The organism is Archangium lipolyticum, assembly GCF_024623785.1.
Taxonomy (GTDB): Bacteria; Myxococcota; Myxococcia; order Myxococcales; family Myxococcaceae; genus Archangium; species Archangium lipolyticum.
In genome coordinates this window covers 1-57,503 of sequence record NZ_JANKBZ010000052.1, presented here as the reverse complement: position 1 = coordinate 57,503, position 57,503 = coordinate 1, and the positions used below count along the sequence as shown (strand labels likewise).

The 57,503-nt window shown below is 65.4% G+C and carries 48 protein-coding genes and 5 pseudogenes; 24 read left to right on the top strand and 29 right to left on the bottom strand.

What is annotated here, in order from left to right:
• Both NR810_RS49890 and NR810_RS49885 read left to right on the top strand, forming a co-directional pair.
• Positions 1-598 (top strand): ATP-binding protein (locus tag NR810_RS49890; RefSeq protein WP_257463219.1); only part of this gene is annotated, 598 nt, incomplete at its 5' end.
• Between the two features lie 846 nt (positions 599-1,444).
• On the top strand, positions 1,445-2,350 hold the full coding sequence (locus NR810_RS49885; RefSeq protein WP_257463218.1) for a hypothetical protein: 906 nt from the start codon (positions 1,445-1,447) through the stop codon (positions 2,348-2,350).
• A gap of 433 nt (positions 2,351-2,783) precedes the next feature.
• Here the strand turns inward: NR810_RS49885 and NR810_RS49880 are convergent, their stop codons facing one another.
• Positions 2,784-3,935: an IS4 family transposase gene (locus NR810_RS49880; protein WP_257463223.1), complete on the bottom strand. Its 1,152-nt coding sequence runs from the start codon at positions 3,933-3,935 to the stop codon at positions 2,784-2,786.
• Positions 3,936-4,049: 114 nt separating this feature from the next.
• On the opposite strand from NR810_RS49880, the gene NR810_RS49875 reads away from it, so the two are divergent.
• Positions 4,050-4,220, top strand: coding sequence for a carboxylesterase family protein (locus NR810_RS49875; RefSeq protein ID WP_257463217.1), 171 nt, complete (start codon positions 4,050-4,052; stop codon positions 4,218-4,220).
• Here the strand turns inward: NR810_RS49875 and NR810_RS49870 are convergent.
• Complete coding sequence (locus NR810_RS49870) at positions 4,201-4,488, bottom strand: DUF5683 domain-containing protein (RefSeq protein ID WP_257463216.1); 288 nt, start codon at positions 4,486-4,488, stop codon at positions 4,201-4,203. The genes NR810_RS49875 and NR810_RS49870 overlap by 20 nt on opposite strands.
• Before the next feature lie 266 nt (positions 4,489-4,754).
• On the opposite strand from NR810_RS49870, the gene NR810_RS49865 reads away from it, so the two are divergent.
• A complete protein-coding gene (locus NR810_RS49865) occupies positions 4,755-5,033 on the top strand; it encodes a hypothetical protein (RefSeq protein ID WP_257463215.1) in 279 nt (92 codons plus the stop codon).
• Positions 5,034-5,187: 154 nt separating this feature from the next.
• Positions 5,188-5,898, top strand: a complete 711-nt coding sequence (locus NR810_RS49860; protein WP_257463214.1) for a hypothetical protein — start codon at positions 5,188-5,190, stop codon at positions 5,896-5,898.
• Between the two features lie 620 nt (positions 5,899-6,518).
• Here the strand turns inward: NR810_RS49860 and NR810_RS49855 are convergent.
• A complete protein-coding gene (locus NR810_RS49855) occupies positions 6,519-11,810 on the bottom strand; it encodes a trifunctional serine/threonine-protein kinase/ATP-binding protein/sensor histidine kinase (protein ID WP_257463213.1) in 5,292 nt (1,763 codons plus the stop codon).
• Between the two features lie 185 nt (positions 11,811-11,995).
• Here NR810_RS49855 and NR810_RS49850 point away from each other — a divergent pair.
• Together NR810_RS49850 and NR810_RS49845 are read left to right on the top strand one after the other, a co-directional pair.
• Positions 11,996-12,133, top strand: a pseudogene (locus tag NR810_RS49850) (transposase); the annotation flags it as partial.
• Positions 12,131-13,054 (top strand): RCC1 domain-containing protein, encoded by a 924-nt coding sequence (locus NR810_RS49845; RefSeq protein ID WP_257463222.1) that lies wholly within the window; start codon positions 12,131-12,133, stop codon positions 13,052-13,054. The pseudogene NR810_RS49850 and the gene NR810_RS49845, both read left to right, overlap by 3 nt.
• Positions 13,055-13,178: 124 nt before the next feature.
• Here the strand turns inward: NR810_RS49845 and NR810_RS49840 are convergent, their stop codons facing one another.
• Positions 13,179-13,733 (bottom strand): DUF692 domain-containing protein, encoded by a 555-nt coding sequence (locus tag NR810_RS49840; protein WP_257463212.1) that lies wholly within the window; start codon positions 13,731-13,733, stop codon positions 13,179-13,181.
• 280 nt (positions 13,734-14,013) lie between these two features.
• Positions 14,014-15,120, bottom strand: coding sequence for a LysR family transcriptional regulator (locus NR810_RS49835; protein WP_257463211.1), 1,107 nt, complete (start codon positions 15,118-15,120; stop codon positions 14,014-14,016).
• Here NR810_RS49835 and NR810_RS49830 point away from each other — a divergent pair.
• Entirely contained in the window at positions 15,098-16,264 is a 1,167-nt protein-coding gene (locus NR810_RS49830) for an MFS transporter (protein WP_257463210.1), read from the top strand. The genes NR810_RS49835 and NR810_RS49830 overlap by 23 nt on opposite strands.
• A gap of 1,027 nt (positions 16,265-17,291) precedes the next feature.
• Here NR810_RS49830 and NR810_RS49825 read toward each other — a convergent pair.
• Entirely contained in the window at positions 17,292-18,287 is a 996-nt protein-coding gene (locus NR810_RS49825) for a quinone oxidoreductase family protein (RefSeq protein ID WP_257463209.1), read from the bottom strand.
• Positions 18,284-19,267: an aldo/keto reductase gene (locus NR810_RS49820; RefSeq protein ID WP_257463208.1), complete on the bottom strand. Its 984-nt coding sequence runs from the start codon at positions 19,265-19,267 to the stop codon at positions 18,284-18,286. The genes NR810_RS49825 and NR810_RS49820 overlap by 4 nt, the downstream gene beginning before the upstream one ends.
• A gap of 76 nt (positions 19,268-19,343) precedes the next feature.
• Here NR810_RS49820 and NR810_RS49815 point away from each other — a divergent pair, with 76 nt between their 5' ends.
• Positions 19,344-19,925, top strand: coding sequence for a TetR/AcrR family transcriptional regulator (locus NR810_RS49815; protein ID WP_257463207.1), 582 nt, complete (start codon positions 19,344-19,346; stop codon positions 19,923-19,925).
• A gap of 127 nt (positions 19,926-20,052) precedes the next feature.
• Here the strand turns inward: NR810_RS49815 and NR810_RS49810 are convergent.
• Positions 20,053-20,481, bottom strand: a pseudogene (locus NR810_RS49810) (IS4 family transposase); the annotation flags it as partial.
• A 342-nt stretch (positions 20,482-20,823) separates the two neighbouring features.
• On the opposite strand from NR810_RS49810, the gene NR810_RS49805 reads away from it, so the two are divergent.
• Positions 20,824-21,849: an aldo/keto reductase gene (locus tag NR810_RS49805; protein WP_257463206.1), complete on the top strand. Its 1,026-nt coding sequence runs from the start codon at positions 20,824-20,826 to the stop codon at positions 21,847-21,849.
• Positions 21,850-21,961: 112 nt separating this feature from the next.
• Entirely contained in the window at positions 21,962-22,954 is a 993-nt protein-coding gene (locus NR810_RS49800) for an aldo/keto reductase (RefSeq protein WP_257463221.1), read from the top strand.
• Between the two features lie 29 nt (positions 22,955-22,983).
• Here NR810_RS49800 and NR810_RS49795 read toward each other — a convergent pair whose 3' ends face one another.
• Positions 22,984-23,217, bottom strand: coding sequence for a hypothetical protein (locus NR810_RS49795; protein WP_257463205.1), 234 nt, complete (start codon positions 23,215-23,217; stop codon positions 22,984-22,986).
• A gap of 75 nt (positions 23,218-23,292) precedes the next feature.
• On the opposite strand from NR810_RS49795, the gene NR810_RS49790 reads away from it, so the two are divergent.
• Both NR810_RS49790 and NR810_RS49785 read left to right on the top strand, forming a co-directional pair.
• Positions 23,293-23,490: a hypothetical protein gene (locus NR810_RS49790; protein ID WP_257463204.1), complete on the top strand. Its 198-nt coding sequence runs from the start codon at positions 23,293-23,295 to the stop codon at positions 23,488-23,490.
• 52 nt (positions 23,491-23,542) lie between these two features.
• Entirely contained in the window at positions 23,543-24,370 is an 828-nt protein-coding gene (locus tag NR810_RS49785; protein WP_257463203.1) for a helix-turn-helix transcriptional regulator, read from the top strand.
• A 912-nt stretch (positions 24,371-25,282) separates the two neighbouring features.
• On the opposite strand, the gene NR810_RS49780 is transcribed toward NR810_RS49785, so the two are convergent.
• The gene (locus NR810_RS49780; RefSeq protein WP_257463202.1) at positions 25,283-25,528 is read right to left on the bottom strand and encodes a hypothetical protein; all 246 of its coding nucleotides are present in this window, start codon (positions 25,526-25,528) and stop codon (positions 25,283-25,285) included.
• On the opposite strand from NR810_RS49780, the gene NR810_RS49775 reads away from it, so the two are divergent.
• Both NR810_RS49775 and NR810_RS49770 read left to right on the top strand, forming a co-directional pair.
• The gene (locus NR810_RS49775) at positions 25,518-25,817 is read left to right on the top strand and encodes a hypothetical protein (RefSeq protein WP_257463201.1); all 300 of its coding nucleotides are present in this window, start codon (positions 25,518-25,520) and stop codon (positions 25,815-25,817) included. The genes NR810_RS49780 and NR810_RS49775 overlap by 11 nt on opposite strands.
• 2 nt (positions 25,818-25,819) lie before the next feature.
• On the top strand, positions 25,820-26,512 hold the full coding sequence (locus tag NR810_RS49770; RefSeq protein WP_257463200.1) for a hypothetical protein: 693 nt from the start codon (positions 25,820-25,822) through the stop codon (positions 26,510-26,512).
• Between the two features lie 677 nt (positions 26,513-27,189).
• Here the strand turns inward: NR810_RS49770 and NR810_RS49765 are convergent.
• The 3 genes and pseudogenes from NR810_RS49765 to NR810_RS49755 form a co-directional block, all read right to left on the bottom strand.
• Positions 27,190-27,372 (bottom strand): annotated as a pseudogene (locus tag NR810_RS49765) (AHH domain-containing protein); the annotation flags it as partial.
• Positions 27,373-27,407: 35 nt separating this feature from the next.
• The gene (locus NR810_RS49760) at positions 27,408-28,298 is read right to left on the bottom strand and encodes a TraB/GumN family protein (protein WP_257463198.1); all 891 of its coding nucleotides are present in this window, start codon (positions 28,296-28,298) and stop codon (positions 27,408-27,410) included.
• A gap of 39 nt (positions 28,299-28,337) precedes the next feature.
• Positions 28,338-28,586, bottom strand: coding sequence for a hypothetical protein (locus tag NR810_RS49755; RefSeq protein ID WP_257463197.1), 249 nt, complete (start codon positions 28,584-28,586; stop codon positions 28,338-28,340).
• Positions 28,587-28,663: 77 nt separating this feature from the next.
• On the opposite strand from NR810_RS49755, the gene NR810_RS49750 reads away from it, so the two are divergent.
• A complete protein-coding gene (locus NR810_RS49750) occupies positions 28,664-29,518 on the top strand; it encodes a M14 family metallopeptidase (RefSeq protein ID WP_257463196.1) in 855 nt (284 codons plus the stop codon).
• Between the two features lie 38 nt (positions 29,519-29,556).
• Here the strand turns inward: NR810_RS49750 and NR810_RS49745 are convergent, their stop codons facing one another.
• From NR810_RS49745 to NR810_RS52980, 9 genes and pseudogenes are all read right to left on the bottom strand, one after another.
• Positions 29,557-30,828, bottom strand: coding sequence for a glycoside hydrolase family protein (locus tag NR810_RS49745; RefSeq protein WP_257463195.1), 1,272 nt, complete (start codon positions 30,826-30,828; stop codon positions 29,557-29,559).
• A gap of 89 nt (positions 30,829-30,917) precedes the next feature.
• A complete protein-coding gene (locus tag NR810_RS49740; RefSeq protein ID WP_257463194.1) occupies positions 30,918-32,237 on the bottom strand; it encodes an extracellular solute-binding protein in 1,320 nt (439 codons plus the stop codon).
• A gap of 41 nt (positions 32,238-32,278) precedes the next feature.
• On the bottom strand, positions 32,279-33,103 hold the full coding sequence (locus NR810_RS49735) for a carbohydrate ABC transporter permease (protein WP_257463193.1): 825 nt from the start codon (positions 33,101-33,103) through the stop codon (positions 32,279-32,281).
• A gap of 4 nt (positions 33,104-33,107) precedes the next feature.
• On the bottom strand, positions 33,108-34,004 hold the full coding sequence (locus tag NR810_RS49730; protein ID WP_257463192.1) for a carbohydrate ABC transporter permease: 897 nt from the start codon (positions 34,002-34,004) through the stop codon (positions 33,108-33,110).
• Between the two features lie 10 nt (positions 34,005-34,014).
• Positions 34,015-35,109 (bottom strand): ABC transporter ATP-binding protein, encoded by a 1,095-nt coding sequence (locus NR810_RS49725; protein ID WP_306819180.1) that lies wholly within the window; start codon positions 35,107-35,109, stop codon positions 34,015-34,017.
• Positions 35,110-35,241: 132 nt separating this feature from the next.
• Positions 35,242-35,415: a carbohydrate porin gene (locus NR810_RS52740; protein ID WP_257463191.1), complete on the bottom strand. Its 174-nt coding sequence runs from the start codon at positions 35,413-35,415 to the stop codon at positions 35,242-35,244.
• 297 nt (positions 35,416-35,712) lie between these two features.
• Positions 35,713-36,717 (bottom strand): hypothetical protein, encoded by a 1,005-nt coding sequence (locus NR810_RS49715; RefSeq protein ID WP_257463190.1) that lies wholly within the window; start codon positions 36,715-36,717, stop codon positions 35,713-35,715.
• A 393-nt stretch (positions 36,718-37,110) separates the two neighbouring features.
• Positions 37,111-37,470 carry a hypothetical protein gene (locus NR810_RS49710; protein ID WP_257463189.1) on the bottom strand — a complete coding sequence of 120 codons (360 nt, stop codon included), beginning with the start codon at positions 37,468-37,470 and terminating at the stop codon, positions 37,111-37,113.
• Positions 37,471-37,486: 16 nt separating this feature from the next.
• A pseudogene (locus NR810_RS52980) lies at positions 37,487-37,843 on the bottom strand (class I SAM-dependent methyltransferase); the annotation flags it as partial.
• A 65-nt stretch (positions 37,844-37,908) separates the two neighbouring features.
• Here NR810_RS52980 and NR810_RS49705 point away from each other — a divergent pair.
• The 4 genes and pseudogenes from NR810_RS49705 to NR810_RS49695 form a co-directional block, all read left to right on the top strand.
• Positions 37,909-38,472, top strand: a pseudogene (locus tag NR810_RS49705) (queuosine salvage family protein); the annotation flags it as partial.
• Positions 38,375-38,725: a queuosine salvage family protein gene (locus NR810_RS52975; protein ID WP_407653907.1), complete on the top strand. Its 351-nt coding sequence runs from the start codon at positions 38,375-38,377 to the stop codon at positions 38,723-38,725. The pseudogene NR810_RS49705 and the gene NR810_RS52975, both read left to right, overlap by 98 nt.
• A gap of 665 nt (positions 38,726-39,390) precedes the next feature.
• Positions 39,391-39,567: an alpha/beta hydrolase family protein gene (locus NR810_RS49700; RefSeq protein ID WP_257463187.1), complete on the top strand. Its 177-nt coding sequence runs from the start codon at positions 39,391-39,393 to the stop codon at positions 39,565-39,567.
• Between the two features lie 79 nt (positions 39,568-39,646).
• Positions 39,647-40,384, top strand: coding sequence for a hypothetical protein (locus NR810_RS49695; RefSeq protein ID WP_257463186.1), 738 nt, complete (start codon positions 39,647-39,649; stop codon positions 40,382-40,384).
• A gap of 278 nt (positions 40,385-40,662) precedes the next feature.
• Here the strand turns inward: NR810_RS49695 and NR810_RS49690 are convergent, their stop codons facing one another.
• From NR810_RS49690 to NR810_RS49675, 4 genes are all read right to left on the bottom strand, one after another.
• Positions 40,663-41,448 carry a hypothetical protein gene (locus NR810_RS49690; RefSeq protein WP_257463185.1) on the bottom strand — a complete coding sequence of 262 codons (786 nt, stop codon included), beginning with the start codon at positions 41,446-41,448 and terminating at the stop codon, positions 40,663-40,665.
• Positions 41,445-43,025, bottom strand: a complete 1,581-nt coding sequence (locus NR810_RS49685; protein WP_257463184.1) for a transposase — start codon at positions 43,023-43,025, stop codon at positions 41,445-41,447. Before NR810_RS49685 ends, NR810_RS49690 begins: the two co-directional genes overlap by 4 nt.
• A 326-nt stretch (positions 43,026-43,351) precedes the next feature.
• Positions 43,352-44,572: a tyrosine-type recombinase/integrase gene (locus NR810_RS49680; RefSeq protein WP_257463183.1), complete on the bottom strand. Its 1,221-nt coding sequence runs from the start codon at positions 44,570-44,572 to the stop codon at positions 43,352-43,354.
• The gene (locus NR810_RS49675) at positions 44,569-44,793 is read right to left on the bottom strand and encodes a helix-turn-helix domain-containing protein (protein WP_071905296.1); all 225 of its coding nucleotides are present in this window, start codon (positions 44,791-44,793) and stop codon (positions 44,569-44,571) included. The genes NR810_RS49680 and NR810_RS49675 overlap by 4 nt, the downstream gene beginning before the upstream one ends.
• 1,072 nt (positions 44,794-45,865) lie before the next feature.
• Between NR810_RS49675 and NR810_RS49670 the strand changes: the two genes are divergently transcribed.
• Both NR810_RS49670 and NR810_RS49665 read left to right on the top strand, forming a co-directional pair.
• Positions 45,866-47,968 carry a serine/threonine protein kinase gene (locus NR810_RS49670; RefSeq protein ID WP_257463182.1) on the top strand — a complete coding sequence of 701 codons (2,103 nt, stop codon included), beginning with the start codon at positions 45,866-45,868 and terminating at the stop codon, positions 47,966-47,968.
• Between the two features lie 51 nt (positions 47,969-48,019).
• Entirely contained in the window at positions 48,020-48,958 is a 939-nt protein-coding gene (locus tag NR810_RS49665) for a DUF2381 family protein (protein ID WP_326522559.1), read from the top strand.
• 28 nt (positions 48,959-48,986) lie between these two features.
• Here NR810_RS49665 and NR810_RS49660 read toward each other — a convergent pair whose 3' ends face one another.
• Together NR810_RS49660 and NR810_RS49655 are read right to left on the bottom strand one after the other, a co-directional pair.
• Positions 48,987-49,745 (bottom strand): DUF5953 family protein, encoded by a 759-nt coding sequence (locus NR810_RS49660; protein WP_257463180.1) that lies wholly within the window; start codon positions 49,743-49,745, stop codon positions 48,987-48,989.
• Position 49,746: 1 nt separating this feature from the next.
• Positions 49,747-50,673, bottom strand: a complete 927-nt coding sequence (locus NR810_RS49655; RefSeq protein WP_257463179.1) for a DUF6310 domain-containing protein — start codon at positions 50,671-50,673, stop codon at positions 49,747-49,749.
• Between the two features lie 484 nt (positions 50,674-51,157).
• Here NR810_RS49655 and NR810_RS49650 point away from each other — a divergent pair, with 484 nt between their 5' ends.
• Positions 51,158-51,652 (top strand): hypothetical protein, encoded by a 495-nt coding sequence (locus NR810_RS49650; protein WP_257463178.1) that lies wholly within the window; start codon positions 51,158-51,160, stop codon positions 51,650-51,652.
• 557 nt (positions 51,653-52,209) lie between these two features.
• Here NR810_RS49650 and NR810_RS49645 read toward each other — a convergent pair.
• Positions 52,210-55,767 (bottom strand): NACHT domain-containing protein, encoded by a 3,558-nt coding sequence (locus NR810_RS49645; RefSeq protein ID WP_257463177.1) that lies wholly within the window; start codon positions 55,765-55,767, stop codon positions 52,210-52,212.
• Positions 55,768-56,593: 826 nt separating this feature from the next.
• Here NR810_RS49645 and NR810_RS49640 point away from each other — a divergent pair.
• Positions 56,594-57,133 carry an ATP-binding protein gene (locus NR810_RS49640; protein ID WP_257463176.1) on the top strand — a complete coding sequence of 180 codons (540 nt, stop codon included), beginning with the start codon at positions 56,594-56,596 and terminating at the stop codon, positions 57,131-57,133.
• Positions 57,134-57,503: the final 370 nt, after the last annotated feature.

Sequence of the window (57,503 nt, the reverse complement as noted above, 5' to 3'; positions counted from 1 at the left end):
TGCGCGCCCCGGCTCACGCGGGGCCCCCCCAGGCCGACGAAAAATGCTGGTGGACCAGACGCTGGAGAAGCTGAGCGCGATGAAGCTGCACGGCATGGCCAACTACCTGCGCGGGTGGCTGGAGAAGGCCCCCGACAAGGACGTGTCGGCGACGGACCTGGTGGGCCTGCTGGCGGACGCGGAGTGGATGCACCGGGAGAACAAGAAGTTGAGCACGCGCTTGCAACACGCGAAGCTGCGCCAGCAGGCGTGTCTGGAGGACATCGACTACGGCCACGCCCGCGGGCTGACGAAGGCGCAGGTGATGGAGCTGGCCACCTCGAAGTGGGTGGAGGGGCGGCAGAACGTGCTGCTGACGGGGCCGACCGGAGTGGGCAAGAGCTTCCTGGCGTGCGCGCTGGGACAGAATGCGTGCCGCGACGGATACAGCGTCGTGTACCGCCGCGCCTCACGCCTCTTCGACGAGCTGGCGCAGGCGCGCGCGGACGGCACGCACCCCAATGTGCTCAAGCACAACGCCCACCGGCTGAAGCTGGTCGGCGACTCCATCCGCAAGGTGGACGTGAATTTGACCAAGGGCCGCAAGCAGGCGAAGTGACCACCACCCCAGCGTCGCTGACGCTCCGGCTGCTCACCATGGCCGGAACGGCTGCTCGGCTTGGCCTGGAACGAGTGCTCACCTTGGCCGGAATACGCAAAGACGCCGTGGAACCTCGTGAGGTTTGCCCGAGGCGGAGGTACCAGGGACGCTACACGCCGTAACAGTTCCAGCCCACCCCTAACGCAGTAGTGTTAGCCAGAGTCTTGAGGTCCCTCTTGGTTCGAGTTTCGCAGTTTCGAGCAGCCAGGAAGAGCGAGCGGCGGATGCGCTTGTGGGCTGAGTAGCCCTCGCCCATCACCGAGACTGGAAAGGCGAGGCACGTTGGCTGATGGGATGGTCACGAGCCCGTGGGTTGGGCGAGCCTCTCCCGTCCCAGCCGGTTCGGGTGCTCGGAGTGTGCCGGGAGTAGAGCGGCCACCAGCCAGGTAAGCGTTCACTGGTAGGAATATATCAAGAAACGTCAATAAATTCGGATGGTTGCGATACCTTGCACGCCGGTCACGCTGGCGTCAACGAAGGTGTCGGCCAAGCGCTGGTCCACCATCTTGTGCTTGCTCGGCCGCCGCGCCCCTACTGATTGGCGACCGAATGCCCTTATCAGTGAACGCTTACCAACCAGCTTGCGCGTCAACAGCAAAGGCAGGCAACGAAGCAGTGTCATCTCGACGTCGCGGACAGGTCGTCACACCGGCAACCAGGGTCTTCTGTCTCCACAGTCGAAACAAGGAGTCCAAAAACCCTAAATCCTCGAACAGAGAAATCCCCCACTCACCAACCCACCCAAGAACCACAACAAGCACAACATTCCGCACAGCCACACACCCCTCAAGGCGTTGCTCAATCATGAACCGCGACATGCCGTCCACTAATTATTGGCTTCATTTGATGGCCAAGCCAAAAATGGCACCAACCATCGTCACCCTACTGAGCGTGTTCGCTGCCCTAGGCCTTGCCGGGTCGGCCCACGCGCGCAGCGACCAAGAACTGGAGTTCAGCCGCAAGCAACCGAAAGAGGAAGTCCTTCAGTTCCCAGCCGGCCCCATCAACGACCGCATGCTCTTTAGAGCATGTGAGGAAAATCCTGATGGCTGCAAGTTTGTTTCGGACGAAAATACGCCGATATGGAGCATCGTACAGGTTGGGGCCAGCCTTTCAAACTGCGTCTCCACCGAGCCGATACTCCACGCCGTAAAGAAAGAGGTCACCGCGACCGAATCAAACAGCCTGGAGACCACAGCCCAATTCGAGTTCTCGGAGTTCTTCACCAAACTCCTATCTGCTTCTGTGTCAACAACGTATGGTCACTCTTGGGAATCGTCGCACACGGACGGCGTCGAATCGACGCTCCCTGTCCAATCGGACCACATGGGCGCGTTCTTCCTTGCAACCCCTGTAGGCGACGTTACTGGCCACTACGAACTCCATCTTTCGGACAAATTCCCCTCTGGTTCCCCTGATGGCCGGACAGACTGGCGGATCCCGATTCAGGGAACAGTCAAGGCAAAGGGGATTGCCATTAACGAGTCGCGAAGGCAGGAAGTCATTCCGTTGATGCGTCCGCTGACCGAGAGCGAGAAAGAGCGATGTGAGACGGTCTCTGGTAGGTTTCCCAATTTTGCAATCGGAGGTGGTGCATCGCCAGAAGCGATGAGAGCCCTTGGCGCAGTCGTGCCCCCGAGAACGGAAAAGACGTACGTGCCGGCGGATCCGGCGACGGGGGCTCCGGTCCTCAACGGCTTCTCGTTCTGAGCTTTTTAATCCCGACGAAGAATCCGACCATTAAGGCGGCCGCGCGCATGCGGCCGCCTCCTCTGGATGAAGAGCACCAATCTAACACTACTGCGTGTGCGCCAGGCGAAGCCTGGGTGAGGAGGACTCGATGAGATAGAGGATCGAAGGAACCTCACGAAGGACCCCTGCAGGTTCAAACCCTGCCCGGCAAAGGAGGCCGCCAGCCGGAAGAACACCAGGTCCCAGCACCATCCCTGTCGCATCACATCGACATCGAATGGTTGCAGGAGGCCTACCAGCGTACGCGTAAGAGCGGCGCCCCGGGAATCGACGGGCAAACGGCAGAGGAGTACGCAGCGAGATTGGAGGAGAATCTGCAATCGCTGCTGAAGGACAGCCAGGGGCCGTGTCGTTCATCCAGTTCTTCGGGCCGTGCCGCTGAGCCATCCCCTCATATTGGACCGAAAACATCCCGGAAAACAGGTTGTGCGCCGAGCAGTTCGGTGAATCGAGCCATCAGGGGCAGGAGCGTGTCCTCGGGCATCATGGGGATGGCCTGGTAGTACTCACATCCCTGACGGAAGAGGGAGTAGGTGCGCGTCTTCGCGGTGTTGGCCTTGAGGTGGCGCTCCATCCCCAAGCTTTCCCCCGCCGCTCCCAACAAGGTCAACAGTCCACAGGCCAGCGCGCTCACCAGCAGCAGTCGGTCCCGTCTCTCCGTCGAGCGCACCTTCACCCAGGACAGGCCCATTGCGAAGCGCAAGTCCTCCATGTCCCGGAACGTCTCCTCCGTCCGGAATCGCTTGGAGTAGAGTCCCACCACGAAGGTCGCCGTGGCTTTTTTCAAGCTCGTCGCCAGACACCAGGCCTCCTTCATTCCCTTCTTCTTCACGCACACCACCGCGGGCACGGGAGTGTTGTCCTGGGTGACTCGCGCTCCCGGCATGCGCACCGCACGGCCCGACTCGGGCACCCACTCTCCCGCGCTCTTCTTCTCTCCTGTCTCCGCCGTGACTTGAATACACTGGCGGAAGCGCACCACGTAGTCGAACTTCAACTGCTCGAGCAAGGCGTAGAACTTCTGGTCCCCAAATCCCCGGTCCGCCAGCAGGATGAGTCGCACCGTTTCGGGCACGACTTCCCTCAGTCGGTTGAGCAGGAAGTCCTCCGTTTCATTCCGCATCCCCTCCAGCGCGGATTTCTCCACGGTGAACCACACCAGCGGTGTCGTCCGCCCGTGGCTCGCCACCAGCGAGGCCACGAGCGTGGCATGGCCATCCGCGTCGAAGTCCGTCCAGTCCAGGGCCACAACCGCCTCGCTCCTCTGTCCCAGCACGTACGGCACCCACTGGGCGAAGAGTTCCCAGGCATTGATGCCTTGGTTGGAAAGGAGTCGGTCTACCTGTTTCACCCCATGTTTGCTCTTCGTGCCTCGGGCCCAGGCCAATGCCTTGCCGATGAGATGCACCCCCAGACTGGCCGCGTGGATGACGCCCAGTACGGCGTAGGAGAGAGACAGAATGCGCATGGCATGCAGGTCGTCCGCGAAGAGCGAGTCCAGGAAGGAGTGCACCTGCTGGTCATTGAGGCGAGGCTTGCGCATGACCGCAGAAGTAAGCATGCGGGTCCTACTTCGCGCACCAATCAACACACTCGCCGCTCCCTCCCTCGCTTGCTAAAAATGAGGGGATGGCTCAGGCCAAGGAGAGGAGAGACCATGCTCATCGAAACAGACAAGGGACATGTCGAAGGAACCACCGAGGAAGGCATCCACGTGTTCAAGGGTATCCCCTACGCGGCGCCGCCGGTGGACGACCTGCGCTGGCGGCCGCCGCGTATGCTCGAACACTTTCGTCCTGAATCCGTCGTCAAACCTCCGCCTCGCTGAGGCCCGGCGGGGCCATGTCCTTCTTCCGCGGAGTCTTCTCCTGGTTTGCCACCTTGTAGGCGTCGACCATGGACCAGATCGTCATGACCAGATACATGAGACCGAGGGTCAGGATGCCTCCCACGGACGCCCCGAGAAACATCAGGACGCCCTTCTTCGTTTCTCCGTTGTAGAACTGCCCCGCGCCCGGAAGCAGCAGGGACAGTACGAGTGCCAGGTTGGGGTTCTTCTCGTGAATGGAGCGAACCGCTACTGCGTCTGCGTGCACCGCCAGGGCGGCTCCGCAACTCGCGCAAGCGAAAGACATCGGGGCATTCTGGTTACCACATCGCGAACAGGTCATATCGGTTTCCTCTTGATGGAGTTGCTGCTCTCGGCCACAGGTAAAGAGAGAAGGGGACGGCACCGGATGTGATGCACGCAACAGTCCTTGATATCTCTGTCACATTGGCCGGAGCACGACTCCGCCTACTCAATGCCGGGAAATGACCCTGGCATCAGCGCGGAGCCCCGCCCCCTATCGAGGCAGATACCATGAAGCAAGCTTCCATCTTCCATCCCACCATCTACCAGCGCGATCCCGAGTCCCACTCCCACCCTCACGAGACATTGATGCAAGAATTCGAGCATCAGTTCCGAACTTCTCCCACTCTTCACGCCAATCAGTCCGAGCGCGAGCTGCCCCCTCTGTTCAACTGGGCCCTGGACGAGCTCCACCTGCTCCGCACCACGCTGAAATATCTCAGCGCCTCCGAGGCCACCGCGGAACTGCAACTGTTGATGAGGCAGATCCGCGAGAAGCTCGCGGAATGATCATCCGCACTCGTTACACGTCAACACACACGAAAGAAGAGTGAGCACAATGATGCATTCGATTCCCACGATCCTGGCAGTATCCCTGACCGCACTCGGATTCACGGCACGGGCCCACTCTGACAAGGACTATCAGGAGCGCCCTGTTCATGGCATGAGCAACCCCAAGTCGACCGTGATCACGGCAAGCGGAGACATCACCAGAAAGGTGGAAATGTTCCAGGCTGCTCTCGGTGACCCGCTCAACAACGACGAGCCCTATCAGCAGCCCGCCGGGCGTCGTGAAATCAACTGGGATGGTGTGCCGACGAACCTCACCGACACTCCCCACTTCCCAGGTGACTTCTTCAACAGCTTCGAGCTCGCCGACCCACCGGCTCGCAAGCGAGGCGCCGCGTTCTTCACCGACGAGGGAGGCACCTTCGAAGTGAGCGGCGATGACTTCGCGCACGTCGACCCCAGCTACAGTCAGGAATTCCACGCCTTCAGCAAGCGCAAGACCTTCACGGTCAGCGACGGAAATACCTTGGAGGTGAGATTCCAGGCTGTTGGCGCGCCCACGCCCGCGCTCGTGAAGGGATTCGGGGTGGTGTTCTCGGACGTGGACAAGGAGGGCTCGGCGAGGATCGAGCTCTTCGGAAACGACGGCCTCGAGCTCGGCACCTTGACCGCGCCGCGTCGCGCCGACAAGCAAGGCCTCTCGTTCGTGGGCGTGGTATTCGACACTCCCATCATCACCAGTGCCCGCATCACTTCGGGTGAGGCAGCGCTGGGCCCCGGCGTCAAGGATGTCAGCTCCGGCGGAACTAAGGATTTGGTGGTGATGGACGACTTCATCTACGGCGAGACAAGGGCCATGGAGTGAGTTTGCTCGGCCCCTCTGCGCCCTCCTTCCCCCCTCAACAGGGCCCCCATCCCTCCTTTCTGTGAAGCGGCCCCCCCGAAGCAGGCACCTCGCCCTGTTTCACTTTCAACAACAGGCATCCCTACCCAAATACTTTCCTTCGGCCCCTCGTCGCCGCGGCCGCGCCCGCCTCGCCCTTGGTCCCACGCGTGGGGACGGGCGCGGAGGCGGTGACGGTCTCGAAGGGCAGTGCCTCCTGTACACCCGCTGGCTTGCAGCCTTCTCTCCTCGAGGTCCCTTCATCCTTCTGTTCGCGCTCAACTGAGGGCGGGCGGGCGGCAATCTTCTCGGCCCATTCTCGCAGGTGGGCCGTTTCCGGCCTCTTCACCCGCAGCAGTGCGTATAGGCGGAATAGAAGCCATGTTGAGGGTGAGGGCTGGAGCGGAGGGGCCGAGAAGGGCCTCTGACGAGGCCAGCAAGGCCGCGCGCCGCGCCGGTAACTTCGACAAGTACGTCAAGGTGACCTTCTTCCGGGGCACGTCGCTCGAGCCGATTCCCCCCGGCGCGTCCAAGCGGTACGGCACGGTGCAGGTCTTCACGGATCGAAAGCCCGCGTTTCTGGAGGATCGTTTCCACCGAACTCAGCTGAGGGGCAACTCCAATGTGGCTACGGCGCCCTTGCCTGGGCCTTCGCTCTCCAGGGTGAGGCGCCCGTCCAGCAACTGCGCGGCCAGAGCGCTGGAGTGCAGGCCGAAGCCATGGCCCTCCTTGCGAGTGGTGAAGCCGTGGGAGAAGAGTTTATGGCGGATCTCTGGGGCAATGCCCGCCCCATCGTCCACCACCTGGATGCGCGCCAGCTTGCCGTCGGCCACCAGCGTCACGCGCAGGTGGCGCTGGCCTTCAGGCATTGCATCCAACGCTTGCTTGGCATTGTTGATGAGGTTGATGAGGATCTGCAGCACCTTGTGCTTGTCCACCTTCACTCGGGGCAGCGGCGATAGCTCGCGCTGGACTTCCACGCCGTGGCGCTGGAGCGCCGGCTGCTGGATGCGCAGGCCATCCTCGATGAGCTGACCCAGGTCGCACTCCTCGGTCATCAGGGTAGTTCTGGCATAGGTCTGCTGGACCTGGACGATGGCGCGGATGTGCTCGACATGTCGGCTCATGGCATCCAGGTCCTCCAGTAGCCGTGTCTGCTCGCGCATCAGCTCGTCAGAGAGAGCGGCGAGGTAGTCGGGCAGGTGGCCACCGCGAGAGCCTGGGGCCAGGAAGTCGGCCAGGCTGGAGCGGTGTTCCAGCAGCAGGGAGGTGGCCTGCTTGAGCCTGCCGACGCGGGAAGCGCCCACGGCGCGGTACATGGTCTCCATGTTGATGACGGCGCTGGTGAGCACGTTGCCGACGTTGTGAAGGACGTTGGAGGCGATCTCCGCCATGCCCACCTGGCGAGCGGTGTCCACCAGCCGGGCCTGGGCCTGCTTCAACTCGCGCGTGCGCTCCTCCACGCGCTGCTCCAGCTCGTCATTGGCCCTGCGCAGCTGCGCCTTGGCTTGTTGGACGTCGGCGTAGAGGCGAGCGTTCTCGATGGAGATGGCGGCCTGGGAGGCGATGTGACCCAGCAGGGCCATGCGAGAGGGGCTGAAGGCGTTGGTGGCCAGGTTGTTCTCCAGATAGAGGACTCCGGAGAACTGCTCCTGGCGCATGAGGGGAAGGCACAGGACGGAGCGCGCCTTGCTGCCAGCCAGGTAGGGGTCGGAAGAGAAGGGGTGGGGCTTGGAGGCATCGCCGATGAGCACCGGCTCCCGGGTGCGCCGCACGTACGACAGGATCGTCCACGGCAGTGCGTGCTTGGAGTCCTCGCTGGGGGAGACAGAGAGGCTGTCCGGAGAAGCATCGGAGGTGGCCGCCACCGTGAGCGTGTCGCCCGTGGGCAGCAGCAGGGCGCCTCGCTGCGCCCCGGCGTTCTCGATGGCGGCGCGCATCAGCGTGGCCACCAGGCGCTCCAGGACGATCTCACCGGAGATGGCCTGTTGGGCTTTGACGACCGTGAGCGCGTCGATCCGGGTCGAGTTCGTGCTGCTGGTATCCGTACCTTCGGTGACCGACGACGCTTGGAGCTGAGGCCACTGCGCATCCAGGTGCTCGACCTTGCCCAGGGCGCCCCAGTGCAGGTACGCGGCGCGCGCCTCCCGCGCGAAGGCATGGGCGACGATGGGGGCCTGCCGCGTGCGCCAGAAGCTCGCCGCCAGCTCGCTGGCCAAACCCACGAGCTGTGTGGCCCCGCTCTCTCTCGCTGAACGGATGGCCTCCTCGTACGCGCGGGTTGCCTCGTCCGGCTTGCTTTCGAGGCGGGCCCGCTCGCCAGCTACCATCCGCTCGGCCGCGCGGAAGTTCTCGGAGCACTGCTCCGCCCACTCCGCCAGTTGCTGCCGGTGGCGCTCAATGTCCTCAAGGAACTTCGGCTGCTCCTCGGGCGTGGCTCCCTCGAAGCAGGCTGCCAGGGCCAGCGCGCGGTAGAGGTGGTACTCCCTGCCGGTGATGCTGCCCACGACGCCCCAGAGGAGCTCGGCCGCCTTGTTCGCTGCTTCGAGCGCCTCCCGGTAGGCGCCGCACATGAAGCGAGACTGGAGCTTGATGAGCCAGTACTCGCACCGCGTGGTGCCCATGCGCTGGGGGGTCAGTGTGGCCTCGAAGGCCTGCTCGTCGAAGCCGTTCCCGCTCAGCGTGTCGAACGAGAGCGAGCCCCCGCGCAGTTGCTGAACGTAGGCCTGGAAACAGGCGATGATGTCCTGCGGATCCTTGAGACCGGCCTTCCGCACGAACTCGCCGCGGCTGAGCACATCCTTGGAGATGTCCTCCAGGTTCTGCCCCATGGCCAGGCGGACTTCCAGGAACGAGATGGAGCCGTAGCTGGCTTTGACGAAGTCGCCCGACTGGAGCCCGTGTTGGAAGCAGCTCAGGAGGAGTTCCTGGGAGACGGAGAGGGGCTGGGTCCAGTTGGTGATGAGATGCAGGCTCAAGAACGCGGTCGTCCGGAGGGCGGTCAAGTCGTACCGCTCGACGAAGCCTCGGGCGAGCAGGCCCAGGGTCAGTCCTTCCTGGTACTGCTTGAAGCCAGAGCCCGCTATTCCTCCGAGCCAGCCGAAGCCAGGCACCGCATCGGCTGTAAAGCCATGACGGAGGGTGAGCGAGACCATCCGGCTCAGGACGATGATGAGCAGGTTGGCGTTCGCGACATAGGCCGCTTCCCAGAGTGTGGAGAGGGCACGCATCACCCGCTTCATGTCCGGGTCGGTCATGAGCGGCAGCTCGAGGAGACTCTCGACGGAGCGGCCTCCAAGCAGCGTATGGACTTCCTCGTAGGCGGCGGCCGCCTCTTCGCCCGTGGGGTGTGAAGACAGGGAGATGCCCAGCTTCGCCAGGCACTCCCGCATACAGGTGATGGAGCCCTGCGGGTCGCCCTCGGCCAGAAGGGAAGCGCTCTTCAGAGAGGAGGCAGCCGTGGCGTCCTCGTGGTCGCGGGCCCGAGAGAGGAGCTCCTCCGCCAGGCGGCGCGCCTCGGCGGTATTGCCGACCTGGAGCTCGCACCGGGCACGCGCCAGCCGCACCTGGAAGGCCAGCGCGTAGTCCGTTTCCCAGGGGTCCCCGGGAATGAGGGCGAAGGCCGTGGTGAAGTAGGTGATGGCGGGGCGAGGTGCCACCGCGGCCTCAGCCTTCTTTCCGGCCTGGGCGTTGAGCCGTGCCACCTGGTGACGTCCCGAGGGCTCGTGGAGCAGCTCCACCCCGGCGTTGAGCTGGCTCACCACGTCGAAGATCTTGTCGTTCACCTCCTCCTGGGACAGGCGCCGCAGCAACAGCCGGCCGATACGCAGATGAATGGCCTTGCGCTCTTCTTCGGAGCTGAGCGTGTGGGCCGCCTGTTGGATGCGGTCGTGAAGGAAGCGGTATTGCTCCGGCCCCACACGCGTCAGCATGCCTTCCTGGAGCGCGGGCTCCAGCCGCTGCTCCACGTCCCCCAACTCCTCCAGGTCGTCGAGGGTGCCCAGCATCTGGACGGAGAAGGTGTTGCCGACACAGGCGGCCAGCTGGAGCAGGTGCTGAGTGCCGGCGGGGAACTGGCGCAGCTTGTCGAGCATGAAGTCGACGACGTTGTCGGAGTAGTCCTTGGAGCGGACGCCTTCGGCATTCCAGCGCCAGCCGCCGCCGGGCTCGCGAACCAGCAGGCCGTCCTGGTTGAGCGTCACCATGAGCTGCAGGAGGAAGAAGGGGTTGCCGCCGGTCTTCTCGTGCACCAGCGCCGAGAGGGCGGCCGCCATGTTCTCTTCCACCCCTGGGAGGGTATCCCGCACCAGCTGCGTCACCTGATGAGCGTTCAGGGGTTCCAGCCGGATGTCCGTCACGCGTGCGTCGGCCTTGCGCACCTCCTCCAGCACTGGGACCAGGGGGTGGGAAGGGCTCACCTCGTTGTCGCGGTAGGCGCCAATCCACTGCACCGGGGGTGTTTCCGATTCGGACAGCAGAAGCTGGATGAGCTTGAGGCTGGCCAGGTCCGCCCACTGCAGGTCGTCCAGGAACATCACCAGCGGGTGCTCAGGGGTGGCGAACACCTGCAGGAACTGGCGGATGACCCGATACAACCGGTGTCGGGCCTCGGTGGGAGGCAGCTCCTGGAGCGGGGGCTGCTTGCCCACCACCACCTCCAGCTGGGGGACCAGATCCACCAGCGCCTGGCCGTGACTCCCCCATGTCTGATTCACCTGATGGCGCCACCGGGCAATGTCCTCATCGGTGCCGGCCAGCAGCTGCTGAACCAGGCCGCGGATGGCCTGAGCGAGGGTGGAGTAGGGGATGTCGCGCTGGAACTGATCGAACTTGCCGCTGAGGAAGAAGCCGCGCCGCTGAACCACGGGCTTGTGCAGCTCGTGCACCACGGCGGACTTGCCGATGCCCGAGTAGCCGCTCACCAGGAACAGCTCGGGCTTCCCATGCAAGAGGACACGCTCGAAGCCTTCGAGCAGGGTGGAGACCTGAGCCTCGCGGCCGTAGAGGCGCTGGGGCAGCTGGAAGCGGCTGGGGGTGTCGTTGGCGCCGGGCGAGAAATCCACCAGCGCGTTCCGGCTCAGCCCGTCGCGGCAGCGCTCCAGGTCGGCCTTGAGGCCCTCTGCGCTCTGGTAACGCTCCTCGGCCACCTTGGCCAGCAGCTTGAGCACGACGGCGGACAGGGCCGGAGGCACCTCGGGGTTGAGCTCGCTCAGAGGCTTGGGGCTCTGGGCCATGTGAGCGTGGAACCACTCGAGCGCATCACGGCCGTGGAAAGGACGCTGGCCGGTGAGCAGCTCGTAGAGGGTGACGCCCAGGGAGTAGAAGTCGGTGCGGTAGTCCACCGCGCGGTTCATGCGCCCGGTTTGCTCCGGGGACATGTAGGCCAGAGTGCCTTCAATGAGGTGAGAGGCAGCCGCATCCAGGTGCTCGACCTTCTGGAGGGTGGCCACGCCGAAGTCGATGAGGCGCGCCTCGCCGGAAGGCTCGACGATGATGTTGGAGGGCTTGATGTCCTTGTGGATGACGTTGCGCGCGTGGATCTGGGCCAGGGTGGAGGCCAGGGAGATGGCGATGTGGAGGCAGCGAGGAATGTCCAGGGCCTTGCCCAGGGACTCGGAGAGCGTCTCACCTTGGATTTTCTCGAGCAGGAGGATGGGGCGCTCGCGGCTGCGCTCGCAGGCGTAGGGCCGTGCGACGCCGCGCACATCCTTGAGGCGCTGGAGGATGCCGAACTCGCGGCGGTAGCGCTCGCGCTCGTTGGGCCCCGGAGTGGGAGCCATGGGGGTTTTGATGATGACGGGCAGGCCGTCGGCCTCACGCATGGCATGGAAGAGCACGTTCGAGCCGGTGGCTCGAATGGTGCCCAGCACTCGGTAACCCGGAATGTCCAACATGGTTGAGGCCCCTTATGTGGCTGCGAGTTCTCGCTGCCTCAGGCTGACAGAGCCTGCATGTTAATGAACGAACAATACCTGGGACTGGGAGCGTTCCGAGGCTGCACCGATGGAGGACTGCCGAGTGAGCCTGCCCCGATTTTGTGGACACACCTTATAAGTCGGCTACACGGGAGGTAGTGTTCATGGAGCGAAGGAAGAGGCGGAGTTTCACCCCGGAGTTCAGGGCCGAGGCGGTCCGGCTGGTACGCGAGGGCAGCAAGAGCCTGCCCCAGGTGGCCAAGGACTTGGACCTGACCGAGTCAGCCCTGCGCAATTGGGTGGCGAAGCAGACGACAGTGGTGTCGCTCACGCTGCAGGAAATCAACCCGGCGGCGCCCTTCGAGAATGCCGCGCCCGTCATCGCCGCGCTGTCGGCGGCGCCCGGCAACGTGGAGCCCGCGGGCACGGTGACGCTCAATGCCACCGCCACGGATGCCAACCCGGGCGACACCCGCACGTACGCCTGGAGCGCGCCCTCGGGCAGCTTCGCCCAGCCGAGCAGCCCCGCCACCACCTGGACGGCGCCCGCCTCGGCCGCCCTCGTGCCGCTGACGGTGACGGTGACGGTGACGGACTCCAAGGGCGCGCAGGGCAGGGTGAGCTTCAACGTCAACGTCAACTCAGGCAGGGGAGATGCCACCACCAACGCCTCCCTCAACACCTGGCCGCAGGTGGGTAACATCTCCGCCAGCGCCACCGCCCTGGAGGTGAATGAGTCCACCACGGTGTCCGCCACCGCGTCCGACAACGACGGCGACACGCTGGGCTACAGCTGGGCGGCCTCCTGCCCCGGCACGTGGAGCAACGCCACCCCCACGCTCACCGCCACCGTTTCCAACGCCCTGGGCGCCTCGGCTACCCACTCCTTCACCGTGACGGGCCTGCCCGAGTGTGCGTCCCAGGTGGCCCCCGCCCTCACCGTGGGCATCTACTACACGCTGGTGGTGCGCCAGGACGGCACCGTCTGGACCTGGGGTGACAACCGCTTCGGCCAGCTTGGGGATGGGACACTCACCAACCGCAACTCCCCAGGGCGGGTGCCGGGCCTCAGCGGCGTCACCGTCCTCTCCGCGGGCCAGTACCACACGGTGGCGCTGCGCCAGGACGGCACCGTCTGGACCTGGGGCCGCAACCAAACCGGCGAGCTCGGGGATGGGACCACCACCTACCGCTCCTCCCCGGTGCAGGTGCCGGCCTTCTGACGCCGTCCCCCCGTGGGCTCCACTCCAGGGACGGGCCTTGCGTTCCTCCTCGGCGTGGAGCGCGGGGCCCGAAGTTCTTTCCAGCGAGTGGGTGTACACTCCGCCTGCATGCCATCGCAGTCCTTCACGGACGTCTCCACCGCCAACCTGCGAAACCACGAGGGGGAAGGACGAGACGCACAGCTCGGCGTATAACGGGCCTGGAGTCCCCGGTGCCGAGCGCGCGGCCCCAGCTCCCGCCCGAGAGGTGGAGCTCCCGGACGCACTCCAGCGGATAGGTTTCGAGCAGGAGCTCTGGAGGCAGGCCGGTGTTGACCGCCTGGGCCCACACGTTGTGGACGTCGAGCACCAGGAAGCCATCAGTGGGGGTCAGCACGGCGTCGAGGAACGGGCCCTGGTGGAGCGCATCGACAGGGGCGAGGGTGTTGGCCAGCACCTCGAGACCGACGGGGCCGCCGGTGGCGGCGCGCAGCCGTTCGAGCCGGTCGCGGCCGATGTCCACGGCGGCTGTGCAATACGGCACGGGCAGCATGGTGCTGCGGGTGAACGGCCCCGCGGCGGTGAAACCGAAGTGCTCGGAGACATGGCGGTAGGGGCGGCGGCGGCACTCCTGGGCGAGATGCTCAATCCACGCCTCCTGCCGGGTCTGCCAGGCGGCAGTCAGCACCGACAGCCACACGCCGTCTCACGGAGGTTCTGGTTCATGGCTCTCTTCCTGGCTGAGGGGACACACGCTGGATGGCGTGAGGCGCCGGACGAGGCAACCCCTGCCCGGCTCACCTGGAAAGGTGGGGTTGCCTCTCGCCGGATGTGAAGAAAAAGAGCGGGAGGAGAGACGGGCCCTGCCTGGATGCCTCCTGTGGAGTCAGGCCACCTGGGGTCTTCGAAGCCCGGCGGCTCTTGAACACACTCACGCTGGAGCGTTCTGCCTGCCGCCTATCCGCCGAATCCCAGGAACCTCACTTCCGATTCGCGCTCGTGGTGCTGTTCTGGAACAGCCGCTTCGCCATGAAGTCCACGAAGGCTTTTACCTTCGGCGATGGATGCCGGCTCGACGGCCATAGAATCCGAAATGTGCCGACATCGTGGATGTAGTCGTCGAGCACGGTGACGAGTGTGCCATCGTCCAGTTGGCGGCGAATGGTGAAAAGCGGCAGGCAGGCGATGCCGAATCCTTGTTCTGCCATGTAGATCAACGGCTCCAGCGTGCTCGTCACGGCGGTCGTGGGAAGGTCGACCTCGATGTCGGTACGCCCGCGGCGAAGCGGCCAGCGTTCCAGCTTTCCGGTCGAGGGATATTTATGGTGCAGGCAGGCGTGGGCTCTCAAATCCTCCGGCTTTCGCGGAACACCCTTCCGCGCGAAGTAACCTGGAGCTCCCACCACCCGGTGGGAGAACGTCCCGAGAGTACGGGACATCAAGCGGGAGTCGCCGCTCTCTCCGGTGCGCACCACCGCATCGAACCCCTCGTCGATCACGTCCACGAGCCGGTCCGTGAAGTCGAGGTCCAGCTCGACCTCGGGATGGGCCCGCATGAAATCGCCAATCACTGGCATCAACAGCATTCCGACCAGCGGCAGGCTGACACGTAGCTTGCCGCGTGGCGCGGTGGTGGTTTGTGACAGCTCCAGCTCCGCCGCTTCGATCTCACAGAAGATACGCCGACACCGATCGAGGAACAGGGCGCCTTCGGGCGTGAGCGAGATGCTGCGCGTGCTGCGGTGGAACAGACGTACGCCGAGCCTCTCTTCCAGCCGCGCAACGGCCTTGCCGATCGCCGATGAAGAGACGCCCAGTTGCCGCCCCGCGATCGTGAAACTGCGGGATTCCGCCGCCTGAACGAAGGCGCTCAGCGCTCCGAGGCTGTCCATTTCTGTCACCACCATTGCGGACATCCGTGTCCGATATATTCGGAATCCTAGCCTGTTTTTCGCCCATGAGGGGGAACTTAAGTTCTTCTCGAACAACTTCCTCAGGCGGCCCATGATCTCGAGCAAGACAGCGAACGACGCCAGCCCAGCCCATTCCAGAACCGAGACGACCTTGGATTCCGAGCGTCTGCCCATCGCCGGACTCCTCGCCCTGGCGACGGCCGGATTCATCACCATCCTCACCGAAGCCCTTCCCGCAGGACTGCTGCCACAGATGAGCGCGGGCCTCGCGGTTCCAGAGTCTCTCGTCGGGCAACTCGTCACCGTCTATGCAATCGGCTCGCTGGTCGCGGCGATCCCACTGACCGCCGCGACACGCGGATGGCGGCGGCGCCCGTTATTGCTGACGGCCATAGGTGGTTTTGCTCTCGTCAACACCCTCACGGCGTTTTCGACCCACTACGCACTCACCCTTGGCGCGCGGTTCTTCGCCGGTGTCTTCGCTGGATTGCTGTGGGCGCTGCTCGCTGGCTACGCCAGCCGGATGGCGCCGGACCACCTGAGAGGCCGCGCGATTGCCATCGCGATGGTCGGCACCCCGCTCGCGCTCTCCCTGGGCGTTCCCGCCGGCACCTTCCTCGGCGCTGCCGTCGGCTGGCGATACACGTTCAAGCTCATGAGCATCCTCACGCTGATCCTGATCGGCTGGGTGCTCTGGAAGGTGCCCGATTTCCCCGGACAGGGGACCGACAAGCGGCTTCCCCTCTCCAAGGTATTCGCCATTCCTGGCGTGAAGGCAGTGCTCTTCGTCACGCTCGCCTTCGTGCTCGCCCACAATGTCCTCTACACCTACATCGCGCCGTTCCTCGTCCCCGCGGGTCTCGCGGGAGACATCGACGTCATATTGTTCGTCTTCGGCGTCGCGGCGCTCGTCGGCATCTGGCTCATCGGGACGTTGATCGACCGCTGGCTGCGTGAGCTCGTGCTGGGCAGCACCTTGCTCTTCGTTCTGGGGTCCATCGCGATGGGCGTCTGGGGAAACGTGCCCGGCGTGCTCCAGGCGGGGGTCGCCCTGTGGGGACTTGCCTTCGGTGGCGCCGCGACCTTGTTCCAGACCGCCTCCGCCAACGCGGCAGGTGAGGCCGCGGACGTTGCTCAGTCGATGATCGTCACCGCCTGGAACCTCGCCATTGCCGGTGGCGGCTTGTTGGGCGGCGTCCTCCTCGAAACGCTCGGCGTCGCCTCCTTCCCCTGGGCATTGGTCGTGCTGCTGCTCGCAACGCTGATGGTGGCCTGGCGAGCCGAGCGCCACGGCTTTCCCCCAGTGCCCCGCCCATGAGAGTCGTCAGAATGGGAGGAGATGAAGAAAGGGCTTGTTCGCGTACACGTAGGCGTAGCTCGAGTTCGTGCAGCCGCAGTCCACCACGATGGCCTGGTTGGCCAGCTGGGTGTTGATGGCCGAGACGTATAGGAAGGACAGGAGCCCTGTTGGGGGTAGAGGGCGGGAGCAGAGCGGGAGGTGAGGGCGGCTGACGGGTAGCCCATGAAGCGCACCCCGGGCCGGCGCAGAACCGATTCATCTCCAGGGGACACACGCCAGCCTGGCCCAGGCCAGCGTCCCTGGCGGGGCGCGGCACCGGATGAGGACTGCAGTGGTGCTGGGAGCAGCAGCCCCTGCTTTGGCTCAGCACCACGCGCTTTGGGGCGGCCCCTGCGCCGGGGCCAGCTTCGCAGGCCGTGTGGGCAGTCCCAGGTGCTCCAGAATGGAGCGCACCCCCCTGGGCGCTGTCTCGTACGCCAACACCCGGCGCCTGCCTCCACACCCGGCTCAGGCCAAGACGTCCACCGCGAATGTCCTGCGCAGCAGCCCCGCGAAAGTCTACTGGCGGCGTCCTCTCCTTCCTCCGCTCCTGCCTCAGGCGCCACACTCACCTCCTCTGCTCCTACTGGGGGCGCGTCACGCTCCTCTCCTCCCCACCTGCTTGGGGGAACGAATTCCGTGCATCGTTCCGCCGCTCGCCGTTTCTCCTCCTGGCATGACCTTCAATTTCAGGGGGGGCCTCGTGAAGCCGGCACATGGGTCCAAGTCATTTGAGGCTCGCGATCTCGCCACAGTGAGCGCGAAGGGGGCGGGACCGCGGCCGCGGATGAGGCGCGGCTCAGCCATGCCGGTCTGCCCTTGCCGATGCCTTGACGGGGCCTCTGCCGTCGTGGCTCCATCAGGAGGACTCCATGCACGTGCTCATCCTTCTGTTTTGGCCTGCGACGGGGCGAGCCGTGCCGAACTGGAGGCCGTTGCCCAGATCGCGACGCTGGGCTGGGACGCCCGCACCAGCGGATAGGGGCCCGGCGCGGGCACCCAGCGCCTACCGCGACGACTGCTCGGCCACCGCCAACAGCAGCTTCCCTGTCGACGTTCGGCTCTCGAGCGCCCGATGTGCCTGCTCCGCCCGCGCGAGTGGGAAGACGCCTCCGACGGTCAGCTCGAGCCAGCCCTCGCGAAGTCCCGCGATGACCTCGTTCGCGCGGCGGTGAAGCTCTTCGGACGTACGCAGTTGCGCCAGGCTGGCGCCGCTGACGGAGATCGATTTCTGCACGAGGAGTGGGAAGACGTCGATCGGTTTCGGAAGGCCGCTCGAGGCTCCGAAGTAGACGATGGACCCGCGGACGGCGACCGCATCGAGGTTGCCCATACAGGTGGTCCCACCGACGCCGTCGAGGACGAGATCCGCGCCATGTCCGCCGGTGAGCTCCTTCGTCTCCGCGGCGAAGTCGTGCTCGGTGTAGAGGATGACGTGGTGAGCACCGAGCGCTCGCGCCTCCTGCGCCTTCGCCTGGCTCGACACCGTTCCGATGACCGTGGCGCCCAGGTGCCTGGCCCACTGCACGAGGAGCGCCCCCACACCGCCGGCCGCCGCATGAACGAGAACGAAGTCGCCACGCGTCGGGTGGCGGAATTCGTTGATGAGGTATTGGGCGGTGATTCCCTGAAGCGGAAACGCCGCTCCCTGCTCGAACGTGAAGTCATCGGGAAGAGGGATGACTCGGCTCGCATCGACGACGGTGTACTCGGAGTAGGCGCCCGGCTGGCTCGTGAACGCGACGAACGCGACCCGGTCTTTCACCTTCAGGTGGGCGACGCCCTCTCCCACCGCCTCGACGACTCCCGAACCCTCGACCCCGGGCGTGAACGGCACGACGCGAGGGGAGGTCCCGCGCCGCTGCCCGACGTCCATGAAGTTGACTCCGGCCACCACGACCCGCACCAGAACCTGGCCGGGACCGGGCTCCGAAGGCAGGTCGATCGATCTCAGCGTGAGGACTTCCGGGCCACCGTTGGTCTCCACGCGGATCGCCTTCATCGGAGACCTCGCGGCTCACGTTCGCTGTCGAGCAGCTCCATCAACCGTGGCAGGTACCGCGTTCCAGCGACTGCCTCTTGCGGAACGGCGGCCTCAATCCTCGCAAGGTCTTCCGCACTGAGCTCGATGCTCAGCGCCGCCAGGGTCTCCGAGAGCTGGGCCACGGTCCGCGCGCCGACGACCGGCACCAGGTCCTTCCGCCGCGCCAGCGCCCAGGCGATCGCCAGCTGCGACGTGGCGGCCGCCTTCTCGGCCGCGATCCTCGACAGCGCGTCGACGAGCTTCACGTTCTGCTCGAAGTTCCCCGGGTGGAACCACGGCAGGTGCGCTCGATGCCCTGTCCGGTCCGCAGGTCTCGCCTTGCCGCTCAGGAGGCCGTGCGCGAGCACCCCGTACGCCGTCACCCCGATGCCGAGCTCGCTCAACACGGGAAAGACGCTCTGCTCGGGCTTGCGACTGAACAGCGAGTATTCGATCTGCAGGTCGCTGATCGGATGCACGGCATGCGCACGGCGGAGGGTGTCCGCGCCCATCTCGGACAGTCCGATGTGCCGCACGTACCCGGCCTTCACCAGGTCGGCGATGGCACCGATGGTGTCTTCGATGGGCACCACCGGATCGAGCCGAGCCGGGCGATAGACGTCGATGTGATCGACGCCCAGCCGCTTGAGTGAATACGAGAGGAAGTTCTTCACCGACGTCGGCCGCGCATCGAGACCGACGAACGTCCCGTCGGGAGAGCGAAGCCCTCCGAACTTCACCGACAGCTTCACCTTGTCGCGACGGCCCTCGATCGCCCTGCCGATCAGCTGCTCGTCACCGCCCGCGCCGTAGAAATCGGCGGTGTCGAGCAGCTCGACTCCGCGCTCGATCGCCTCGTGGAGCACCCGCATGCCGTCCCCGTGGGCGAGCGCCTCCGAGCCGAGCGCGATGGGAAAGACCACCGGTCCGCCGTTGCCCAGCGTTCTCGAATCCGCCATCGATGGTACCCTCGTCGTTACTAATTACGATATTTGTAATTTGTAACCACGCCATCGTCAAGGGAATCGCAGCGCCATGCCTCGAACCGGATCGTCCCCCGCTGAGCTGAAGACCCGCGCCATCGACGTCGCGCTCGCGCGCATCCGCACCCAGGGGTTCGAGAAGGTTCGGCTGACCGACATCGCCCGCGAGCTGGGGATCAGTCACGTCGCGCTCTACGCGTACTTCGAGAGCAAGGAGGCGCTCCTCGACGCGGTGCTCGAGCGGTGGCTGGGGGAGACGACCTCTGAGCTCGAGAAGGTCTGCGCGTCGAATCGAAAGGCGTCGCAGAAGCTCGAACAGTGGTTCGTCGCCCAGTACGCGATGAAGCGAGACCGGGCGCTGAACGATCGCGAGACCTATGCAGCGTTCGAGACGGCCACCGCGGTGAAGAAGCCGTTCGTGCGGGCGTACCTCGAGCAGCGGACCAAGCAGCTCGTCGGTCTGCTAGAGGAAGCCGGAGACCCATCACCGCAGCGCCACGCCGAAGTGCTCCTCGACGGCACGGCGGGGTTCTTCCATCCGCGCTTGATCCTCGAGACCGCGGAGAAGAATCGCGAGCCCGAGCTCAAGCGGGTGCTGCAGACGCTGCTGCGCGGGCTCGCCGCCGCGAAATGACCTCTTCGCCGATGAGCAGGAGCACCCAGCTCACGCCAGCCCCCACGCGCGGTGCTGCTCCTCGGTCGCATGCTCGAGCACGTGCACCAGCATCCCCACACGCTCCGCGTCGAAGCGGCCGAGCGGGCAGAAACTTGTGCACCGTCAGCCACACCAGAGGCGTAGGGCGGCCGTGCTTCGTCAGCAGCGAAGCCACCAGCGTGGTGTGGTCATCATCGTCGAAGTCCGTCCAGTCCAGGGCGATGACGACCTCGGTCCGCTGGGCCAGCACGTACGGTACCCACAGACTCAACAGGTGCCACACGTTCAAGCCCGCGTTGGACAGCAACCTGTCTACCTGCTTCACCCCGTGCTTGCCCTTGGTGCCTCGCGCCACCGCCACGGCCTGCCCGATGGCGTACACCGACAGGCTCGCGGCGTGGATGACCCCCAGCGTCGCCAGCGACAGCGACAGCACCCGCTTGGCGTGGAGGTCCTCCGCGAAGAGGCTGGAGAGGAATTCATGGACCTGCTGCTCGTTGATAGCTGAAGTACCCACTTCTCCGGTAACGTCCATGACCCTACTGCTCGAACTAAATAACCTACCGACCCCCTCCTCGCCTGCTTGCTAAATGAGGGGATGCCTCAGGGCGGCGTCCTCTCCTTCCTCCGCTCCTGCTTCGCCCCTGCCTCAGGCGGCACGTTCGCCTCCTCTGCTCCTACCTGAGGGCGCGTCACGCTCCTCTCCTCCGTACCTGCTTGGGGGAACGTTGGTGCGGTTATGTTAGGCGCTCTAAGCCTGGTGGTGGCAGTCCCAGGATAAAATCTCCCTCTGGCAACCCTTCACGCCGGTCGTATCGTGAGCGCCGTGAGCAGGCCGACCGGGGCGTCCGGTGGCCTGCGTTAAGGAGAATTTCGCATGCGTTATAGACTGTTCGGCCGCACTGGCCTTTACGTCTCGGAACTCTGTTTCGGAGCGATGACATTCGGCGGGAAGGGCTTCTACGAGCCCATTGGTAAGACGGCCCAGGCCGAGGCCGACGAACTCGTGTCAATCTCGCTCGAGAGCGGCATCAATTTCTTCGACACCGCTGACGTCTACTCCGAGGGCGAGTCCGAGAAGATCCTCGGCAAGGCCCTCGGCGCGCGTCGCAAAGACGTCGTGCTCGCCACGAAGGTGCGCGGCAAGGTCGGCACTGGTCCGAACCAGCAGGGCCTCTCCCGCGCTCACATCATGAGCTCCATCGAGGGCAGCCTGAAGCGCCTCGGGACCGACTGGGTCGATCTCTACCAGATTCACGGCTTCGACCCGGTGACCCCCTTCGACGAGACACTGCGCGCCCTCGACGACGTTGTCCGTTCTGGCAAGGTGCGTTACGTCGGCTGCTCGAATCTCGCAGCATGGCAGCTCGCCAAGGCCAACGGCATCGCGGCGCGCCATGGTTGGGCTCGCTTCGAGTCATTGCAAGCCCACTACACGATCGCCACCCGCGATCTCGAACGCGAACTCGTGCCTCTACTGAACGACGCGCAGATGGGGCTCATGGTATGGAGCCCGCTCTCCGGGGGCCTGCTGTCCGGAAAGCATGGTCGTGACGGCAAAGGCCCTGACGGCTCGCGCCGAGCCAGCTTCGACTTCCCGCCCGTCAACAAGGACCGCGCCTTCGACTGCATCGACGCGATGCGGAAGATTGGCGACGCCAAGGGCGCGAGCGTCGCATGCGTCGCGCTTGCGTGGCTGCTCGCAAAGCCCCACGTCTCTGCGATCATTGTCGGCGCGAAGAACGAGGAGCAGCTCAGGGACAACCTGAAGGCGAGCGACTTCGTGCTCGACCCCGCCGAGATCGCCGAGCTCGACAAGGTGAGCGCACTGCCCGCCGAATACCCGGGCTGGATGATCGAGTTCCTAGGCAACCTAGGCAGAGCGCCGAAGAACGCTCGCTAACGTCAACTGTTGCCGTCTGGCGAGCCCGCATGCCCGCATGTCGTTCACGCCGTGCGCGACCATGCGGGCTCGTCGGAGGCATTCGAGCGGTCAACAACAAGTGAGGATTATGATTCAAAAGCGCAAGCTTGGACGGGGACTGGAAGTATCGGCTCTCGGCCTCGGCTGTATGGGCATGAGCTTCTTCTACGGTCCGCCCAAGGACACCGCGGAAATGACGAAGCTGCTGCGCGCGGCGGTTGACCGCGGCGTAACGTTCTTCGACACCGCAGAAGTCTACGGACCTTTTCTCAACGAGGAGTTGGTCGGTGCGGCACTTGCGCCAGTGCGCGACCAGGTGGTGATCGCCACCAAGTTCGGCATCAAGCACGGCGAGAACGGGCCGAGCCCGCTGTCGGGGGTTGACAGCCGACCCGAGCAGATACGTCGAGTGACGGACGCATCTCTGAAGCGTCTGCGGACCGACAGAATCGACCTGCTCTACCAGCATCGTGTCGACCCAGAGGTGCCCATCGAGGACGTAGCCGGCACCGTGAAGGACCTGATCGCCGAAGGGAAGGTCAAGCACTTTGGCCTATCGGAGGCCGGCGCGGCGACGATCCGCCGCGCGCACGCCGTGCATCCCGTGACGGCGTTGCAGAGCGAATACTCGCTCTGGATGCGAGAGCATGAGGCCGAAATCATTCCGACTCTAGAAGAGCTGGGCATCGGGCTGGTGCCCTACAGCCCCCTTGGGAAAGGCTTTCTGACCGGCAAGATGGACGCCAGCACGCCGTTGGCCGACGACGACCTCCGCCGGCTACTGCCGCGCTTCTCCCAGGACGCGATGGAGGCGAACCAAGCGCTAGTCAGCCTGCTCCAGCAAATCGCCGACGACAAGCGAGCCACGCCGGCCCAGATTGCTCTTGCCTGGGTGCTGGCCCAGAAGCCTTGGTTCGTTCCAATCCCTGGCACTACGAAGTTGCACCGGTTGGAAGAGAACTTGGGCGCGCTCGACGTCGAGCTGACGCAGGGCGACTTGCAGCGCATCGAGGAGGCCTCAGCTAAAATTCGTATTCAGGGCGCGCGCGTGCCCGAACGGCTCCAGACTCAGTTTGGACGATAACTCTCTCAGGGTCGCGAGCGACCGTGACGTTATTTCGCCATCGTCTTCTTGATGGAGGCGCTCGCGAGCAGCTCCGGGGCGGCGGCCGACAGCGCCGCGCCGCCGGCCGCTCCTCCTCCCGCGAGGACCGGCAGGAGCCACGTCAGCTTCGTCTCGACGGCGCCGAACGCCGCGACGACGGCCTGGTCCAGGGCAGACATGTCGTCGACCGTGAGGACTGGCTTCAGGGCGAAGCACGACCAGCTCGACGTCCTCGTGAACAACGCCGGCGCAACCTTCAAGAAGCCCGTAATGGGCCCTGACGGGGTTGAACTGACGTTCGCGCTGAACCACCTCGCTTGTTTCCAACTCACGACGTCGCTGCTCGACCTGCTGCGAAGGACGCCCGGCGCGCCCGCGACCGGGTCGAGCAGGCGCGCAAGGGCATCATCGACCGCCTCGCCGCCGTCCTCGACGACCGCGACCTCGAGGACTTCGAGCGCATCTCCGCCAAGATCCTGGCTGCCTTCGACGAGCCGGGCGACGAGGAGCCCTGATTCACGGGGTCACCGGTGGAGGTGAGGCGCGCGGCGCGCTAGACTGCGGCCCGTGACCGCCGCGTCCCTGTCGTCTCCGCGCTCCGAGCTGGGGCACTTTCTCCGGACCCGCCGGGCGCGGCTGCGGCCGTCCGATGTGGGGCTGCCCGAGGGTGCGCGGCGGCGCACGCCGGGGCTGCGGCGCGAGGAGGTCGCGCAGCTCGCCGACGTGGGGGTGAGCTGGTACACGTGGCTCGAGCAGGGGCGCGACATCCAAGTTTCGGAGGCGCTGCTCGAGCGACTTTCGAGCGCGCTGCGCCTCGATGCGGCGGAACGTTCGTACCTGTTCGAGCTTGCCCAAGGTCGCTCGCCCCGTCCGGTTGCCGCAACGCCGCCGATCGTGAGCCCCCTGCTCGCGCGCACGATCGAGGCGCATCGTCATCCGGCGATTGTCTCGACCGTGCGCTGGGACGTCGTCGCAATGAACGGGCCCGCGCTGAAGCTTTGGGGTGATCAGCGTGGCACGAATGCCCTGCGGAACATCTTCCTCGGCAAGGTACCGCCGCTCGCCACGGTGGAGCACGAGGCACACGCACGAAACCTCGTTGCGCGCTTTCGCTCGGAAGCCGCGCGCGCGAGTGCTCATGAGCAGTTCCAGGAGATTGTGGACGAGCTGAGGGCGAGGAGCCCCGAGTTCCGCCGTCTCTGGACGCAGCATGACTTGTATGCCGAGCCCGAGGGCACGAAGATCGTCGACATCCCCGGAACCGGCCGCATCGAGCTCGCGCACGTGACGCTGATGCACATCGAGCCGGACGCACGCACTCTTCGAGTCCTCTTCTATTCTCCCGTCGGCCCCGAGAGTGCGCAGCGAATGGCGCGTGCTCTCGCAGAACGTTGAAAGCACGAGGGACGTGCTGCGCTGCGTGGATCGATGCCATCGCCTCCAATGGTCCAGGCCGTCAGCGCTGTCGCGGCCCCGTGACAATCGGTTCCCTGCGGGAACTGGGAAGCCGCTCCCAGGAGGTGCATGACCAGGAGGTCCGCCGGCTGCTGGAGGAGGCGGTGGAGGGGGCCCTGCGCGACATCCGGGCGGAGTGGTATCAGGGCCGGAGTGGTCCCGGGCCTCGCGCGCTTCCACACTTGGAGGGCGCGACGGGGCGGCTCGTTAGCTTCTCGGCACCTCGTCCAGAGCGGCTCGCGGTGAGCTTGCGCGAGCACCCCGAGTCCAGGCCGAGGCCCTCGTCTCCGACTACCTCCGGTTCTACCGGAGCCCCATGTGCTGGGCGGGTTGGCGGCTCATGCTTCGGACGTTGGAGGATTGGCGCGGATGAGCTCCGGGCTGCCGGTATTGAACGATTTGTCGCTCGCTGGACGGGTGACCTTCCTGGACACCTGGGAGCCCGTGCTCTGGGCGTACTGGAGCAATGCCTTCACTGATGTGCTCACGAGCGATCAGCGCTGGTTGAGGGCCTCGGACGCTCGAGCGGGAGGCCGGGACGACATCCAAGCGGGACAGTGGATTGCCCAGGGAATCCTGGATGCGCTCCGGACCCGTCCGCGTCTCGACTTCGCCCCGGACTGGACGAACCTGCCGCGCTGGTATGCGTGGTGGGTGGGGCGCCGCGCGGTAAGCGCCCAGCGGAGTGCGTCCACCTTTTCGTCGTTGGACGAGGAGCACACTGGAGCAGATACCTGCTCTTCCGAGGATGAGCTGGTGGAACGGCTGGATCGTAAGCGCCAGATGAAGAAGCTGCTGGAGCTCATCGACAGGTGGGCGGACATCCTCGGGCGCATCTCGGCCAGTACAGGGCTACCGGATATCGAGGCGGACTGGTTGTGGGCTACCTGCATCGCACGGCGTCGCCTGGCCCAGTTGCTGCTCGCGAGCGGGGTAGGCGATGAGCGCTTCCAGGAGGTAGACAAGAGCCATCCTCCTGGCGAGGACCTCGGTACCGGGCGACGCTCCCAACGAGCGCACCGCGCGAAGCCGCAAGGGCGCGGCGGCGGCGTTCCGGTTCAACCTCGAGGCGTTGCTGCCATTGCATTTGGAACTCACACCCGCGCACCAGGTCTTCCTGGGGCCCGTCCGGGACGTTCACGAGGCGCCGGCCTGTCCCGCGCTGCCTGTCACGGCGGAGGCGCTCCACGGTTTTCGGGAGGTGCTGCGCCAGAGCCCCAGGTGGCAGGAGGCGCGCGAGAGGCCATTGGAGGGGTTGTGGGCTGGGGTCTTCCGGGCGGCCTTGAAAAAGGCGGTGACCCGGCTGTTGCCGCCCGCGTTCCGTGAGCAGGTCGAGCAGGACTGGAAGGAACTGGTGGGGACTCAGGTGCGCGAGGAGCAGGAGTGACCATGAACTGGATCCAGCCGGGCATCGACACCCTGAGAGACTACGTCCACGGTGAGCTGTCGCGAGAGGAGAGCGAGGCTGTGCGCCGCTGGCTGGTGGCCTATGCGGATGAGGAGGTCCTCCGTGTCTACGAGGCGCTCCTCGCCGAGCGCCAACGCCAGCAGGCACGGTTGGCCCACTGGGCTTCCCAGCCGCTGCGGGCCCGGGTCGAATGGCTCTGGTCGAAGCTCCGCCACAAGCTCACGGCGCACGGTATGCGAATCAGCCAATCCCTGAGCGAGAGGCCGGCCGCTTTCTCCCCCTTGGGAGGGCATGCCCCGGCGTCCCAGGTGGAGCTCTCCCTTTCCGTGGACCCAACGAAGACGGTCGATGTGGTGGTGCGTCTGGGAGAGGCCAGCCACATCGCGGTCTACGTGGTGGACAGCCAGGGGACGCTCCATCCCATGCCCACGGAGGCGCGGCGCTTCGAGATGGGCGAGGAGCTGGACCTCGCCGGGCTCGACCTCGAACCTGGGGAGCTCGAGGTGGACCTGTTCGTCTTCTTCGATGGGGCGCGCCCGCTTCCGTCCCCTCCGACGGGGGCTGGACTCGAATGGCTCGCGAATCTGCTCCAGGAGGTGGACGCGGATGCTCACCGCTCCGCGATGAGGCGCACCCTACGGGTCTCCCCCTCGAGTCCCGGGAAACAAACCTGAAGGGGGCTCCCTTGGTCCGTACCGGCGAAGGCCGGCCTGGTTCCAAGGGAGCTTCCCATGTCGACTCGATATCCGGTGCAGGTGGGCTCGTTCCACATGACCCACCACGCCCTCCTACGTTCCGCCGAGCGGGGCATCAGCCTCCAGGCCATCCATGTCGTACTCCGTCATGGACAGCTTGCCTGGGACGGGAGGGGAGCCCTGTATGCGATTGGACCCGGTGTTGTCAGGCCCGCGTCCGTGGCTGGTGCGCTGTGGCGGAATGCGTCGGGAGTCGTCGTCGTGGTCCGCTCGGGGCGCATCCCGACGGTATTTCGGGTCCGGAGGAGGTCGCCGCGCGCGGATTCATCGATTGCCCATCTCTCCATGCTCCCCCACCGTTTTTAAAGCCCCGCGACCCGGATCGGTGGGCTCCTCGCCTCAACGTCAGTTGCCAAATTCGGCATCGAACGCGGCGATTGCCTCCTCAGTAGAAGCATAGGGTGCAGAGCGTTGATCAGGACGCTCCTCACAAAAAAGTTCCCAGAGCTGCCGTTCATGATGATGCATGGATTCCGCGATGGAACAAATGGGCCTGGAGTGACTTCAAGGGAGATTCGTAACTCCCTTCATGTCACCGCGTATTGACCTCCTCAAGGTCATCCCCCTTCGGAGTGCCGCCACCGCTCGTGCCGCTTGAGGGTTTCCGCGCTCGCGACGACCGACTCCACTTCCCCCACCGCCGCGAGACGGATGCCCACTTGCGTCTCGGCTTGTGCGACCGCCTGCATCGAGCCGGGCAGCTTCGGCACCTTCGCGGCCAGCCCCGGCGCCGTGTTGCCGATGGCCGCCATGGCGAACGCTCGCGCCGGGGGCCGGCCCTCTCGCGAGCCGGGCCGCCCCCGTTGAACCGGGCTCAGGGCGTGGGCAGCGCCGTGGCCGGGTGGACCGCGGGAGGTGAAGCGGTCGCCGTGCCGATGGCGTAGACGCCGTCATACCCTTCGGCCGTGATTCCCTTCTGGATGACGATGCGCGGCATCGCCGCGTGCTCCTCGTAGCGGGCCCTCTTCAGCGGATGGACCTTGCAGGTGTCCACCGTCATGCCCGTGCAGGCCCACATGGTCCCGCCCAGGTAGGCCATGTCGAGCGTGACCAGCCTGGGCTCCGCATCGAGCAGGTGGTTGGACATGAAGCGCAGGTTCGGGTCCCACGGCGCGCCCTTGTCCCGACGGGCATGGAGGTTCCCGGTCAACACGATGAAGGTGTCCTGGGGGGCCTGGGCACGCTCCTCGAGGAGCTTCTCCGCCATGCTGGCGTCGCGGTCCTTGCCGCCCGCGTCGAAGGCGCGAACCTCCAGGGGGAGGCCTGCGCGCTTCAGCTCACGCAGCCGGACGAGGGCCTGGAGCATGGCCTTGCTACTCCGGCCGTCCTGCATCGCATCGGTCCAGAGCCCGCCCGCCGTGAGCGGCTCAATCGCGCCATCCTCGCTCGCGAGGAACGCGTCGATGCGCGGTTGATCGCCCACGGGGAGCTCCAGCCCCACGCGCACGGGCTGACCGGCCGCGGCCGCGTGACACGCGAGCCGCGTGGCGAAGAGCGGAGCTTCCTGCGTGCCGTGCATCTCTCCAAGGACGATGAACGCGGCGGGCTTCAACACCGCCTCCATGCCCGGAATGGCGGGGCCACAGTCCGCCTTCGAGGCGGTCGCAGGGCTCGTGTTGGGCGACTGGATGGCGGGCTCGGCCGTCTTGCAACCTCCCAGCAGCGCGGCAGCGACCAGTAGATGACGCAGGGTGACTGTTGCCATTCGGTATGTGCCTCCTCGTAACCCGGACTCTGCCCGGGTTCATGGAGGATGGATAGCTTCCAGGAGCCGGAGCCTCGACTTCGGCAGGTCCGCGTCCTTCAGCACCTCGCCGCGCGGCTTGCTCCCCGTCGCGTCCTCGTAGCCCTCTGCCACCAGCGCGCTCAGGTCGAATGGCACCGACTTCGCGCGCTCCAGCTTCTGAGCATGGGCGGAATGGGGGCCCTGTTGCTCGGCGGAGGGCTGGTGCAGGGAGGAGAAGGAGGAGAGGGCAGGGGCCAGCAAGGCCATGCGTGGCGGCGGAGAAGGGGTCCGAGCCCCCTGATGGGGCACACTGCTGCCCTGGCCGCTCTTGCAGGAGGAGAGCGGTGAGCGTACCGGCTGCCGAGCTCATGCAGCGCCATCCAGGGGCGAGTGGCGAATGGGTCAACTTCTACGATGATGACGATGTCATCGCGTACCCGCTTCAGCCGCTGGGGGAGGCCTATCGCAAGAGCGTGCGGGATGTCTGCGTGAAGCTGAACGGGCTCTTCACCTGGACACCGATGGTGCATCCCTTCTACTGGGCGGATGATCGGGTGATGGAGCCCATGGCGAAGCCGCTCGCTCCCGGACAGGTGGGCCGCTATGACGACTCCTTCGAGGTGCGCGCCTTCGGCGACAACATGACGCGCTGGGGCACGCCCTCCGTCCTCATCGAGACGGGCCCCTGGCCCTCGCGTGCCCCGGACGAGCCCCTGGTCCAGCTCAACTTCGTCGCGCTCGCCACGGCGCTGGACGCACTCGCGAGCAGGAGGGCCGCACGGGCGGACGTGGCCCGCTACGAGTCCATCCCGGAGAATGACAGCTCGGGGCTCGTCTACCTGCTCCTCAAGGGCGTGGGCCTGTTCGGCGCCGATGGCAGGCCCTTCACCGCGGACGTGGGCATCTCCGTCAACCGCGCGGTGCGCGACAGCGACAAGGGGCCCCAGCTCGTCCACGTCGGCAGGGTGGAAGAGCTAGGAGATCTGCGCGTCCTGGGAGCACTCGAGAGCGTGGACGGAAGCGGGCTGCTCGCCGTACCGCTGTCCGGGCCTGGCGCGAAGGAGGGGGACACCGTCCACCTGCCTGAACCGAAGCAGCACACGCTCCAGCTCGGCCAGCCCGCCGAGTTGATGCTCCTCAAGCCCCTGGAGAAGGCGTCCACCTATCGCGTCGAGCGCATCATCCGCTTCGACCGCTGAGCCCCCCTCCCGACGGGGGGCCCGGGGGCGCCGCCGGGTCAGCCGGTGAAGCGCTCCTCCACGAGGAACGGCTCGCAGGGACGGCCCTCGAGGTCACGGAAGGAGACATGGCGTTGGATGGCCTTGCGCTGGTCTCCGTCCTTGCCGTAGTCGGTGCCGTTGCGCCACACGTGCAGGTACATCGCGTAGAGGCCTTCACCCAGCCTCACGAACGCGGGGTGGCCTGGACCGTTCCACTGCCCTCCGAGTGCCGGGCTGTCACTGTCGATCAGGATCCGCTCGCCCACCACGTTGTGCGCGAGCAGGTCGAGCCGGGCGATGTACGTGCGGTATTCGGAGTTCCCGAAGAAGCCCGCGCTGTAGATGAGGTACGACTGGCCATTCTCGTTCACCACGAACTGGCCTTCGATCAGGCCGTCATGGTGTGGCCCATTGGTGTGCAGGACCTTCGCCTTGCCCACGAGCTCGATGCGCCCGGTGGCCTCCTGCCGGAACTCGTGCGACAGGATGGGCGTGGGCGCCTTGCGCATCTGACCGGTCACCGGGTCCGTCCAGTTCAACCCGTTTCCGTCCACCTTGGTGAGCAGGAACGTCCGCTCCCTCCCCTCCGGGTCGATGGCCGAGGCCACGTGGCCATCAATCATGCCGACCAGGGGGTTCTCTCCGGCGGGCCCTCCCGGGTAATCGGGGGCCACGTCCCTCACGCGAACGTTGATGTCGAGAAAGCCGTGGTCCGTCCACTCGCCGTCGATGGCGGTGGCGGTGGCGTAGGCGGAGCGCAGGATGCCGGAGCGATCCCTCGCGGTGTAGTGCAGCGTGAGCAGGCCGTTGCGCACGTCGATCTCGGGAGCCCAGCGCGCCAGGACGAGGTCCCTGGGAAGGTCGGGCGCGAGCGGGTCAAGCTCGCCAGCGTTCCACCACGCGGGGAGCTTCCCCTCGGGGAAGATGGCGCAGTGCCTGCCATCCACCATGTGCGGCACCCAGGTGCCTCCCGCGAAGCGGTACAGCCGGAAGGCAAACGGCTGATCATTGGTGGTCGCGATCAACCAGAGGCCCGCGGTGCGTGCACCCCCGGGGCTGCTCGACGTGAGCCGCAGCACGAAGGGATCGGGCATCGTCTCATCGACGAGCGGCTCGGGAACGCGCTGCAGGTTCGCGACGATGTCCTGGAGCGTGCGCGACTCGTCTGGCGGAAGGTCGAAGAGGCCCGCCGGGTTCCGCAAGGTGTTGGAGCGGAGAAGGTTCGGCTCGGGGCGCTGCGGCGCACCCGAATCGGCGCGCGGGGAGTCAGAATCAGAAGGGGTGCTCATACAGGCGCACGACTCTAGCACGGGGTCGGCGCGGAGCAGAGGGGGCCACCGGCCGCGTCCAGGCACGGCCGGCGGCTTGCCTGCCGCGGTTACTTCCGGGCGCGGCGCAGGATCTGCGAGGCCCGGCGCTGGATGTCGGACAGGGCCTGCTCCTGCTTCTTGTTGACCAGCCAGGTCGAGTTCAGCTCGTTGACCAGCAGGTCCAGGATGGCGCGCTGGTTCTCGATGGGCGGCAACGCCCTGGCGATGGTGGCGGTGCGGGTGTACTCCGAGCGGTGCGGCAGCGCCTGCATCTCGGCGCTCTTGAGCACCGAAGCGCGCACCGGCAGATGTCCGGTCCGGGCCCAGTGGAAGTTGTTGTCGTTGAGGAACTTCAGGAAGGCCAGGGCCGCCTTCTGCTTCGCCGGATCCTGCTTCGGCTGCTTCGGCAGGACCCACATGTGGCTGTCGGACCAGATGGCATCCTTGCCGTAGATGGTGGGGATGTCGCGCACGACGTACTTCTTGAGGGCGTTCTTCGGATCCTTGGACTGCGCCTCGTAGGTATCGACGCCCCAGGTACCGTTCACGAGCACCGCCGCCTCGCCGGCGATGAAGGCCTGCTGCGCGCCAGCGTAGTCATTCTTGCTGCTGGCGTGGCCGGCGGCGTAGAGCGCGTTGAGCAGGCGCAACGCCTCCTTGCTCTCCTTCGACTCGAACTGGGCTTTCTTCTCGGCATCGACGATGTCGCCGCCCTGCTGCCAGACCCAGGTGAGGTACTGCCAGCTCGGCATCGGATCGACCGCGGAGGGGATGGCGAAATACCGCTTGCCGGTCTTGGCCTTCATCGTCTCGGCGTGCTGCATCAGCTCGGCCGGGCTGGTGGGCATCTTCGGCTGGCCCTTGGCGTCGACGAGCCCCGCCTTGGCGAACAGGTCGGCGTTGACGTGCCACACCAGGGAGTGCAGGTCGAACGGCAGGGCCCAGAGCTCCCCTTTGCTGGTGACGGCCTCGCGGGCCACCGGCAGGAAGTCGGCGGCGTCGATACCGCTCGCCGCGAAGCTCTTGCCGAGCGGCTGGACGAGGTCGCGCATCAGGTAGTTCGGCAGGACGCTGCGGTGCATGACCGCGATGTCAGGCGGGGTGCCGCCGGCGATGTTGGCGCTCAGCCGGTCGTAGTAGACGCCCCACTCCACCGACTGGGTCTTGACGGTGATGCCTTCCTTGTTCTCCGCGTTGAACTTGTTGGTGAGCACCTGGATGATGCCGCACTCACCTACCGCCTTGGACAGATCGGTGACGTTGGCGTACTCGTCACTGCAGCCACCAAAGAAGCGGAACAGCGTGATCTCCGTGGCGGCGAGCGCGGAGTTGGAGCCGAGGGCCGTGACCAGCAGCGTCGCGGCCGAGAGGAGCGTCTTCATCTTCATGGGGGTTCTTCTCCTGTTCCGACTGAGGGACCGTGACGAGACTACTTGCCGCCGGTCAGGGCAATGCCTTGCACGATGTAGCGTTGGAGCACGACATAGACACAGATCATCGGAGTGCTGGCGAAGACGGCCGAGGCCATCAGGAAACCGAGCCCCTCCGACATCGCGAAGTTGCCCTGCAGTGAGCCGAGGCCCACACTGAGGGTGTACATCTCCGGCTGGTTCGCCGTGACGACGGGCCAGAGGAAGTCATTCCAGGCATACAGGAAGGTGAAGATGCCGAGCGTCGTCAGCGCCGGGCGAGACAGCGGCAGCATCACAGACCAGAAGATCCTCAGCCGACTCGCGTTGTCGAGCTGCGCCGCCTCCTCCAGTTCGCGCGGTACGGCCTTGAAGAACTGGGTCATCATGAACACCCCCAGCGGCACCGCCAGGCGGGGGGCGATCAGCGAGAAGTAGGTGTTGTGCAGGTCCCACCCGGCGAACATGGCGTGCAGCGGCACCAGGACCGCCTGCTCCGGGATCATCAGTCCGGCCATCACCAGCAGGAAGAGGGCGCGACGCCCCGGGAAGTCGATCCGGGCGAAGGCGTAGCCGGCGAGCGACGACAGCACCAGCGTCAGCGTTGTCATGCCGATGGCGACGAGCAGGCTGTTGAGCAGCCAGCGCGGCGTCAGCGACACCCGCAGCAGGGTGGCGAAATGCTCCAGGGTATGCGGCCACGGCAGGATGCCGGAGGTGGAGCGCACCAGCACCTCGTTGGGCTTGAGCGCCAGGGCCAGCACCCACAGCATCGGCATCAGCCACACGAACGCGGCGGCGAGCAGCAGGACCAGGATGTAACGGTCGCCAAAGGTCCGATTCACGGCCTCAATCCTCCTGCCGCGACAGCCGGAGCTGCAGCAGCGCCACACAGAACATCAAGGAGAACAGCACCAGGGAGACCGCGGAGGCATAGCCGGAACGCCATTCGCGGAAGCCCGTTTCGTAGATGAGCTGAACCAGGGGCCGGGTGGAGTTGGACGGACCGCCGCGCGTCATCAGCAGCGGCTGACCGAACACCTGGAGATGCATGACGGTCTGCAGCACCACCACGAGCAGGGTGGTGCGAGCCAGCGCCGGCAGGGTGATGTGCCGCAACACCGCCCAGCGCGAGGCGTTGTCGAGCCTGGCGGCCTCGTAGACCTCCTGGGGAATCTGCTGCAACCCGGCGAGGAACAGCGCCATCGGAAAGCCGGCCGTCCACCAGAGGGTCGTCACCACCAGCGCCGGCATCGCCCATTCCTGGTCGGTCAGGAACGCAATCGGTTCCATCCCCAGGGCACGCAGCCCGTTGGCAACGAGCCCGCGGTCGGGGTTGAGCACCATCGTCCACACCAGCGTGACGACCGTGACCGAGAAGATGCTGGAGGCGAAGAAGATCGCCCGCAGCACGCCATGGACCCGCAGCGGCCGGTTGAGCCCCAGGGCCAGGGCCAGCCCGAGCACCGTGGATGCCGGCGCGGCCATGGCGGCGAACTGCAGGGTGCGCTTGAGCGCTTCCCAGAAATACGGATCGTCCCAAAGCTCCTCGTAGTTCAGCCAGCCGATGTACTCCCGGTAGCCTCCGACGATCTCCCAGTCGTGCAGGCTCATCCACAGGCCGAGGCCAAAGGGATAGAGCAGGAAGACGGCGTAGACCCCGAGGAACGGCGCCAGGAAGGCATAGCCGGCGACGGCGTCGCGGAACCGCCGTGGGCTGGAGGCCTGGTCACGGGTGACGGTCATCGCGTTCCCCTCATGCGGCGCTCACAGTGGACGGCAGCGCCACACCGTCACCGCCGAACAGCCGGCCGCTGCCGGGTTCGAGCGCCAGTGTCACGGTCTCTCCGATGCGGACGGGGCTGTCGCCGACATCGGTGGCGATGAGCGTGGCCCCCTCGGCACCCGCGACATACAGCAGCGTCTCACGGCCCAGCCGCTCGAGCGCCTTGACGTGGCCCCGGAAGACGCCCTCGCCAGCAACGGGCCGCAGATGCTCGGGCCGGACTCCAAAGGTGACCGGTGCGCCCGCAGCCAGCGTGCGGCCATCCGCCGCGACCTCGGCGCTGCCGCCGGGAAGGGCCACCGTCACCCGGCCAGGGCCGGTGGCGAGCACCCGGGTCTCGAGCAGGTTCATCTTCGGCGCACCGATGAAGCCGGCGACGAAGGTGTTCGCGGGGGTGCGGTACACCTCCAGCGGCGTGCCGACCTGCTCGATCCGCCCGTCACGGAAGACGACGATGCGGTCGGCCATGGTCATCGCCTCGACCTGGTCGTGCGTGACGTAGATGGAGGTGGCTTCGAGCCGCTGGTGGAGCTGCACCAGCTCGACCCGCATCTGCACCCGCAGCGCGGCGTCCAGGTTGGAGAGCGGCTCGTCGAACAGGAAGACCTCGGGCCGGCGGACGATGGCGCGTCCAATGGCGACGCGCTGGCGCTGGCCGCCGGACATCTCCGCGGGGCGGCGCTCCAACAGGTGCTCGATCTGCAGCAGCTTCGCGGCCGAGGAGACGCGCTCGGCGATCTCGGCGCGCGGCGTGCCAATGTTGCGCAGCCCGAAGGCCATGTTCCCGGCCGCCGTCATGTGGGGATAGAGGGCGTAGTTCTGGAAGACCATGGCGACGCCGCGATCGCCCGCCGGTATGTCGTTGACCCGGCGCCCGCCAATGAGGATCTCCCCGCCGCTGATCTGCTCCAGCCCGGCGATCATGCGCAGCAGGGTGGATTTGCCGCACCCCGAGGGGCCGACGAAGACGACGAACTCCCGGCGCCTCAGCTCGAGCGAGACGCCATGAATCACCGGGGTGGCGCCATATTGCTTGCGCACCTCCCGGAGCATCACATCAGACATGAGTCACACCCTCTCATGCCCGAAAGCTACGTCGCTCCAGGGAACATGGGAAGAACAAGTCCCACGGAGGGTGTGGACCCGGCCCCCCGGCTTGGACGCGGCCGCGCGTGCGCCGCCGCGTCCAAGACAGGTTCACCACCAGGCTTCGGCCTGGAGGCCCACCGAGGTGCCCGACAGCTGATCGCCAAAGACCTGACGCAGACGCGACGTGTCGCTGAAGCTCAGGCGGGCCGCCTCGTCCCAGATGGCGTGCGTGACGAACAGGCGGATCGTCGGGCGGGAGCTGGCCTCCTGAGCCGCGGACACCGCCGTCGCCAGGGGCGTATAGGCGGGATAGAAGCCAAGTTGAGGGTGAGGGCTGGAGAGGAGGGGCCGAGAAGGGCCGCTGACGGGGCAGCAAGGCCGCGCGCCGCGCTGGTACACGGGACGGTACAACCCCTTGGGGCACACCCCAGCCCTGGCCGCCCTCGCTTGAGGAGAGAGGCAGGGAGTTGGGGCGTATTGAGCGGCTGCGCCAAAGACCGTGAAGAACCGTCTCGAGATCCTCAGCAGCGTCTACGACGCCATTGAGCCCCCGTGAACGGGGCGACGTCACCTGGGCCCTCAACGGTCAGCAGCGGCCGGGTAGTACTCGATGCGCCTTGTCACGCTGCCCCGGAACGCTCGCTTCGGCGAGGAGGTGACTCGGCGGGTCCAGTTGCCCTGTTTGTCATACACATAGTCATTTCGATAGGACCGCTTCAGGTCCACGCCCTGAGGATTCGTCCACGTGTACTCGACGATGTTGCCAGCCGGATCGTACCGGGTGGACTCGTCGAAATTGTCCTCGGAACTGGCACTCCGGGTGAACTTGCGGCTGAGCACGCGGTGAGCCGCGTCGTAGAGCGTGACCCTCTTGGAGTCCACCTGGTCCGGGTTGTCTCTGCTGTATTCGTAGTGGGTCTCTTCCACGGTGTTGTCTGGATTGTATTGGTAGAGGGTCTTGCTGAAGACCGCCTTTCTGGAGTCCCGGTAGACCTCCACTTGAGTCTTTCTTCCCTGAGCATCGAACCGGGTCACGTACTTCACCGTGTCTCCCGGGCGCGAGGGCGGGACGACCCACTTCACCTCCATGATGTGCTCTTCTGGCGTGTACTTCTCATAGGTGTTGATCCGCTTGTAGGTGAGGCGCGTGCCCTGGGTGAACTCGGCGTACTCCACGAGGTTGCCGTCCGCGTCGAACGTGTTCTTGGCCGTGAACTTCAGCGTGTTGTCTTGCTTGTAATGTTCCACTTCCTCGTAGTTGCCGACCCCGTCGTACTTGTAGCGCTTGTCGCCGTAGTACTCGTCCGCTCGCGTCGTGACGCGTCTCGTGACGTTGCCTGCCGGATCGAACCACAGCTGCTCCAGGTTCTCGGGGCCGATGCCAGGCGCGGGCGGCTTGTCTTCCGTCTCCCGGACGAACTTGACCTTGCCCCGGAGACTGAACGTCTGCCAGTTCATCTGGTACTCCGGGTTGGCCTTGCGGGCGGGCCCGCTGGCGTTCTGACCGCCCCAGGAGTTGCCTCCGTAGACAGAGAATGCCAGCAACAGGAAGTACCAAAGCTTGCGTTTCTGGTTGGATGCCACGGGGTGCCTCTCTCGTTGAATGCTCGATCACTTGGCCGCATGACGCGGCAGGGTTGTGGGCCTGGGAGTCTGGTGGACTCGGCGGCCCTCCGCAACCGAGGGCGCCATGCCTCACCCGCTTCCACGGCGTCTTTGCTCCGGGCGCGAAGCTGCGGCCATTGCTGCTGCCTCAGGAGGGGGCTTACGCCGGGCCAGAGGAGGAGAGCCTGTCGCTGGCAGCGACGGTGGAGGATCGGAGAAGCGGTCCTGCACGTAGCGCTCAACACGCTGACCAGCGATGTGAACGAGGTGGCGAAGACCGCCATCGACTCCGTGTTCGAAAGGTCGGGGAGACAGGATTCGCACCCGTGGCGGGAGACAGAACCAGGGGCGCTGCTCAAGCGCGGCGGTGCATTAGAGGGCCGGTGGGCCGCTCAGCAGCAGGGCTCCCACGGGGATGCTGAAGAACCAGCGCCCGTTACACGGGAGGCTGGCCAGGCGCAGGTACTCGCGCATCTCCTGCCTCAGCTCCGAGGGCAGCGCCGAGACTTCCGTGTGCATGATGAAGCTCAGCACGTCATCGAGCTCCCGAGCGTCCTCCTGCATGAAGTCGGTGGTCTCCAGGGTGCTCGGGAACTGGTGCACCTCGGGGGACAGCCCGGCCTGGCGGAGCGCCTCGGCCACGTCGGAGGTGGCTCTGCTGTAGTCGAATGGCAGGGGCTCCGAGCGTGCCAGTCGTGGCTCGAAGAACCGATAGAACGCAGCCAGGCCCACGTGGGTCTGGTGGAAGATGAGCAGCGTGCCCCCCTGGCCTCAACCCGCGCAGGGCGGCCCGGACGTGGTCCGCCACGGGCTGCATGTAATACAGACAGTGGGACATGAGAATGAAGTCCCACTCCGGCGGCAGCACGGTCTGGGGGGGCAGGGCGACCGGTCTCAGCTCGGTGGGGCAGGGAAACCGGGTCAGGGCTGCTCGCAGGTGGAGCTGGAGATCCGGGTTGGGCTCGAGGGCCGTATAGTGACCCGGATGCTTGTTCAGGGCAGGCAGCACGCCGAGGATGAACTCACCGGTGGCCGCGCCGATGTCCAGCATCCGGAAGCCCTCGGCGCAGCGGCGTCCAATCGTCTCGGCGAGAAACCGGCCCATGGCTACGTACTCACTGCTCCGGCGGAAGAAGGCGGCAAAGCACTCCGCGTACCGGTGGGGCGTTCGTGTTGACGCTGGACGCCATCAACTTTGGCTCGGGCTGGTTTCCCCACCTGCGCAAACGGCCGGGGGCCTCGGGGTACTTCACCGTGGCCGGAGGATTGACGGACCACTTCCGCGCCCACGGGAGCATCCCTCCCGAGCGTCTCGCCGTCCTCACCGCCGAGGACTGCGCGGCCCTGTTCGGACAGGCGCTGACGGATGAGCCGATCCGGGAGCTCATGGGACTCTTCGCGCGCTCGCTGAGCGACCTCGGACGCTTTCTCCTGGAGCGCTTTTCAGGACGGTTCACCGCGCTCGTCGAAGCGGCGGGCCATTCGGCGGAGCGGCTCGTGGCCTCCCTCGCCGAGATGCCGCTCTACCGCGACGTGGCGCGGTATGGGGACTTCGAAGTGCCGTTCTACAAGCGGGCGCAGATCACCGTGACGGACCTGGCGCTGGCGTTCGGCGCGGAGGGCTGGGGACGGTTCGATGACCTGGAGCGGCTCACCGCCTTCGCTGACAACCTCGTGCCGCACGTCCTCCGCGTGGACGGAGTCCTCGAGTACTCGCCAGCGCTCGCCGAGCGACTGGACCAGGGGGGAGCCCCTCGCCGCGGGTTCGGCCGAGGAGATCGAGCTGCGTGCCTGCGCGGTCCATGCTGTGGAGCTCCTCGTGGCCGAGTTGCATCGCCAGGGAGTGCCCGTGATGGCGATGGGGCTCGACCACGTGCTCTGGTACCGCGGCCAGGGCGCGCGCTACAGGCAGGGCCCGGCGTATAGGCGGGATAGAAGCCAAGTTGAGGGTGAGGGCTGGAGAGGAGGGGCCGAGAAGGGCCGCTGACGGGGCCAGCAAGGCCGCGCGCCGCGCCGGTACACGGGACGGTACAACCCCTTGGGGCACACCCCTGCTCTGGCCGCCCTCGCTTGAGGAGAGAGGCAGGGAGTTGGGGCGTATTGACAGCGGCTGCGCCAGGTTCAGCACCACGCCTGCTGGGGTGGTCCCCGGGCCGGGGCCCGCTTCAGAGCCTGAGAGGGAAGTCCCAGGTGCTCCAATATCGAGCGCACCCCAGCGGGGGCCGTCACATACGCCAGCACCTTTCGCCTGCCTCCACACCGCGGACAGGCGAACACGTCCAGTGCGAACGTCCTCCTGAGCAACTCGGCGAAAGTCTACTCGCGGCGTCTTCTCCTTCATCGGCTCCGTGCTGGCCGCTGCCTGGGTCGCCACGCTCGCCTCCTCCGCTCCCGCTTGGGGGAGCCACCTGCTCCTCAATCACGGGCACCGCGCCCGGGGGCAGCGACTCCCGGGGGCAGTGCGGGTCCTTCGCTCTGCCAGCACGCGCCTCCTTCCTCCGCCCCCTGGACACGCGCAGAAGTCGAAGTCGAAACTTCTCTTGAGGTGGCTCGCCCGCCCAGTCCAGCCGTGCTGCACGCCGCTTCTTCCTCACCGCCACTGCTGCACCGGCCGGTGCCTCGGCCTCCCACGGGAACGTGGTGTAGAGGTCGATGGTGTTGCCGCTCCTGCGCTACGCCGTGGCGCTGCGCGCGGCGGGCGTACCGGCCGAGTACCGGTGCTTCGCGGGTCAGGTCCATCCGTTCGTCCTGCTGGCCGGTCTCATCGACGCCGCGCACGACGCCCGGCGGCTGATGGGCGAGCGGCTGCGCGAGGCGTTCGGCGGCTGACGCGCAGATGCAAACGGGGGTGCTTCCTGCGAGAATGCGCGGCGCGGTGCCGTCCGTGCGCCTTCCCCCGGAGAAAACGATGAAGAGACTCGTGTTCGCCGTCTCGAGCGTAGTGGTGTTGTGGGCGTCCGGCTGCTCCAACACCCTCGAGCAGGAGGACTTCTGCACCGAGTACGCGAAGGCCACCTGCGAGACGTCGGTGAAGTGCTGTACCAGCCGGAGCCTCGACCTGGCGAGCTGTCAGTCCGGCTGGAAGGCGCTGTGCGAGCGCCTCATCATCGCCGGGATCGAAGCGAAGAAGTCGAACTACGACGCGAGCGCGGCCGCCGAGTGCATGGGCGACATCCGCGCGCGGCAGGATGAGTGCAAGATGTCGCAGGACACTGATGGCTCCTGCAACCGGGCCATCACGGGCACCATCTCCGAGGGCGGTGACTGCAAGGACTTCCCCAGCTCCTGCGCCCAGGGCCTCACCTGCTACCTCCGCGTCTCGAACGAGACCACGAAGGGCACGTGCGTGAAGCGCGCTGGCGAGGGGCAGATCTGCGCGGACGCGCCGTGCGAAACCGGCTTCTACTGCGACTACAGCACCCAGCTCTGCAAGAGAGAGGCGGCGCTCGGTGCGGACTGCTCGAACACGCGGTGTTCCCGCGATGCGTACTGCGATAGCGAGACCAAGAAGTGCATGGAGCTCAAGGACGTGGGCGCGGCGTGTGGCAGCTCGTCGCAGTGCAAATCCTTCCAGTGCACCAGCGGGACCTGCACCGCGAACGATTCCGCGGCCACCGGGTTCTGCTTCGTGCCGACGGAGCCGTAGTCCGCCGGCTCCAGCCCGCAACCCTCCACAGGGCCCCCATCCCGCCCGGACGAGCATAAGACGAATAGGGGCTGTGTTGAGGGTTGTGGGCTGGTGAAGAGGGGCCGAGGAGGGCTGCTGACGGGTGCCCCCGGGCCGTGCGCCAGGCCGGTGGGGAGGCCGTGCAGCCCTCTGGAGGCACACGCCGGCCCATGCGACGCGTTCCGGAAGTCCATCCTCGCGTGCTCCAGGGCAGCCTTGCGGTCCTCTGACACGAGGCGCGCGGCCATCCGTCGCGCTCAGGCGGCGGCCTGCGCAGGAGCCTCCTCGACTCCGATGACAAGGGCTCCCGGCTCCAGTCTGTACGTGCTTTGGCCGCGCAGCGGCTTGCCCCACGCCTCGCTGGCGGCGCGCAGCAACTCCGGCGTGACCGAACCGGTGAGCGCCCCCAGGGAAGGCGCGAGTACAGCTTCGACATTCTCGCTGATCTTCTGAGGGGCGAGAATCGAATCGTCGCCAGCGTCCGCTTTGCTGGAAGCCTTCCCCCAATCTCCCATCGCAGCATCAAAGAACGCGCGGCTCTCACAGCGCACCTGCTTGGGCTTGCCACCGAAAATCTGAAGGTAGGCCGCGGTCCCCGCTCCGGTGATGGACTCATCCACGGTGAGGCGCACCTGTCGGTTGGCGCGCTGACGCTCGGCGAGGAGCTTCGCCCAGCCCTCGGCGGCCACGGGGAGTTCCTCCGCGCCTTCCTCGACGCGGATACGGAGGACCTCTCCGCCCGCCTCGAATTCGAACACCCCGGTGCTCCGGAGGGGCTTGCCCCACACCTGGCTGGCGGCGCGCATGAGCTCGGACAGCGGGGGTTCGAGGTCGGCCTGGGGCCCGGACGATTCGGGCCAGAACACCTCGCTCTGGAAGCGCACGCAATCGGGCTTGTTCCTGGAGAACACGAGGGAGGACAGGACGTCCATCTCGGCGAAGCGCTCAGCGAGGGGCAGCTCCACCTCACGGCTGGCTTTCTTCATCGCGGCGGACAGCGCGAAACCGATGCCGGCCAGCACGAGCAGAATGAGAGAAGTCACAAAGACATCAATCGTGTCCAGTCCCAGAACAAACCTCCGAGGTCCGCGAGCGTCTTATCACCGACGGGTCGATGGTGAAGCTGGATTTCAGCGAAGCGTATAGGCGGGATAGAAGCCAAGTTGAGGGTGAGGGCTGGAGAGGAGGGGCCGAGAAGGGCCGCTGACGGGGCCAGCAAGGCCGCGCGCCGCGCCGGTACACGGGACGGTACAACCCCTTGGGGCACACCCCTGCCCTGGCCGCCCTCGCTCGAGGAGAGAGGCAGGAAGTTGGGGCGTATTGACAGCGGCTGCGCCAGGTTCAGCACCACGCCTGCTGGGGTGGTCCCCGGGCCGGGGCCCGCTTCAGAGCCTGAGAGGGAAGTCCCAGGTGCTCCAATATCGAGCGCACCCCAGCGGGGGCCGTCACATACGCCAGCACCTTTCGCCTGCCTCCACACCGCGGACAGGCGAACACGTCCAGTGCGAACGTCCTCCTGAGCAACTCGGCGAAAGTCTACTCGCGGCGTCTTCTCCTTCATCGGCTCCGTGCTGGCCGCTGCCTGGGTCGCCACGCTCGCCTCCTCCGCTCCCGCTTGGGGGACCAGAAATGGCCGCAGTTGCGCGCCTGGAGCAAAGGCGCCGTGGAACCTCGTGAGGTTTGCCCGAGGCGGAGGTACCAGGGACGCTACACGCCGTAACAGTTCCAGCCCGGTGAAGATCAGGTGCGTGGTGCCGTCGGGCAGCGGGCGCTTCATGCGGTAGGCGATGCGGCCATCCTCCATTCGCGCCAGGCGCTCCAGCGCCAGCGCGCCACGCGCCCCATAGCGGCACAGCCGCGTAAGCCCCTGCCTGTCGTTGGCATGGAGGTGCGTATTGGCATGCAGGGAGAAGCCTTCCAGCAAGGTGCACCGGGGCTGCTTTCGGGGAGGGGGCCGGACGTCCACCTCCGTCCAGCGCAGCCGTTGCTGCAGGGAGTGCGCCTGGTACGCCTGCAGCGCGTCCTCGGGTCCTTGAGCGGGCAGGGCCCCTCTTTTCTCCAGCAGGCGCAGCGCCCGATGACGCACCACCCTCAGCAACTGCTCCACCTCACCTTGCGTGGGCGGCGGCAACGCCTCGAAGCGCACGCCGCCCTCCCGCGGCACGAAGACGCCGTCCGGCACCAGCGAGTGGAAGTGCGGCGTGACCTGCAAGGCGGAGCCGAAGAACTGGATGAACGACACGGCCCCGACCTGCCCACCCCGCATTCCCTGCCGCCGTGCCCTTCGGCGCTGCAGGGCAAACACCGCGCGCAGGAAGACGGTGAGGACGTCCGAGAGCAGTCCCACGTCCTTGAGCAGCACCCACCGCACCCGGTGCGGAAAGGACAGCGTCCACTGACGGTAGGGCACATGCGGCAGCACCCGCTCTACCAGGTGCACCGCCGTCACATGCGCCCGCTTCGCGTTACAGGAGGGGCACACCCCTCGCCCCTTGCACGAGAAGGCGACGAGCAGCTCGTCCTTGCAACTCTCGCAGCGCACCCGCGCGAAGCCGTGCGCCAGCACGCCGCACTCCAGGTACCGGGCGAAGTCCCGCTCCACGTACCGGGGCAGGCCCACACGCTACCGTCCGCCTCCCACGGGCCCCGTGGAGCCCCTGCCTGCTTGTGGGGCTCGGGGCCTACGAGAGCAAGAGGCCGAGGAGGGCCGCAGCCCACGCCGGATTGCCCCCTTCCAGGGCCTCCAGGGCCGCTGTGACGTGCTTTGCTACATTGCTACAGCAGACCCGCGCTGGAGCGCTCTCAACACACGTCGGCGCGGAGCAGGGAGCAGCATAAGCGGCTGGAACTCCTACGAAAACCGCTCTCAACCGTTCTGGAGCGCTCTCGCCGGAAGCCTCCGGCGGCGGGTTCGATTCCCGCCGCCTCCACTTTTTTACGCCGTGCTTACGGGTGGTTAGCAGCGTCCTCCATCCGTGTTGCACGTATGTCGCACGCGGGCGCAGAGGGCCGGTCGAGAACCCCGACCGCCTCTCTGCGCGTGTCCGGGCTCAGGTGGGCGTAGCGCTCCGTCATGTCGATGGTCGCGTGCCCCATCAGCTCCTTGATGACCGTCAGCGGTATCCCCCTCATGGCGAGGTGGCTGCCGTAGGTGTGCCGCAGGTCGTGCCAGCCGATGCGGCCCTGCTCGCGCGTGATGCCCGCCCGCTGGAGGGCCCGGCGCAGCGGCAGCTTGAGCAGCCCGTCGGTCAGCGGCCGACCGTCCTCCTGGCAGAACACGTAAGGGCCGCGCAGGTGCCGGTGTCCCTTGAGTGCGTCCACTGCCGAGTTGGGCAGTTCTACCGTCCGCTCGCGTCCGCCCTTGGGCAAGCCCGAGACACCGCGCCAGATGGTACGGCGGACGTGCAGCTTGCCGCGCTGGAAATCCACGTCGCCCCACTGGAGCCCGATCAGCTCCCCTTGCCGCAGCCCCGCCTTGAGCGCCACCAGCAGCAGCGCTCGCCATTCCGGCTCGGCGGCGTTGCTCAGGCGCTCGGCCTCCTCGAAGGTGAGGAAATCAAAGGGCGGCTTCGGCAGCTTCGCGAAGAGCCTCACGCGCGGGGCCTGCTCGATGACCCGCTGTTCTTCCGCGACGGCCAGCAGCTTGCTCAGCACCGTCAACACGTTGTTGATGGTTTTGAGGCTCAGCGGCTTCGGTTCCTCGCCGCTGCGCTTGCGGAGGGCTGCCCGCGTGGGGGCCTCCTTCCGGGCGCGCGCTGCCGACTTCTTCTTGCGCATGACAGCCTTGAAATCCTCCATCTCAGCCGGGCCAATGGCAGCCAGCGCCATTTCACCGAAAAACGGCAGGATGTGAGCCTCCAGGATTTGGCTCTTGCTGACGACGCTGGAGTGCTTGTTGTTGTTCTCGCTGTAGGTGAGGAAGCGCGGGGCGAACTCCGCCAACGTCATAGGACGCTCCCCGGTGTTGTTCTCCTTTCCGAAGGTTCCATTTAGGAAGGAGGCGCGCAATTCGCGCTCGTACTGCTCGGCACCCCGGCGCGTCTGCACAGGCGAGAACTTCACGACTCGCTGTCGCCGTCCGTCCGGGTGGTGGAACATGAAGTCCACTTGCCAAGCCTCCTCGACCTTCCCTGCCTTGTTCTGCCACTTCCGCAATCTGACGCTCATTTCCGACTCCCGAGCGCAGAATCACGGCCCTTACCGGCTGTCCACTCTAGCAGGGCAGCGCGGCGGATGCGGAGGGTTTTCCCGATGCGCGCGACGCCGGGAACCTGCTCAAGCCGGATCGCTTCGTAGAGAGTCTTCCTGTTCACCCGCAGTATTTCGGCGGCTTCCTCCACCGTGAGAAACGCGGGCGCGGCATCCGCAGCAACGGGGGGCGTGCTCATAGCTGGCGCCCCTCCTGCACTGGCGTTGCTCTCCGGGTTGGAGAAGGGGCCGCACTCCGGAGAATGCCGCGCCGCTGGTGCATGGACGCGCGAGCTTCCCGCCGATCTCCATCGCTGGCCCCCAGGCAAGTGACCACAGGCGTCGCCTGGAGTGACCACAGGCGCGGCCTGGAGTGACTACCGGCGTTCTTCCCGGCGTCCTCACTTGTCAGCCAGCAACGGCGCACGAATGCGCCACACACGGAGAGATTCCCCTCCAGGGATTCGATCTTGTTCATCACCTACCCGCCCTGAACGACACGCCCAACAGCCCAAGAATTACCCAGGCCAGCAGTGACACAGCGCAAAGCCGCGTGTCCAGGCCACGAACATAGCGCGAGGGGTGAGCGGCGAGAGTGCAGCCGGGCAACCAAGGGCCGAACCAGCGAGCGAATGGAGCACGGCCCGCTTCGACACAGCCAGCGCACCCCACGAGGCACGCGGCGAATGGGGCCGTCCGGCCTGCCTGGATGCTCGCCACGAGGTCCGCGTCGACGTGGCCTCCGGTCCGGCCCGTATGGACGTGCCAAAAGCACAGCGCGCATCCAGACGGGCAGGCAAGGGAGGCGGGTAGCGACCGCGTGGCCACCACCGGGCCCACCAACGCCACCACTCAGCGCCACCAGTGGCGCCACCACGCGCCACCACTGGGCCCACCAACACCATCACTCAGAGCCACCAACGGCGCCACCACCGAGGCCACCACCGGGCCCCGGCTACTCATAGGACCGGCCCGGTAATGACGGGCCATGCCGAACCGTCGCGCGTGAGTGCACAATAGGCCCGCGCCTTGCCGGGTCCTGCAAGGGCACATGCCGCACGCCAGCGGACGGAAATAACACACATGTAGGAAACAAATCTGTACTGATTTCCCCGATTCGGGTCTGAACGCGCAATTCGTGCAATATTTGTTTCCGACTTGTTTGGAGTGGTCGCGAGCTTTGGCGGGGTCCACCTGCCGCCCCGGTCCCACCGGGAGAGCCGCATCCTTGCGGTCATGGTACGCTCCCCCATCTACGAGGTGAGGTAGAGCGTGGGACTGGCACTCAGGCACCCGGACATCGGCGAGATGATCGGAGATTACAAGGTCGTGGGGTTCTTGGGCGCGGGGGGCCTGGGCATCGTCTACAAGGTCGAGCGCGGGGGCCGCTTCTTCGCGTTGAAGCTCCTTCTAATCCCCAAGCTGGACGGGCGGGGCAAGCGTGAGATCGGCATTCTCATTCACCTGGAGAACCCCGGCGTCGTCCGCTACGTGGGCTCGGATTTCTGGCCGGACACAGTTATTGGCCATCCCTATATCGTGATGGAATACGTGCCGGGGGACACGCTTTGGACGTTTGCCTACAAGCGAAACCCGTCGGCTCGGAAGGCGACGCGCATCATCCTGGACGCGGCATTGACGCTCGGGGAGGTACACGCGGCGGGTGTGTTTCATCGCGATGTGAAGCCGGAGAACATCGTCATTCGGGAAGGGAACGAGCGCCCGATCCTGATTGATTTCGGGATTGGTTCTCTTGCCAGTGCCCCGACTGTTACCGGCTCGCAGCTCCCGCCCGGGACAGAGGAATTCCGCTCTCCCGAGCAGATACGCTTTCAGCGCGCCAACCCGGACGGCACGGGTCAATACGAGTACGGGCCCACCGATGAGATGTGGGCATTGGGCGTGACTTATTACTGGCTGCTGACGGATGCGCTGCCCTTTGGCGAGCGCACGGATGAAGGGTGCCTGGACGGGCTGCGCGAGCGTATCTTGACTCAGCGGCCCGAAGCGCCGCACGTCGTCAACCCCCGCGTGCCGCTGGCCGCCTCGCTGCTGTGCATGAAGATGCTCGCGGAGCGGCCAGAGGACCGCTTCCCGTTGGTTGCGACACTGTGCGCGGCTCTGAATGAGTCCCTGTCCAACGCGGAGACCGACGCTACCTGGGAGCCGCCGCTCGTGGACCCGCTTGAGCCGCAGACGACCACGACGCTCGATGACCCGGCAAAGCAGGAGCCAAACGAACAGCGGCGCATGTTTCTCAAGCTGGTGAAGCGGCGCCCCCGGCGCGGGCAGCCCTCGCCGAACGCGGCACCCGTGCTCTTCGTGCCCGCTGCGGCAGCAGGCCCCCGGCCCCCGGCCCCAGCCGCGAACCAGGACAAGCTCCCCATGGTGGAAGCGCCGCGCGTGGACCCGGCCCCGGTGGAGCACGAGCCGCCCGTGATGAGCGCCCCGGTGCCGCCAGCACGCGAACTCAAGCCTGCCGCAGGTCCACCCCCTCAACGCGCAGCGTGGCGTCTCGGGGTCGTTGGGGCCGTGCTGACGGTGGCCGTCGTTGCCCTGTTGGTGGGCGCGGACTTGTGGGGGCCTGGCTCTTCGAGCCGCACCAGCGAGGCACGGTTGGAGCTGCCGCTACCGCCTACGTCCCCCACCCCTAGCTCGACCGACGCAGGCGTGCACGGTCGTGAAGTGGCGCCCGATGTCAAGCCGCTGGAATCTCTCCCTGGAGGAGACGCGGCACCCGTTGGGGCTCAACTTCCCGCGTCTACCGCTAACGACATGCTTCGCACGCCCGATCAGACGCCCAAGAAAGAAACGCCGAAAACGCAGACGCAAGGTGTGGGATTCCGCTTGCCGGTAAAGCCCGCAGCCGTGGCGGTCTGTGCGCTGCTCGACGGGGGATGCACCGCGCCCGCTTCCCAGGTGCGCCCCGAGCCCCCCGCGATTACCTGCCCCCAGGGTTGGCGGGAGACCCACGAACGGTTCAACGTCACTGGCCGCGACGAGACCGCCACGGTCAAAGGGTACAAGGGAGAGGCCGGAGAGGCGGCCAGGGTGAAGGATGGCCCCGCTACCCTCCAAACCGGCATCTATGGTTTCGTGGGCAATCTACCTGCCGGGACCCTGCTACTTGGACAGTGGAAGCTCGGAGACAACCGCCTTTTCGGCACCTTCACCGAGGCGAAGATTCCAGGCGTTGGGACTCTTCCTGTGTGTTTGGTTGCTGGCCTGGAAGGCAACACGCTCTACATGGACGAGCACGGCAAGCGTTTTGATTGCCCCCCCGGCTTCGGCGTGTGCCTCACTCCCGGAAGCACGCCCGGCAACGCCAAGACACCTACGCGCGTTTTCCTCATTAAGCCTGTCGGGCAGCCCTAATCCTTGCCGTGCCCTTTGGAGGTTGAGTTTCCGTGCTGCCCCCCTCTCCCGGTGCCGTCCTGCTGGCCGCTCTGCTCGCTGGTGCTGCGCAAGCCGCAGAACCGCACCCCGTCCCCCGCCCCCCGCTGCGCAGCGACGGCGCGTTTTGACTTGGCCGCAGGCTCCCCGGAGGGAGCGCCGGAAGTGTGCGCGAGCGCAGACGAGACGACGACCTTCGTCTTTGACTCCCGCGTCGCTGTGGGGACAGTGGAGTTTCAGCCAGGGGGCCGCCTCGCGGATTGGGCACTCGGGCAAGACGGGCTGAGTCTCTACGCCACTCCCAAGGGGGATTATTTGCCTGGGGAGCGCGTCAAGGTGACAGTGCGCTTCGCGGATGGCGCGGCACCGGCGAGCGCGAGCTTTTGGCTCGTGGGCCATGCGGCAAAGGGGACGCGCCGGGTATACGTGTTCCGGCAGCCGCGCCCGCCCGACGTGTGCGAGAAAGAGCGTGACGAAGCACAGGCCGAAGCGCGCCAGTGCCAGGAGGACAAGGCGCGGCTTCTGGCCGGGCGTCAGGAGCCGGGCGGGCTCATGGGGGTGGCATGGCTGGAGGGGGCCGGGGTCGTGGGGTCCGACAACCTTGGCTTCCTGACGGTGCCGCCAGCCAACGCGCTCGGTCTGAAGGGGGCCTGGAGTTACAGCTATACGCCCACGGGCGAGAGCCGCCCGGCAAGCGTAGCTATACGGCTGGGCCTACTTAACCCCGGCGCTGAGCCCTGGACGCTGGCGGGGGCGGCACTGGTGGACAAGGCGGGGGAAGAGGTGGAGCTTACCCGGTGGCAAGAGGCACCCATCCCCGCGAATGGTGCCGGTGCCGTCGTGGTGGGTTTGAAGGGGGCGCGCGCGCAACTCGGCTGCCCCTGTACCCTCAAGCTTTGGGAAGCGCAGGGGCCCCGTACCGTCACCCTCGGGAACGTCACCTTCCCGGTGAACCAGCAGGCGGGGCCCTGAGCACGGCCAGCGCGAGCCGTGCCGAGTCTCAAGGGGCTGCGCGCCCGCCAATCTCCGGGAAGCGCTCGTAGGCTCGTTTGAGCGCGTCCAGGTGGGCGGGGTTGTCCAGGTCGAGCGGCGCATCGGTGAGTTGCACAACCCACCCGCCCGTCGCGGTGCTCCGTGCGCGTGACAGCAACTCCGCGTCGCGGGCCGGGTCCGGAAAGCCGATGGCTTCCGCGGCAGCGGCGGACCAGTAGTTCACCCACCCGAGGCAGTGCGGAATCTCAGACGAGCGCATGTGCTCTGCGATCTTGAGCGCTGGTAGTCCCCGTGGCGGGATCCCCGGCTTACGAACCGGATCTCTGGTCTGCCGCGAAATCTCAACAGCCGCGTCGGACGGCGTTGCGAGCCCCCAGAAAGCACGAGCACCTTCCCCGATGGCCGCTAGCACATCCATCGCCGCTGCAATGCCAGCCACGTCCAGATGTAGCGATCCATGGATTTCAAAGTGCGGCGGGCTCCTTGCGGCAAGCCCGTTCGGGTTCTCCCACGCGGTCAGCGTCACCGGGCGGCTTTTGTCATCGTTGCAAAGGAACGGAAACCCGCCGTCGATCTTGTTTGCCGTGACCCACTCATCGCGATGGGGCAGCGCAATGAACTCCTCTTTTTCAGAGAGCGTCCAACCCAGCCGCAAACCGGGAAGCGCGCCCTCCATTCCATGAATGATAGCGAGAGGCCGCCTATCTTCGCCCACGAGAGCAGGTGCATAAACGATGATGCCAAGTTCATCCGAGAAAACCGCCATGTCAGCACCAGTCCATGATTTCAATGTTGAGGTTTCGATCTAATTTCTCAAGCGCGGCTTTATGTGCGGCGCTTTTCACGCCAACGACAAAGTTATACCCACAGTCTTCGGCGAGTCTTTTTTCGCGTTGTATTTCCGGCAATTTCATCCGGGCAAAAAACCTCTGGGAGTGTGGTGAGTGTATATCGAAGTCATCAGTCTTCACCTCCCACAACGTGCGCGTGGCCAGTTGCAGCGCGTCAAAGTTCTTCCCATTGACGAGCGCATCCCAGCCAGAGAAAGTGTTGTTCGGAACCCTGTCGGCGCATTTGTTGTGCAGGTCATTGCCTCCCCGGTGCGGCACGGGGATAGGCTCGCACCTGTTGCGATCTCGCTCCGTGACTCCGGGTGGCTCCACGGGAGGGAAATCCGGTCCTTTGGGCTCCGGCTTGGGCCTTTTTTTCGGCGAGGGTTTCTGCGGGGCGGGCGCTGTTTCAGGCACGGGCCGCGTTTCAGGCGCGGGCCTTACCTGGACCTGGGGACGGCCCCTCTTCTCCGCGTAGGTATCCAACGCCTCTTTGATGGCGAAGCCCACCACCACCACGCCCGCCACAATTACCGCTCCCACAACGATCTCCGGCGCCGCGAGGACGCAGATTCCAATTCCCATTGCAGCGGCACCGGCAGAGGCAACCGCGCATCGCCTCGTGATGTCGTGAAATTCGGTCCGGTCATGGTCGAGGGCATGAAAGCACCGCTCCGCCAGCACGGGCCAGGGCTCAGAAGCTTCGCGGACGGCGCACCGCCCCCCATCCGTCCAGGGCAGCTTCGCCGCGCGCTGGAGGTTGGCGAGCCTGGGGTCGCGGGCCGCTGGCTCTCTTGGGCTTGGGGAAGTCGTCGTACAGGCTGAGAGAAAGAGCAGAAGTGCGAAGCACGCTCGGAGACGCATGGCCGGGCCCTCCCTTTGGGCTAGGACCTAGCTGGTCCTGGCGGGGCCGCTCGGAGTATGGCAGCGGACCCCGACAGCTACGGACGCCCGCCAGGGGAGCGGCGGGGGACAGGGGATAGCTCGGGTCTGGTGGAGGGAATGAGGAGGGCAGCGGCAGTTCGGTCCCATGGATACCTACCAGGGCGCTAGCTGTGCCAGTGGGCGTGCGCTCGTGGACGGAGCCAAGTCCTCCACTGTCGCGGCACGGGACGGGCTCTTTTCCTCCGGCTCCAGCCTCGCCCCTATGACGGCAAGGGGCCGCTCGTTAGCAAGCTGAAGCATCGAGCAGGTACGGGTCTGATAGCTCTTCCACCCACTAATCATGCACGGCTAACTAAGCCTTGGCCTGCTCGAAACTGCTATGGTGAAATCCATGATCGGACGCTCATGGCGTCGTCAGGCTCCTGATCAACAAGCTGGCCTGTAAATGACGAGGCGAAACCAGATGAGTGAAAATTCGCAGGACATCAAATGCATCGTCGCACAGATCGGAGCGCTAAGCCATTCGTTTGTCGAAACGACCTTGAGGGAGTTCAAGGAGGGGAATGCCCAACGGATCACGTATGACGCCGATGGGCTGCTAATTGGAATTCCTGAAGCGGCATTTTCCCTCCGTGGTTTATATGGAATTCGCATCACCAAGGACGGTCGCTCAGGAGTTGCTTACGTCGGAAAAACACAGAACGACGGAAGACTTCGCCATCATCTCTCAAGGCGGAACAAGGATGGTACTGCCTTGAAGCCAAGCGTTAAAAACAAGCATGTCGAAATCAGGAAGGCGATTGAGGAAGGGTACGAAGTGTTTCTGTGCCTATGCCCGGATGCCGACTCCGGGGCGGCTTCTCTTTTATATCTTGAAGCCGTCTTGGCTTTGGCTGCCCGGGACGACTTCAAGCAGATCTTCCCAGAAGAAAAACACTGGAATCTGCGAATTGGATGATCATCCCTACGTCGCCTCGCTCAAGGCATAATGCTGGCTTTGAGTGAGGCGGCTCTCAAGACCTGTGTAAATGAGAACCTTGGCGGCCTTCCGGCAATAGGCCACGCGCTGCTCGTAGTTGGATAGCCGCCGTTGAGCACCTGAGCGCTCGCCACGAGGCCCGCATCGACGTGTTCGACGTGTCGCCCCCGCGCTCGCCCCAAGCTTGAGCACTCGCCACGAGGCCAGCATCGACGTGTCCGGCCTGGATACTCGCCACCAGCCCTAACGCTCACCACGAGGCGAGCGTCCGACATGTCCGGCCTGGATGCTCACCCCGAGCCCGAGCGCTCAACACGTCCGCCATGTTGCACGTATGTCGCAGGAGCCTGCGGAGTGTGCTGGAACAGGACGGGACGAGATGGGACGCGGCGGGATACCGACTCCCAAGCATTCCGGGCGGTTGCGAGGTAAGGGCGCGATTCTGCTGGGAGTTTCGCACCGCCCGGCGCGGGTTTGATTCCCGCCGCCTCCATTCTTCAGCGGCCCCAAGTTCTCCGAAACCCGGGGCCTTCTTCTCAGGTGACCCTTAGATGTCCTCCCTCTGTTTTGACGGTCAACCCCAGTCGGCCCGAGAGCGTCTCGATTGATTCGAGTGCTACCCCTCGGATAGCCCAATCCTGGAGATCGTTGTACAGTGAGACCAATACATCGAGCGCCTCACTCGTGGAGTGGGCCGCGATCATAGCGATACCCTCGAACGGAACGTTAGGGCGGTTCTCGCGAGCGAATCGGTTGGCCACATCGAGCGGCAGGATTCTCCGTTTGCTCCTCAGTTCACTGAGCGCAGAACGGATGTCTTGCCCCGAATCATCCTCATCAAACTCGGAACCATCGAGCGAGGGCAATGTTGGGAGGAGGCGCTGCAAGGTATCGAGGGCACGCATGGAGCCCAGACCCGAAGCTGCTGTGAGCAGCTTCAGGCGCTGAATAATAGATAGATCATGACGGTCGGTCCATTCATCGATGAGATCAGCCCAGGCGTCCAGCGCTGGATGGGGAGGTGAGTCTCGAAGGACCCCACTGTCGAACGCGTCCATCTCATATATCGAGGTCATCCCGTATAGAGCGCGGTGCGCGATTTCAGCGGCCTCTGCTCCATTGAGGTTGCGGTTGTGGATGAGTTCCGCCGCCTTCACTCCCAGCTCTCGAGATGGGTAATGTCCGAACAACGCAATGACTACACCCGCCATGTCGAGAGGAATGTTGTTTAGACGAGTGACGAGGTTTTCGAAGGACGCCCTGTCTCCATAGCGAGCCGCATAGGCGAGCATCATGTCACGATGCGACAGGGCCAGCCCGTGTTCTTGGGTGCTGCGCTGGATGAACGAGAGAAACATTGCGTGATCCGGCAACAGCGTTTTCAGGTTCATCACCAGCCCCAGCTTTTGATTGTCGTCCAGCTCTGGCCCCACCATGTAGCGGAGGACCAGTTCATCGGGAGCCTTCGTGAGTGAGAGCGCCGTCATGGCGGCAAATTGATCACTGTATCGCTCCGAGCGGAGGGCCCGCTCCATCAGGAGTTCTACTCTTCCATCGAGCGGCCTTGGTCCGAGAAAAAAGGCCCGGAGGCGTAAATTGTCGGGCAGCATCTCATCAAGGGCCAAGTCAAGGTAGAGTCCTTGCGTCAAACAAGCGGGATCAAGGCTCTCAACCAGATGGGCAATTGCATCAAATTGATCCAATGTCGTATTCGCTCGTCGCGCACGCTCCGCGTACATCCTGAACGCCGTATCACCAAGGCGCTCGATTGCACGCCGCATGGGATGAATGCTGAAGAATTTATCGAGACTGCGTTCGAGCAGGGTAGCGAGCACTTCCTGCGTCAGCAATGGATCATCCACTTTCGCTACTATCTCGCCTGCCCCAGCATTCATGAGCCACGAGTGGGAAAGACAGGATCTGACCTCGGCCGGAAGCGGGTTCCAAAAGCCGTCCGTAATCAACTGCCCGATCCGATCCCTGAGGCGAAAGGAGGCTCGATCCCAGAACATCGCGAGCCGCCTACCAACATCACTGTAGAGGCTGGGGCTAACTCTTACACCGTTGGTAATGCAGCGACCAACGAGGCGTAGCCTGGTACCAAACGCATCGTCCTCGGTGGCAAGCATTCTTTCGATGATGGGCGAGGGAGTCGGATGGAGTTCCAACGCGAACTGCATCACCTGTGCCCACGGACGTTGGAGTGCGTCCGGAATGCGAGAGAGGAGGTTCTCCGCCTGCTTCTGCACGAGATAGCACGCCGCAAGGTATTCCTGCACGATAGGAAACGGGAACTCAAGCCTGATTGCGCTTTGTCGTCGAAGGATGCCAAAGTTGAGCAGTCGTTCGAGCACGGTGCTCGTACCAGTCGTGTGCGGCGAGACACGGGTAATGGTGTCCCTGACGTCACGGTCCGTCGCTCCAATTTCCTGCTTATCCAGGCGCTCAAAAGCGAGCGCTTCGGCAATCGACCGCAGGAGGACACTGTCATCCTCATGCTCTGGTAGAGCCTTGTGTTGTTGGGGCTGGAAGAGTGTCCGGAGGTAGCTCTCAATGAGCTCGCTGCGATTGCTAGGCAGGTCCGAGCCCGCACGCCATGTAGCCAGAAGAATCGAAAGGAACAGCGGAATCCGGGTCAGGCGCGCTAGGTCTGGGTAGACTTCGAGGCGTCGCGTGAGTGCCCCCCCATCGAGGCCTGGAACGAAGCGCTTCATCGCATCCGCGAACCGCATGATGTCGGTGTCTTCAAGGGGCAGCAACTCGACCGTTCGGGCTTCTGCGGGCCCTGAGAGCGCGGCTGGATCCCGCACGGTCAGCATCCAGGGAACAGACGGGTACCGGGCCGCGAAGGTGGCGATACGCCCAAGGACTGCTTGACGGCGTCCGGCAGGCATTTCGTCGAGGCCATCGAAGAGGAGCACTGCCAACCCCTTTTCGGCAAGGCGTGCCCAATTGATTCGAACGTTGAAGTCTGGGTTGACGTAGGTCATCAAAAATTCGACCACGCCCTGCTCGCTTGATGCGAATGAACCCAGCGGTATTTGGACTGGTACGAGGGGGCCTTGTGCCAAGCGAGCAGCCACCGCTTTGAGCAGAGCGGACTTACCAAAACCGGGACCAGCGACGACGATGCACCGGTCGAGTCGTTCCGAGGGAAAACTCTGCAGTTCCACCGTCGAAGTGTCGAGCCCGAGCACTAGGCGGGGCTGCTCGTCCTCGAAGTCGGTTGGGTTGGCGCGGTCATAGTCGCGCGCACGTGGCCAGACAAACAGTTCGGCTGCTGGGCCCGATACGGAGGTCCCGGGAATTTCGATGCGGGCGAGGCGCTGAACAGTCGAACGGTACGCTGGCATTCCCCATTCCAGGGGCTCCGCAGTTTCGATACCGAACTCCGTCGAGAGACGACGCCGTAGCTTCGCAGGCAAGAAGAGTGCGCGTCGCCTGGATCCGCCTCCAGCGATATCCCGGAGCACTGAAAGGAGTCGTGCTGGGAGTGTGAATCCGGCAGCGAGCATGCGCCGGTTGAAGTCGCGCTCGAGTTCATCAAGTGGGAAGATCTTGATCGTTGTCCTGCGCAGGAGCGCCAAAGACTGCGTAGAAGGCCCGAGCGCACGTTCGATGGCATCAAGGATCCGCTTGTGCTTATCTCCAAGGCGGGTGTGCCACTCGGCTGCGTCGAGAGCCGTATCGGCCCGTTCGCACAGATCTCGCAGGCCGGTAGCGAGGGGGTCATGCTCTCCAATCACTATGAGGAGGCGGTCCTCCACCCCGAATTCGGGGCTCATGGATTGTGCGGCCAAGTCGTGCCAGAGCGCATCCCAGGCGCTGCCAGAGGACTGCAGTCGCATTTTCGCTTGCACCCAGTCGCAGTGCCCATCTGCGTATCGGACGACGATGTCATCAACGTGACTAGGGGCTTCGAGGCGAACTTCGCTTACCTGCTCCTTGGGAGGCTGAGGCCCGAGTTCGAGCATGTCAGCGAGGTAACCCGCAGCAAGCGAGTTCTGATAGAAGATGCCATCCTGCGTGGTCGGACCACCGGACTCAGTCACCAAGCCCCCTTTGTCGATCGTTATGGGATGAGCATAAGCCATGTTGGCGGGCTCATGGTGGTGCCATTGACTCATTCCAGGGGCTGTGAGCGAGCCGCCTGCAGGCCGGGTGTCGGACGAACGCATAGGGCGAATAGAAGGCCTGTTGAGGGTGAGGGTTGGAGCGCAGGGGCCGAGAAGGGCCGCTGACGGGGGCCGCCCGAGCAGAGCGCCAGGCGGGTGGAGAAGCCGCGCAGCCCCTTGGGGTACACGCCTGCCCAGGCCGCCCTCCCATGAGGTGCGCGGCAGGAGTCTGGCTCTCTTGGCTGGGGCGACTCGAGCCTCAACACCACGCGGTCTGGGGGGGGCCTCGCGCCGGGGCCAGCCTCGTACCTGCCGGGGCCATGCCCAGGTGCTCCAGAATCGCTCGCACTCCACCCCCTCCCTTCCCCGCCGCCTGCCTCCACCTAACCTTGCACGTCTCGTGTTGCGCAGGAGGAGGCCGACCGGCTCTTGTGAGGGCCTGCCGTGTTGCACGTATGTCGCAGGAGCCTGCGGAATAGCCTGGAATGGGGCGGGACAGGACGGGACGCGGCGGGATACCGACTCTCAAGCATTCCGGACGGTTACGAGGTAAGGGCGCGATTCTGCTGGGAGTTTCGCACCGCCCGGCGTGGGTTCGATTCCCGCCGCCTCCACTGTTTTACGCGGCACACGGCAGCCGCATCTCGGGCCCGTGGAGGGCTCCCTGGGCGGTAGCGGTACCAGCGGGCACGCTCTCGCGGGCAGTGCCGGGTCAGGTGACCGCTTGCCCGTACCTGAAGGGTGCCGGATCCAGGCCGCTCGCGCTTTGATTGGTGCCCCCTGAAGATCTGCGGTACGAACACGCATGCGTATCGCAGTGACTGGCACGCACCGAGTGGGAAAGTCGACGCTCATTGAATCGCTTGAGGACCGACTCGCGGAGTATCGGGTCGTCGACGAGCCGTACTTCCTACTCGAAGAGGAAGGTTACGAGTTCGCTTCTCCACCGTGCTTGGAAGACTTCCTCGAACAGCTCCGTCGCTCGATGGAATTGCTTGAGGACGAGGATGGCGCGCGAAACGTTCTGTTTGATCGCTGTTCCCTCGATTTTCTTGGATACCTCCTGACGCACGAGGAATCAGATTCGTTCGATCTGGAGGAGTGGCTTGCCCGGATTCGTTCCACCATTCAGACCCTGGATCTCGTCGTCTTCGTGCCCATCGAGGAGCGCGATCGCATCCAGATACCTGCACACGAAGATCCCGAGCTGAGGGTGGAGGTGGACGAGAAACTCGCCTGGATGCTGCTCGACGACCCTTTTGAGTTGGGAGTGGAAGTTCTACCCGTCCACGGCTCCAGGACCGCGCGGGTCACCCAGGTCCTTGAGCGCCTTGGGCGAGGATAGCGCCGTCTTGGTTTTGTCACCGTTCAGCACGGGCCCAGCCGGAGGCTTGGGGTCCCATGTGCGGCGGAGCCATGTTGCACGTTGGGGCGGTGGCCCGGCGTTGAAGATGGGCGCATAGCACTCCCCGAGCACCGCACCAGCCCTCGACCCTACCCGGTCGCGGCGTCCGCTCTACTCCGTCCCGCCGCGTGGTCACCCGTTGCGCACCGTGACAAGGATGGGCGGGCTCTTGACGACCGTGCGGGCTGAGCCATCCCCTCATTTTAGCAGGGGAGCAAGGGAGCGGTGTGTAGGCTGAGTGGTGCGAGAAGTAGGACGGGCGCTATTACTTCTGCGGTCATGCGCAAGCCACGCCTCAATGACCAGCAGG

Coding starts and splice junctions, on each gene's coding strand:
- NR810_RS49820 (WP_257463208.1), bottom strand. CDS start 19,267: ATGGCGGATTCGAGAACGCTGGGCAACGGCGGACCGGTGGTCTTTCCC.
- NR810_RS49745 (WP_257463195.1), bottom strand. CDS start 30,828: ATGAGCACCCCTTCTGATTCTGACTCCCCGCGCGCCGATTCGGGTGCG.
- NR810_RS49755 (WP_257463197.1), bottom strand. CDS start 28,586: ATGGCCTTGCTGGCCCCTGCCCTCTCCTCCTTCTCCTCCCTGCACCAG.
- NR810_RS49865 (WP_257463215.1), top strand. CDS start 4,755: ATGAAGCAAGCTTCCATCTTCCATCCCACCATCTACCAGCGCGATCCC.
- NR810_RS49880 (WP_257463223.1), bottom strand. CDS start 3,935: ATGCGCAAGCCTCGCCTCAATGACCAGCAGGTGCACTCCTTCCTGGAC.
- NR810_RS49760 (WP_257463198.1), bottom strand. CDS start 28,298: ATGGCAACAGTCACCCTGCGTCATCTACTGGTCGCTGCCGCGCTGCTG.
- NR810_RS49675 (WP_071905296.1), bottom strand. CDS start 44,793: ATGAGCACGCCCCCCGTTGCTGCGGATGCCGCGCCCGCGTTTCTCACG.
- NR810_RS49860 (WP_257463214.1), top strand. CDS start 5,188: ATGAGCAACCCCAAGTCGACCGTGATCACGGCAAGCGGAGACATCACC.
- NR810_RS49700 (WP_257463187.1), top strand. CDS start 39,391: ATGGTGTTGCCGCTCCTGCGCTACGCCGTGGCGCTGCGCGCGGCGGGC.
- NR810_RS49815 (WP_257463207.1), top strand. CDS start 19,344: ATGCCTCGAACCGGATCGTCCCCCGCTGAGCTGAAGACCCGCGCCATC.
- NR810_RS49835 (WP_257463211.1), bottom strand. CDS start 15,120: ATGGGCAGACGCTCGGAATCCAAGGTCGTCTCGGTTCTGGAATGGGCT.
- NR810_RS49725 (WP_306819180.1), bottom strand. CDS start 35,109: ATGTCTGATGTGATGCTCCGGGAGGTGCGCAAGCAATATGGCGCCACC.
- NR810_RS49680 (WP_257463183.1), bottom strand. CDS start 44,572: ATGAGCGTCAGATTGCGGAAGTGGCAGAACAAGGCAGGGAAGGTCGAG.
- NR810_RS49695 (WP_257463186.1), top strand. CDS start 39,647: ATGAAGAGACTCGTGTTCGCCGTCTCGAGCGTAGTGGTGTTGTGGGCG.
- NR810_RS49885 (WP_257463218.1), top strand. CDS start 1,445: ATGAACCGCGACATGCCGTCCACTAATTATTGGCTTCATTTGATGGCC.
- NR810_RS49655 (WP_257463179.1), bottom strand. CDS start 50,673: ATGCGTCTCCGAGCGTGCTTCGCACTTCTGCTCTTTCTCTCAGCCTGT.
- NR810_RS49740 (WP_257463194.1), bottom strand. CDS start 32,237: ATGAAGATGAAGACGCTCCTCTCGGCCGCGACGCTGCTGGTCACGGCC.
- NR810_RS49875 (WP_257463217.1), top strand. CDS start 4,050: ATGCTCATCGAAACAGACAAGGGACATGTCGAAGGAACCACCGAGGAA.
- NR810_RS49825 (WP_257463209.1), bottom strand. CDS start 18,287: ATGAAGGCGATCCGCGTGGAGACCAACGGTGGCCCGGAAGTCCTCACG.
- NR810_RS49640 (WP_257463176.1), top strand. CDS start 56,594: ATGCGTATCGCAGTGACTGGCACGCACCGAGTGGGAAAGTCGACGCTC.
- NR810_RS49805 (WP_257463206.1), top strand. CDS start 20,824: ATGCGTTATAGACTGTTCGGCCGCACTGGCCTTTACGTCTCGGAACTC.
- NR810_RS52975 (WP_407653907.1), top strand. CDS start 38,375: ATGACCTGGAGCGGCTCACCGCCTTCGCTGACAACCTCGTGCCGCACG.
- NR810_RS49660 (WP_257463180.1), bottom strand. CDS start 49,745: ATGGCGGTTTTCTCGGATGAACTTGGCATCATCGTTTATGCACCTGCT.
- NR810_RS49855 (WP_257463213.1), bottom strand. CDS start 11,810: ATGTTGGACATTCCGGGTTACCGAGTGCTGGGCACCATTCGAGCCACC.
- NR810_RS49730 (WP_257463192.1), bottom strand. CDS start 34,004: ATGACCGTCACCCGTGACCAGGCCTCCAGCCCACGGCGGTTCCGCGAC.
- NR810_RS49770 (WP_257463200.1), top strand. CDS start 25,820: ATGAACTGGATCCAGCCGGGCATCGACACCCTGAGAGACTACGTCCAC.
- NR810_RS49650 (WP_257463178.1), top strand. CDS start 51,158: ATGAGTGAAAATTCGCAGGACATCAAATGCATCGTCGCACAGATCGGA.
- NR810_RS49645 (WP_257463177.1), bottom strand. CDS start 55,767: ATGGCTTATGCTCATCCCATAACGATCGACAAAGGGGGCTTGGTGACT.